64 protein-coding genes (1 of these 64 running past the window's edge) are annotated in these 54,717 nt (G+C 60.7%); 7 read left to right on the top strand and 57 right to left on the bottom strand.

What is annotated here, in order from left to right:
- The 18 genes from PMX21_RS00985 to PMX21_RS00900 form a co-directional block, all read right to left on the bottom strand.
- A protein-coding gene (locus PMX21_RS00985) for a Lar family restriction alleviation protein (RefSeq protein ID WP_271757282.1) crosses the window boundary here: on the bottom strand, positions 1 to 69 show its 5' end (the start). The gene continues 147 nt to the left of window position 1, outside the view; the window shows 69 of its 216 coding nt (coding positions 1–69); its start codon is at positions 67 to 69; its stop codon lies off the left edge, out of view.
- Positions 66 to 287, bottom strand: coding sequence for a hypothetical protein (locus tag PMX21_RS00980; protein WP_271757279.1), 222 nt, complete (start codon positions 285 to 287; stop codon positions 66 to 68). Before PMX21_RS00980 ends, PMX21_RS00985 begins: the two co-directional genes overlap by 4 nt.
- Positions 288 to 551, bottom strand: coding sequence for a hypothetical protein (locus PMX21_RS00975; protein ID WP_271757276.1), 264 nt, complete (start codon positions 549 to 551; stop codon positions 288 to 290).
- Entirely contained in the window at positions 548 to 730 is a 183-nt protein-coding gene (locus PMX21_RS00970) for a hypothetical protein (RefSeq protein WP_271757273.1), read from the bottom strand. Before PMX21_RS00970 ends, PMX21_RS00975 begins: the two co-directional genes overlap by 4 nt.
- Entirely contained in the window at positions 730 to 1,017 is a 288-nt protein-coding gene (locus PMX21_RS00965; RefSeq protein WP_271757269.1) for a hypothetical protein, read from the bottom strand. The genes PMX21_RS00970 and PMX21_RS00965 overlap by 1 nt, the downstream gene beginning before the upstream one ends.
- A 74-nt stretch (positions 1,018 to 1,091) precedes the next feature.
- A complete protein-coding gene (locus tag PMX21_RS00960) occupies positions 1,092 to 1,580 on the bottom strand; it encodes a hypothetical protein (protein WP_271757267.1) in 489 nt (162 codons plus the stop codon).
- Positions 1,580 to 1,921, bottom strand: a complete 342-nt coding sequence (locus PMX21_RS00955) for a hypothetical protein (protein WP_271757264.1) — start codon at positions 1,919 to 1,921, stop codon at positions 1,580 to 1,582. The genes PMX21_RS00960 and PMX21_RS00955 overlap by 1 nt, the downstream gene beginning before the upstream one ends.
- Positions 1,911 to 2,324 (bottom strand): hypothetical protein, encoded by a 414-nt coding sequence (locus PMX21_RS00950; protein WP_271757263.1) that lies wholly within the window; start codon positions 2,322 to 2,324, stop codon positions 1,911 to 1,913. The genes PMX21_RS00955 and PMX21_RS00950 overlap by 11 nt, the downstream gene beginning before the upstream one ends.
- Positions 2,321 to 2,899, bottom strand: coding sequence for a WDGH domain-containing protein (locus PMX21_RS00945; protein WP_271757260.1), 579 nt, complete (start codon positions 2,897 to 2,899; stop codon positions 2,321 to 2,323). The genes PMX21_RS00950 and PMX21_RS00945 overlap by 4 nt, the downstream gene beginning before the upstream one ends.
- Positions 2,884 to 3,090, bottom strand: a complete 207-nt coding sequence (locus PMX21_RS00940; RefSeq protein WP_271757257.1) for a hypothetical protein — start codon at positions 3,088 to 3,090, stop codon at positions 2,884 to 2,886. Before PMX21_RS00940 ends, PMX21_RS00945 begins: the two co-directional genes overlap by 16 nt.
- Positions 3,087 to 3,410, bottom strand: a complete 324-nt coding sequence (locus PMX21_RS00935) for a hypothetical protein (protein WP_271757254.1) — start codon at positions 3,408 to 3,410, stop codon at positions 3,087 to 3,089. Before PMX21_RS00935 ends, PMX21_RS00940 begins: the two co-directional genes overlap by 4 nt.
- A 29-nt stretch (positions 3,411 to 3,439) precedes the next feature.
- Positions 3,440 to 3,781: a hypothetical protein gene (locus PMX21_RS00930; RefSeq protein ID WP_271757252.1), complete on the bottom strand. Its 342-nt coding sequence runs from the start codon at positions 3,779 to 3,781 to the stop codon at positions 3,440 to 3,442.
- A complete protein-coding gene (locus tag PMX21_RS00925) occupies positions 3,778 to 4,449 on the bottom strand; it encodes a DUF6291 domain-containing protein (RefSeq protein ID WP_271757249.1) in 672 nt (223 codons plus the stop codon). The genes PMX21_RS00930 and PMX21_RS00925 overlap by 4 nt, the downstream gene beginning before the upstream one ends.
- Positions 4,442 to 5,635, bottom strand: a complete 1,194-nt coding sequence (locus PMX21_RS00920; RefSeq protein WP_271757246.1) for a tyrosine-type recombinase/integrase — start codon at positions 5,633 to 5,635, stop codon at positions 4,442 to 4,444. Before PMX21_RS00920 ends, PMX21_RS00925 begins: the two co-directional genes overlap by 8 nt.
- Positions 5,622 to 5,978: a hypothetical protein gene (locus PMX21_RS00915; RefSeq protein ID WP_271757244.1), complete on the bottom strand. Its 357-nt coding sequence runs from the start codon at positions 5,976 to 5,978 to the stop codon at positions 5,622 to 5,624. The genes PMX21_RS00920 and PMX21_RS00915 overlap by 14 nt, the downstream gene beginning before the upstream one ends.
- Entirely contained in the window at positions 5,971 to 7,227 is a 1,257-nt protein-coding gene (locus tag PMX21_RS00910; protein ID WP_271757241.1) for a ParB/RepB/Spo0J family partition protein, read from the bottom strand. Before PMX21_RS00910 ends, PMX21_RS00915 begins: the two co-directional genes overlap by 8 nt.
- A gap of 10 nt (positions 7,228 to 7,237) precedes the next feature.
- Positions 7,238 to 7,396 (bottom strand): hypothetical protein, encoded by a 159-nt coding sequence (locus tag PMX21_RS00905; protein ID WP_271757237.1) that lies wholly within the window; start codon positions 7,394 to 7,396, stop codon positions 7,238 to 7,240.
- The gene (locus PMX21_RS00900; RefSeq protein WP_271757234.1) at positions 7,371 to 7,631 is read right to left on the bottom strand and encodes a helix-turn-helix domain-containing protein; all 261 of its coding nucleotides are present in this window, start codon (positions 7,629 to 7,631) and stop codon (positions 7,371 to 7,373) included. The genes PMX21_RS00905 and PMX21_RS00900 overlap by 26 nt, the downstream gene beginning before the upstream one ends.
- Positions 7,632 to 7,894: 263 nt before the next feature.
- Between PMX21_RS00900 and PMX21_RS00895 the strand changes: the two genes are divergently transcribed.
- The gene (locus PMX21_RS00895) at positions 7,895 to 8,359 is read left to right on the top strand and encodes a hypothetical protein (RefSeq protein ID WP_271757231.1); all 465 of its coding nucleotides are present in this window, start codon (positions 7,895 to 7,897) and stop codon (positions 8,357 to 8,359) included.
- On the opposite strand, the gene PMX21_RS00890 is transcribed toward PMX21_RS00895, so the two are convergent.
- The 3 genes from PMX21_RS00890 to PMX21_RS00880 are packed head-to-tail and all read right to left on the bottom strand — an operon-like array spanning position 8,356 to position 8,959.
- Entirely contained in the window at positions 8,356 to 8,508 is a 153-nt protein-coding gene (locus PMX21_RS00890; RefSeq protein WP_271757228.1) for a hypothetical protein, read from the bottom strand. The genes PMX21_RS00895 and PMX21_RS00890 overlap by 4 nt on opposite strands.
- Positions 8,505 to 8,717, bottom strand: a complete 213-nt coding sequence (locus PMX21_RS00885; protein ID WP_271757225.1) for a hypothetical protein — start codon at positions 8,715 to 8,717, stop codon at positions 8,505 to 8,507. The genes PMX21_RS00890 and PMX21_RS00885 overlap by 4 nt, the downstream gene beginning before the upstream one ends.
- 14 nt (positions 8,718 to 8,731) lie before the next feature.
- On the bottom strand, positions 8,732 to 8,959 hold the full coding sequence (locus PMX21_RS00880; protein WP_006235491.1) for a helix-turn-helix domain-containing protein: 228 nt from the start codon (positions 8,957 to 8,959) through the stop codon (positions 8,732 to 8,734).
- A gap of 156 nt (positions 8,960 to 9,115) precedes the next feature.
- On the opposite strand from PMX21_RS00880, the gene PMX21_RS00875 reads away from it, so the two are divergent.
- The 3 genes from PMX21_RS00875 to PMX21_RS00865 all read left to right on the top strand — a co-directional run bounded on the left by PMX21_RS00875 (position 9,116) and on the right by PMX21_RS00865 (position 11,959).
- Complete coding sequence (locus tag PMX21_RS00875; protein ID WP_271757222.1) at positions 9,116 to 9,499, top strand: helix-turn-helix transcriptional regulator; 384 nt, start codon at positions 9,116 to 9,118, stop codon at positions 9,497 to 9,499.
- A gap of 173 nt (positions 9,500 to 9,672) precedes the next feature.
- Positions 9,673 to 10,614 carry an Abi family protein gene (locus PMX21_RS00870; RefSeq protein WP_271757220.1) on the top strand — a complete coding sequence of 314 codons (942 nt, stop codon included), beginning with the start codon at positions 9,673 to 9,675 and terminating at the stop codon, positions 10,612 to 10,614.
- A 184-nt stretch (positions 10,615 to 10,798) separates the two neighbouring features.
- Positions 10,799 to 11,959, top strand: coding sequence for a site-specific integrase (locus PMX21_RS00865; RefSeq protein WP_271757217.1), 1,161 nt, complete (start codon positions 10,799 to 10,801; stop codon positions 11,957 to 11,959).
- A gap of 90 nt (positions 11,960 to 12,049) precedes the next feature.
- On the opposite strand, the gene PMX21_RS00860 is transcribed toward PMX21_RS00865, so the two are convergent.
- The 4 genes from PMX21_RS00860 to PMX21_RS00845 form a co-directional block, all read right to left on the bottom strand.
- Positions 12,050 to 12,709: a GDSL-type esterase/lipase family protein gene (locus PMX21_RS00860; protein WP_271757215.1), complete on the bottom strand. Its 660-nt coding sequence runs from the start codon at positions 12,707 to 12,709 to the stop codon at positions 12,050 to 12,052.
- A gap of 80 nt (positions 12,710 to 12,789) precedes the next feature.
- Positions 12,790 to 13,941: a TIGR02452 family protein gene (locus PMX21_RS00855; protein ID WP_271757212.1), complete on the bottom strand. Its 1,152-nt coding sequence runs from the start codon at positions 13,939 to 13,941 to the stop codon at positions 12,790 to 12,792.
- A gap of 137 nt (positions 13,942 to 14,078) precedes the next feature.
- Positions 14,079 to 14,774, bottom strand: a complete 696-nt coding sequence (locus tag PMX21_RS00850) for a Bax inhibitor-1 family protein (RefSeq protein ID WP_055286094.1) — start codon at positions 14,772 to 14,774, stop codon at positions 14,079 to 14,081.
- A gap of 84 nt (positions 14,775 to 14,858) precedes the next feature.
- Positions 14,859 to 15,197, bottom strand: coding sequence for a hypothetical protein (locus PMX21_RS00845; protein WP_006234236.1), 339 nt, complete (start codon positions 15,195 to 15,197; stop codon positions 14,859 to 14,861).
- Positions 15,198 to 15,447: 250 nt separating this feature from the next.
- On the opposite strand from PMX21_RS00845, the gene PMX21_RS00840 reads away from it, so the two are divergent.
- The 3 genes from PMX21_RS00840 to PMX21_RS00830 all read left to right on the top strand — a co-directional run bounded on the left by PMX21_RS00840 (position 15,448) and on the right by PMX21_RS00830 (position 18,004).
- Positions 15,448 to 16,497: an inorganic phosphate transporter gene (locus PMX21_RS00840; protein ID WP_006234237.1), complete on the top strand. Its 1,050-nt coding sequence runs from the start codon at positions 15,448 to 15,450 to the stop codon at positions 16,495 to 16,497.
- Positions 16,498 to 16,563: 66 nt separating this feature from the next.
- Positions 16,564 to 17,187 (top strand): DUF47 domain-containing protein, encoded by a 624-nt coding sequence (locus PMX21_RS00835; protein ID WP_055309822.1) that lies wholly within the window; start codon positions 16,564 to 16,566, stop codon positions 17,185 to 17,187.
- A gap of 286 nt (positions 17,188 to 17,473) precedes the next feature.
- A complete protein-coding gene (locus tag PMX21_RS00830; protein WP_271757208.1) occupies positions 17,474 to 18,004 on the top strand; it encodes a nitroreductase family protein in 531 nt (176 codons plus the stop codon).
- A gap of 167 nt (positions 18,005 to 18,171) precedes the next feature.
- Here PMX21_RS00830 and PMX21_RS00825 read toward each other — a convergent pair whose 3' ends face one another.
- From PMX21_RS00825 to arcA (PMX21_RS00670), 32 genes are all read right to left on the bottom strand, one after another.
- Positions 18,172 to 18,846 carry a DivIVA domain-containing protein gene (locus tag PMX21_RS00825; protein ID WP_006234242.1) on the bottom strand — a complete coding sequence of 225 codons (675 nt, stop codon included), beginning with the start codon at positions 18,844 to 18,846 and terminating at the stop codon, positions 18,172 to 18,174.
- A gap of 61 nt (positions 18,847 to 18,907) precedes the next feature.
- Positions 18,908 to 19,153, bottom strand: a complete 246-nt coding sequence (locus PMX21_RS00820; RefSeq protein ID WP_227790178.1) for a YggT family protein — start codon at positions 19,151 to 19,153, stop codon at positions 18,908 to 18,910.
- Positions 19,154 to 19,210: 57 nt separating this feature from the next.
- Positions 19,211 to 19,933 carry a cell division protein SepF gene (locus tag PMX21_RS00815; protein ID WP_271757204.1) on the bottom strand — a complete coding sequence of 241 codons (723 nt, stop codon included), beginning with the start codon at positions 19,931 to 19,933 and terminating at the stop codon, positions 19,211 to 19,213.
- A gap of 60 nt (positions 19,934 to 19,993) precedes the next feature.
- Complete coding sequence (locus PMX21_RS00810) at positions 19,994 to 20,731, bottom strand: YggS family pyridoxal phosphate-dependent enzyme (protein ID WP_271757202.1); 738 nt, start codon at positions 20,729 to 20,731, stop codon at positions 19,994 to 19,996.
- Between the two features lie 119 nt (positions 20,732 to 20,850).
- Positions 20,851 to 21,708 carry a phosphate signaling complex PhoU family protein gene (locus PMX21_RS00805; RefSeq protein WP_148332195.1) on the bottom strand — a complete coding sequence of 286 codons (858 nt, stop codon included), beginning with the start codon at positions 21,706 to 21,708 and terminating at the stop codon, positions 20,851 to 20,853.
- Positions 21,709 to 21,800: 92 nt separating this feature from the next.
- Positions 21,801 to 22,604 carry a phosphate ABC transporter ATP-binding protein PstB gene (pstB, locus tag PMX21_RS00800; RefSeq protein WP_271757197.1) on the bottom strand — a complete coding sequence of 268 codons (804 nt, stop codon included), beginning with the start codon at positions 22,602 to 22,604 and terminating at the stop codon, positions 21,801 to 21,803.
- Between the two features lie 12 nt (positions 22,605 to 22,616).
- On the bottom strand, positions 22,617 to 23,522 hold the full coding sequence (pstA, locus tag PMX21_RS00795) for a phosphate ABC transporter permease PstA (protein WP_055309816.1): 906 nt from the start codon (positions 23,520 to 23,522) through the stop codon (positions 22,617 to 22,619).
- 3 nt (positions 23,523 to 23,525) lie between these two features.
- Positions 23,526 to 24,452, bottom strand: coding sequence for a phosphate ABC transporter permease subunit PstC (pstC, locus tag PMX21_RS00790; protein WP_271757193.1), 927 nt, complete (start codon positions 24,450 to 24,452; stop codon positions 23,526 to 23,528).
- Between the two features lies 1 nt (position 24,453).
- Positions 24,454 to 25,290 carry a phosphate ABC transporter substrate-binding protein gene (locus PMX21_RS00785; RefSeq protein ID WP_055251678.1) on the bottom strand — a complete coding sequence of 279 codons (837 nt, stop codon included), beginning with the start codon at positions 25,288 to 25,290 and terminating at the stop codon, positions 24,454 to 24,456.
- Entirely contained in the window at positions 25,287 to 26,087 is an 801-nt protein-coding gene (locus tag PMX21_RS00780; RefSeq protein ID WP_271757190.1) for a purine nucleoside phosphorylase YfiH/LACC1 family protein, read from the bottom strand. The genes PMX21_RS00785 and PMX21_RS00780 overlap by 4 nt, the downstream gene beginning before the upstream one ends.
- A gap of 209 nt (positions 26,088 to 26,296) precedes the next feature.
- Positions 26,297 to 27,451 carry a cell division protein FtsZ gene (gene ftsZ, locus PMX21_RS00775; RefSeq protein WP_022094491.1) on the bottom strand — a complete coding sequence of 385 codons (1,155 nt, stop codon included), beginning with the start codon at positions 27,449 to 27,451 and terminating at the stop codon, positions 26,297 to 26,299.
- Between the two features lie 199 nt (positions 27,452 to 27,650).
- Complete coding sequence (locus PMX21_RS00770; protein WP_271757187.1) at positions 27,651 to 28,439, bottom strand: cell division protein FtsQ/DivIB; 789 nt, start codon at positions 28,437 to 28,439, stop codon at positions 27,651 to 27,653.
- Between the two features lie 424 nt (positions 28,440 to 28,863).
- Positions 28,864 to 29,775, bottom strand: a complete 912-nt coding sequence (murB, locus tag PMX21_RS00765; protein ID WP_006234257.1) for a UDP-N-acetylmuramate dehydrogenase — start codon at positions 29,773 to 29,775, stop codon at positions 28,864 to 28,866.
- 5 nt (positions 29,776 to 29,780) lie between these two features.
- Entirely contained in the window at positions 29,781 to 31,199 is a 1,419-nt protein-coding gene (murC, locus tag PMX21_RS00760; protein ID WP_271757184.1) for a UDP-N-acetylmuramate--L-alanine ligase, read from the bottom strand.
- A 97-nt stretch (positions 31,200 to 31,296) separates the two neighbouring features.
- A complete protein-coding gene (gene murG / locus PMX21_RS00755) occupies positions 31,297 to 32,412 on the bottom strand; it encodes an undecaprenyldiphospho-muramoylpentapeptide beta-N-acetylglucosaminyltransferase (RefSeq protein ID WP_055286073.1) in 1,116 nt (371 codons plus the stop codon).
- Positions 32,402 to 33,895 (bottom strand): putative lipid II flippase FtsW, encoded by a 1,494-nt coding sequence (gene ftsW / locus PMX21_RS00750; RefSeq protein WP_195544188.1) that lies wholly within the window; start codon positions 33,893 to 33,895, stop codon positions 32,402 to 32,404. The genes murG and ftsW overlap by 11 nt, the downstream gene beginning before the upstream one ends.
- Before the next feature lie 35 nt (positions 33,896 to 33,930).
- The gene (murD, locus tag PMX21_RS00745; RefSeq protein WP_271757179.1) at positions 33,931 to 35,337 is read right to left on the bottom strand and encodes a UDP-N-acetylmuramoyl-L-alanine--D-glutamate ligase; all 1,407 of its coding nucleotides are present in this window, start codon (positions 35,335 to 35,337) and stop codon (positions 33,931 to 33,933) included.
- Positions 35,338 to 35,346: 9 nt separating this feature from the next.
- On the bottom strand, positions 35,347 to 36,366 hold the full coding sequence (mraY, locus tag PMX21_RS00740) for a phospho-N-acetylmuramoyl-pentapeptide-transferase (protein ID WP_006234262.1): 1,020 nt from the start codon (positions 36,364 to 36,366) through the stop codon (positions 35,347 to 35,349).
- A gap of 3 nt (positions 36,367 to 36,369) precedes the next feature.
- Positions 36,370 to 37,794 carry a UDP-N-acetylmuramoyl-tripeptide--D-alanyl-D-alanine ligase gene (locus PMX21_RS00735; protein WP_271757176.1) on the bottom strand — a complete coding sequence of 475 codons (1,425 nt, stop codon included), beginning with the start codon at positions 37,792 to 37,794 and terminating at the stop codon, positions 36,370 to 36,372.
- A gap of 126 nt (positions 37,795 to 37,920) precedes the next feature.
- Positions 37,921 to 39,621, bottom strand: a complete 1,701-nt coding sequence (locus tag PMX21_RS00730; RefSeq protein ID WP_334204069.1) for a peptidoglycan D,D-transpeptidase FtsI family protein — start codon at positions 39,619 to 39,621, stop codon at positions 37,921 to 37,923.
- Between the two features lie 182 nt (positions 39,622 to 39,803).
- A complete protein-coding gene (locus tag PMX21_RS00725) occupies positions 39,804 to 40,274 on the bottom strand; it encodes a hypothetical protein (protein WP_055309808.1) in 471 nt (156 codons plus the stop codon).
- Positions 40,275 to 40,364: 90 nt separating this feature from the next.
- Positions 40,365 to 41,330: a 16S rRNA (cytosine(1402)-N(4))-methyltransferase RsmH gene (rsmH, locus tag PMX21_RS00720; RefSeq protein WP_006234266.1), complete on the bottom strand. Its 966-nt coding sequence runs from the start codon at positions 41,328 to 41,330 to the stop codon at positions 40,365 to 40,367.
- 20 nt (positions 41,331 to 41,350) lie between these two features.
- On the bottom strand, positions 41,351 to 41,785 hold the full coding sequence (locus PMX21_RS00715) for a division/cell wall cluster transcriptional repressor MraZ (protein ID WP_006234269.1): 435 nt from the start codon (positions 41,783 to 41,785) through the stop codon (positions 41,351 to 41,353).
- A 463-nt stretch (positions 41,786 to 42,248) separates the two neighbouring features.
- Positions 42,249 to 43,190, bottom strand: a complete 942-nt coding sequence (gene xerD / locus PMX21_RS00710) for a site-specific tyrosine recombinase XerD (protein ID WP_271757173.1) — start codon at positions 43,188 to 43,190, stop codon at positions 42,249 to 42,251.
- Positions 43,191 to 43,192: 2 nt separating this feature from the next.
- Positions 43,193 to 44,854 carry a CTP synthase gene (locus PMX21_RS00705; RefSeq protein ID WP_195361182.1) on the bottom strand — a complete coding sequence of 554 codons (1,662 nt, stop codon included), beginning with the start codon at positions 44,852 to 44,854 and terminating at the stop codon, positions 43,193 to 43,195.
- A 178-nt stretch (positions 44,855 to 45,032) separates the two neighbouring features.
- A complete protein-coding gene (locus PMX21_RS00700; RefSeq protein WP_271757168.1) occupies positions 45,033 to 45,371 on the bottom strand; it encodes a helix-turn-helix domain-containing protein in 339 nt (112 codons plus the stop codon).
- Between the two features lie 249 nt (positions 45,372 to 45,620).
- Positions 45,621 to 47,102, bottom strand: a complete 1,482-nt coding sequence (locus tag PMX21_RS00695; RefSeq protein ID WP_271757165.1) for a DUF1846 domain-containing protein — start codon at positions 47,100 to 47,102, stop codon at positions 45,621 to 45,623.
- Positions 47,103 to 47,634: 532 nt separating this feature from the next.
- Entirely contained in the window at positions 47,635 to 49,122 is a 1,488-nt protein-coding gene (locus PMX21_RS00690) for a YfcC family protein (RefSeq protein ID WP_416378162.1), read from the bottom strand.
- 138 nt (positions 49,123 to 49,260) lie between these two features.
- A complete protein-coding gene (argF, locus tag PMX21_RS00685) occupies positions 49,261 to 50,256 on the bottom strand; it encodes an ornithine carbamoyltransferase (RefSeq protein ID WP_099431521.1) in 996 nt (331 codons plus the stop codon).
- Positions 50,257 to 50,361: 105 nt separating this feature from the next.
- Complete coding sequence (gene arcA, locus PMX21_RS00680; RefSeq protein WP_099431519.1) at positions 50,362 to 51,603, bottom strand: arginine deiminase; 1,242 nt, start codon at positions 51,601 to 51,603, stop codon at positions 50,362 to 50,364.
- A 574-nt stretch (positions 51,604 to 52,177) separates the two neighbouring features.
- A complete protein-coding gene (locus tag PMX21_RS00675) occupies positions 52,178 to 53,302 on the bottom strand; it encodes an aminotransferase (RefSeq protein WP_271757158.1) in 1,125 nt (374 codons plus the stop codon).
- A gap of 149 nt (positions 53,303 to 53,451) precedes the next feature.
- On the bottom strand, positions 53,452 to 54,693 hold the full coding sequence (arcA, locus tag PMX21_RS00670; RefSeq protein WP_271757154.1) for an arginine deiminase: 1,242 nt from the start codon (positions 54,691 to 54,693) through the stop codon (positions 53,452 to 53,454).
- Between the last annotated feature and the right edge of the window lie 24 nt (positions 54,694 to 54,717).

The following is a 54,717-nucleotide window of genomic DNA, read 5'->3' as shown; positions in this document are numbered from 1 at the left end:
CACGTCCCCCACCTTGGGCTCGGCCCCGCACCTGGGACACGCCTTGAACTCGACATCGTTAAAAATCATGCCCTCTCACCCTCCAGAAACCAAGGCACCAGCCTACCGACCATGGCGACGGTCTCCAGCGTAGTCATCGCGAATGCGAGGTCATGGCAGAAGCAGAGGACCTCCTCGTCATCGACCTTGTCCGCCTCCTTGCCCTCAATGGCGTTCAGAACGCCGCGCGCGTCCTCGGTGATCTCATTGAGCAGATACGCTTTCAAATCCTTATAGCTCTCGTTCACTTAAAGCTCCTTTCCGCAGAACGGGCAGTACTTGATGTCCTCGATGTAGGCGGTCGCCGTCACGTCGGCGCCGACGGTCTCTCCGCACGAGCCGTTGACTGAGACGTCGAGCTCCACGCTGGTATCCAGCTCGACCCTGACGATTGGCTCGCCGTCGTATCGGCGCGTCAGGGCCATGGAACCCACAGACCAGCTTCGGACGTCTCGGCCAGGCGCAGAGTGGATGGAGGCGATACGTGAGCCACCGCAGAAATAGCAACTCATTCGCCCTCACCTACCAGCCTGCTTAAAAGACGCTCCATGCTCTCATCGCATATTTCGAGCGTGGCCACCTCACCAGCCCAGACCTTTCTGCCTGCGACGTTGACGAATGAGATCTTGTCCATGTCGACGATGTACCTGTAGCCATCGTCGTCGTATAGCTCAATGAAATCTCGGCTCATTAAAGCTCGCCCCCATTCCAGCCGTCGGGCATGTCCTCGATACGGCGTTTCGTCCTATACGTGCGCACGGTGGCAATCTCGAGCTCGAACGTGCGCTTGCACTCAGGGCACTCAACCTCTTCATCGTCCTCGTCGTAATACCACGGGTCATCGATGGAACTCTCGCAGTAGGGACAGATCAGGCGTTCCTCAGCGCACTGTTCGTTCTCCCATTCCCTCTCGATACGGGCCTTCCTTAGGCACTCGTCACATACCGAGTATCCCGACTCGCCGAGAATGCCAGCCATCGGATGCGAGTACTCCCTATAGTTCGGAGTCGGCTTCCCGCACCAAGAGCAGGTGTACATCTTTGGCGCTTCACTCACTTCTCGCTCCTATCCTTCGCACCATCACCCTTACATAGACGTTCAACACGGTTCCAGATGTCGCTAGTCATCGTGAGGGTGCAGGTGTCGGCAAATCCAACGAGCTTGCACTTCCCGTCCTTGTCCTCATGTCCATGACACAGGCCCCTGGCAACGTTGTAAGCACAGTATGGACGCCCGCTGCGCGCGCCTTGCTGAACGGCCTCATAGAGGTCCTTCAGCACCCTCTCGTAGCTGTCGGGACGAAGGAGGTAGTAGCTGTCGACGTACACTTCCATGCCCTGGTCGGCGATATAAACGTCCGCAGTCCACCGCTTAGACCAGGTCGAGAACCTGTACGACTCCACTTTTATGACGTACCCGTCCTCGTCGTATAGAACCTCGGTGTCAAGCGGGACGCGGTTCCCCTCCTTATCGACGGGGCCCAACGGCACCAATTCCCAGTCTGGCGTCATGGAGTTATCGACTATGAAATGTTCCCCCATCACTCGTCACCACCCTTCTCGGCCTTGACCTCCGCCAGCCCGAGCTGCTCGCACACGACGCTCTCCTCGTCCCACATCCACGAGTACATCTCGAAGACCTCTTCCGAGTCGTCGATTACGACCTTCCACGGGTCGACCTCCTGCAGCCGCCCGTCTCTGCGCATGACGACCGCCACCGGCCTGCGGGTCGGCCCCGCGACCTCGTCGCTCGCGGAGATGCGGCGGTCGAGGCACGTGAACGTCCTGTCGAACAGCCCGACCAGCAGGGCCTTCTCGTAGCCCGTCCTCGAGCGCAGGCCGAAGTCCTGTACGAAGCACGGCGTCAGGTCCCTAGTCAGCATCGCCCTCACCCCTCAGCTTGCGGATGCGGGATGCAATGTCCTTGAAAGCGGGTTGATCGCAGCTGGAGTAACGGTCCGCCTCGCATGAGGAGCAATCGCACATGTCCTTCCGGAAGTAGAAGCAGGGCGAGTACTCGGAATGGTTCGCCCCTTCATTCAAATCCTCCAGCAGCTTCCCCCAGCTGTCGGGCGGCGTGAGATACAGCTCGTTTACGGGGAGCATCCCCTCCTCGCCTCTTGCATCCGGACTGAGCACTTTCCAATTCGACCAATGGCCATAGACGCGGCGCCTAAAGGTGAAGCTCGTGATATTCACCTCTTTGCCGTTCGCGTCATACAGCACCTCGGTGTCCAGAGGAATCTCGCGACCCTCATGGTCCTTGGGAAGAGGGACTTCCATCATTTCTCGCTCCCTTCCTCCTTGACCTCCGCCTGCAGGAGGTCCCGCAGGGTGCCGATGCGTTCGATGGCGTCGCCGGGCGTGTGGCCGTCCCACTCGGGCGCGCGGTCGAGCACCTCGCACGGGAACATGTCCCAGTAAGGCTCGACGTCGTAGTGGTAGGTGGCGGGGCCGGCGGGCGTGTCGATGCCCACGATGAACATGCCGTCGTACATCGTCCCGTCATGGTGGTGGAGCGACTTCCACGAGCTCCCGCGGAACATGGCCACGATCACCGAAAACAGGACCGCCCGGTGGTGGTAGAGCTCGTCGAACGTGTGGTACCCGTCCGACGTCGCGCCTGTGACGGGCACGGGCCTGATGAACTCGACAAGCTCACTCACCTCATCCAGGTTGATAACCAACCAGTCGGAGGCACTGATGTGCGGATGCAACCCGAGGCAGCACAGGACATCCTCGGCCTCAACGGCGACGGCGGCATGCGGCGGTGCATAGGGCCTTTCCACGATCTTGAGTTTGCTGTAGGCCCTCTCGACCTCTTCGAACCACTCGTTCCTATCCTTCACTTCGTACTCCATTCCTTCACGATCTCCTTCTCCTCCGCGACCATGATCAGCGCCTTGTTGAGGCATCGCCTCGCTTGGCGCAGCTCCTCGCAGATGTCGCACCCCTGTCGCAGCCTGTCGCACTCCCTGAGCGACCTCTTCGCGTCCTCGAGCCTGCCGACGGCAAGGTCTATCCAGTCGGCGGGGCCGCACCTGTAGCTCATCGGGACTCACCCCTCACGCCGAAGATGTCGGCCAGGATGTCGCCCGGCGTGGCCATGAACGGCTCGGTGCTCACGGGGTCGTACTGCACCTCGAGGTAGTTCGGGTAGCCGATGGTCACGCCCGTGGGCTCGCGCCCCGGCAGGCACTGGTAGCCCCAGGCCACGCTCACCCTGTGCTCGTCGAGGACGGTCTCGGTGCGCTCCACGCGCAGCCTGTAGCCGCCCACCCTCTGCGTGTCGTACGTGTCGTCGGCCCAGGGAATCCGGTGCCGGTCGAGGGCGTCCCGGTAGGCCCTCATCACCGCTGAGATCTCGGTCAAAACCTTCTCACTCTCCTATCTCAAAAGAATTAGGTGTTCTTTGCGCCGGGGACTTCCCCGACGGCGTCGTTTCCGCCCTCTAGCGGCGGGAACCCCATCGCCTGCTGGCCCAGCTGCCCGGCCGCCGTTGGCACACCTTTGGCATACCTCCAGCTCGGTTCCTTGCCGCGCGCGAGCTTGGCGATGTCCTCGTACAGGTCGGCCTTCTGCTTTCGGCTAGCACGCGCCGCGGCGAGCTTCTGTTTCTTGGCCAGCAGAACGGCCTCCCTGCTCGACATGACGTTCGCCATGTAGATGCGCGTTATGTCGAGCGGGCGGCCGTGGGCGGGATCGGCCTTCTCGTTCCTGAGCATCTCCATGAGGGTGATCATGACGCCTCCGCTATCTGGCGCTCGAGCTCGGCTATGAGCTCGTCATCGGTCTTCACGGGCTGCCACACGGCGGCACGCTCCACCTCCTGCGAGGTCTGTCCGCCCCGTGCCTTGCGATCGGCATCGAAGCCGACCTGCTTGCGGCTCCAGTTGCGGGCGAGCGCCCACACGTCGGTCACGGGCAGTCCGCTCGGCAGCGTCCACCCCTGCGCGGCGTAGTGGTCGAAGAACTGGCGGGCGTCGCCCCGGAGGCAGTTAGCGGCGAAGTACGCCTCCACGTCCTCGGCCGACGGGGGCTCGAAGTCATCGGGTGCTTGGCGGGCCGCGCTATAGCCCGCTAGGGCTATCTCCTTCTCCTTCTCTTTCTGTTGGCTACCCCCTCGCCCACTGGGTCGGCTACCCCCTTGGACACCCCCTTGGCTACCCCCTTGGGTAGCAGCAATGCCGCCTGCCTTGGCAGCCCTCGCCTTCCCCCCGAGGCTGCCGTTGACCATGGCGTCGATGCGGCCCCTTGCGAAGGTGAACGCCGCCATGGTCGTCGGCTTCAGCTTGGGCTCGACGCCCTCGTAGCCGTAGCGCAGCATCGCCCACGCGAGCGCCATGCCCTCCCTGTCGCCCAGGGTGCGACAGCCCTCGTAGAAGTCCCTGTTGAAGTTGAAGTTATTCATCCGTATCACCTCCGCAGATCGAATCGGTAAAGGCCGCGGCGGCGGCCTGGTCTCGGCCCGGCATGACCGAGCCGTAGGTGCCGAGCGTCGTCTTGACGTCGGCATGCCCCAGGCGCTCCTGCACCGTGCGCATGTCGAAGCCGTGCATGAGCAGCCAGGTGGCATGGGTGTGCCTCAGGGAGTGGAAGACCGTCTCCTCGGGCAGCCCCAGGTCCCTCGCGAGCGACTTGAAGCGGCTCGTCACGGTGGACGGGCGCGCAAGAGCACCTGCCGGCCCGAAGGTCACCATCAGCGCCGCCGGGCCCTTGTGCGCGAGCCACGTGTCCTGCCACTCCAGGTGGCGCTGCAGCTGGGCCTCCACCGCCGGGGCGAGCGACACGTTGCGCACGTGCCTGCCCTTGGTGTAGGCCTGCCGATGCAGCTCGGGCTTCTCCACCGCCTGCCCCACCACGTGGAGGTCGTGCAGCGCCCGGCGCCAGTCTCGGCGCTGCAGCCCGCAAACCTCCCCGCAGCGCAGCCCCGTGTTGAGGGCGAGGTAGGCCGCCATGGCCTCGGTGCGCCGCGAGATGTTGGCACCCGAGGCGGAGCGCGAGGACATGGCAGACACCAGTGCGCGGGACAGCTCGTCGGTATCGCACTCGGAAAGCGCGAAGGGCTCGACGGGGTCGGGCGAGGGCGCGGGGACGTCGAGCATGATGTCTCGGCCCAGCGCTGGGCGCCACGAGCGGTAGGCGCCCTTCAGCAGCGCGTGCATCTTGAGCAGCGTCTTGGGCGATAGTCCCTTCCCCGTCCTTGGGGCGAGCAGCAGGCGGTAAGCCGCCGACACGTCCCAAGGCTCCAGCTGGTCGTAGGGCAGCCGCCCGATGGTCGGCTCCACCATCGTCCTGACCACACTGCGGTACGTGGCCACGGAGTTGTCGGATAGGCCGTTGACGGGGTCGGAGATGTACGTCTCGAGCATCGAGGACAGGCGCTTGGAGCTGTCCCGGGCCGACGACGGGTCGAACGTAGCCGCCCACCTGTCGCACTCGGCCTGGGCCTGCTCGCGCGTCAGCTCCGCGTCCCACGACCTGTACGGCCTGATCCGCCTGCCGGTCACGCGGTCGGCGCCCATGTAGGGGCGGGCGAACCAGCGCCCGTCCGCCCCGCGCTGCACGACCGCCCGGCGCTCGCTAGAAGTCGGCATCGACGCCCAGCTTCGCCGCCATGTCGCGGATCTCCCTGCGCGCGTCCAGGTCGAGGGTCTGGACGCTGTCGGCGTGCACGTGGGGGTCGGCACCGAGCACGGCGAGGAGCATGAACTTGCGAGCGATATCGTCCGGCGCGCCCGTCTGGCGGAAGGCCTCGTAGAGCGTGTCGGCGCACGCGGAGGTGAGCATAAGTAGGTCGACAAGTCCGCCCGAGCCCACGAAGCACGCGTTGCCGGTGCCGTCGCCGTTGCCGATCGAGACCGTCGCACAGCGGCATTCGAACGAGCGGACCTCGCCGCACGCCTCGACCGTCACCCTGACCTTCTTCTCGCTACTCATCCTTCTCCTCCTCCTTGGCGCTCGCTTGAACCCTCTCCATGAGCCACACGTCCTCCTCGCCGGGCTCGAAGCCCGCGGAGCAGAAGATGTCATAGTGGTCGAGCCACGCCTCCGCGTCGTCGCCGCCCCAGCGGTTGTTGAGCTGGGCCATGTCCTTGGCCGCCGCCATGAGCCAGCAGCCGGCCTCGTACTCGTTGGGCTTGCACGCCTTGAGGTTGCGGGCGAACTCGTCGCGTACGGCACCGAAGCGTCCTTCGTTCTCAACGTTGCTGTCGCCGCCCATCGCCACTAGCAGCGCGGGCGGGTCCTCGCGGCCCACGCGCACCTCCATCATGAGGTCCTTGGACATGGCAAAGGCGCCGGACGCCACGAAGCCGATCAGGCTCCTGTACAGTTCCTCGAGCGCCGCCTTCTCGCGCGCGGCCTCCTGCTCGGCCCGGATCTCCTCCTCGGTCTTCTCGGGCTCGGCGCCCGAGCCGGCATTCGGCCCGTAGAGGTCCCAGTAGCTGCCCTTCCACACGGCAACGGTGCCGGCGGGGAACTCCTGCCCCTCGAGTTTCTGGGCGGCGAGGCCGACATGGACCCAGTCCGTGTAGATGAACCCTTCAGGCTGTTCCTTCACGACCGGGATGCCCGCATCGCCGAAGGCGTCGTAGTCCTCGGCCTTGGCCTCCTCGCGCTCGACGCGGCGGCGGATGCTGTCGGCCTTGCCCGCCCAACCGTCACCGGCGGCCAGCACGGCCTCGACGTCCTTCTCGTCGTCGAAGGCGCTCGCGGCCTCGAGCTGCTCCAGCGTCACCTGCACGCCGGCATCGATGCGACCGCGCAGTTTGCGCGCAGCCCGGATCTGCCCGGCGGTGGCTCGGCTCGCGCGCTCGATGCGCTGCTCGTCGATGCCCAGCACGAGCATCTGCTGCACGCCGCGTGCGCGCTCGGCCTCGGTCAGCTGGCGCTTGTCGTCGGTGGCGAGCATGGCCACGAGCTCGTTGGCCTCGTCCATGCTCTCCGCCACCAGCGCGGAGACCTCGCGGTCCTCCCCGTAGATGGACGACAGCGCTCGGTAGCGGCGCTCGCCGTCGACGATACGGAACACGTTTCCGTCCTCCACGACCACGGGCGGGTTCAGCGGCTCGCCGCCGGTCGCCTCGATGCTGCGGGCCAGGGCGCCGATGTCGCCGAAGTCCTCGCGCGGGTTCTGCCCACTCGGGCGGATGTCGCCCAGGCGCACGGCCCTCTTCTCAAACTGCATGTCATTCCTCCTAGTAGTACATCCCGCTCGGGGCGGTCCTCTCGATGGCGCCGCCGACGGCGATGAGCGCGATGAGCGCCACGGCGCACACAACGCTCTGCGTCCGCTCGGACAACGTTCCCCACCAGGCCGACACCCGGTCGCTAAGCAGCAAAAGAATCTCGCTCATGGGTTCCCTCCTCGATCCACTCGTCGACCCACTCGGGGCGCACCAGGTAGCCGCGGCAGCGGCCGTCGGGCAGGCAGTAGGTGAGCCTGCGCGCGTTGCATTCGTCTCGAAGGGTGTTGTAGGGCACCCCCAGCACGCGCGACACCTCGTCGAGCGTGTACAGCAGCTTGCGCGGCAACTTGAGCTCGGCCGCAAGTGCTCGGAACGTCTGGGGGTTCTTACTGGTATCATCCATGGATGACCTCCTTTCAGGTCGGCCTCCCGCGTACGGTCCTAACGCTGCGGGAGGCTCTTTTTTTGGGTCGGGCCTACGCGGACCCTCCCCCGACACGGCACCGGCTGGAACGCCCGGCGGATGGTTATCGGAGCCCGCCGGGACCGGTGCCGCCTCGGGGAAAGATCTCAGCGGCGCATGAGGCCGAGTCCGACCCCGAACAGGAACGCGAAGAAGAGTGCGAGAATGAAACCCATGGGAACCTCCTTGGAAGGGAATCGAAGATGAACAAGACGCTCAAAGCCGCGAAGGAGAACATCGACCTGCTTGTCACCATCGCCGGAGCGGTCGGGTTCGGCTCGGTCGCCGCGATGGCCGAGGACGTGCGCGTGATGGTCTCCGAGCACCCGGCCTCGTGCCTCCTCCTGACCGGTGCCGCCGCCATGCTCGGGTACGCGACCGCGCGCATCGTCTCCGCGAGGAGCGCCTGGGCAAGGCGCAGGAGGATGGACGACCGCCTCTCCGCCGTATTCCTCGGCATGTCGAGGAGGCGGAAGGAGCTGGTGTCCCGTGCGCTCGACGAGGGCTCCGTCAGCCTCTCCCCGCTCGATGCCGACGCCCTCGCGCTGTGCGAGCTCGGCATCTTCGGCACGCCGCCGGTCGGCTCGATGCTCACCGCGACCGACTTCTCCATCAGGCCCGCGGTGGTCAGGGCGATCGCCGGGCACCGATCCGAGTGGCTCGCCTAGCGCTCGCAGAGCGACCAAAGCGCCCATGCCGCGATGAACGGCACGGCGGCCGAGAAGCAGCCACGCGCCAGGCCGTAGGCGCCCTGTGTGGCGCACATCCAGCCGGCGGCGTCCATCACGACGGCCGAGGCGAGCAGTGCCCGGGTCATTCGCGGTCCCCAGACGAGCTGTCCCCGCTGCGGGACGTCGTATCGGACGCGATAAGGTCGGCCCCGATCTCCACGACGTCCCCGAGCGAATCCAGGATCTCGCGGGCGGCGTCGATGTGGTCGGCGGCCTTGTCGAGCCTCTCCTGCAGCTCGTCCACGCCCTTCAGCTTCACGCCGAGCGTAAGCTCGCCCATCTTCTTGCCTTCCATCTCTTCCCCCATCCCTATGCGGCCTCGTCCGTGTTCCAGCCCATCAGGTCGTTGGGCGTGCAGCCCAGCGCCTGGGCGATGGCATACGCCTTGTCGACGCCCGGAACCATCGAGCCGTTCTCGTATCCGATGATTGAAGATGCCGAGAGCCCCGCCTTGTTGGCCAGCTGCTCCTGAGACATATCGGCGCGAGCACGGGCAGCGCGCAGGTTCGCGCCAAACTCGTCCTTCGAAAACTTCATCTCTTCCTCCTTCTGAAATAGGGAACTTCTTTCCTGTGCAAATCAGAGTATAGGTAATATTTTCCCTATTGCAATAGCAAACTAGGGCTTTTCTTGCCTTTTCTTTTGTGTATCTATAGAATCCTCGGTAAATGCTTCCCTATATTGGAGGTGACGATGAACCTAAAACTTAAGCAGGCTAGGAAAGAAAACGGATATTCACAGGCCGATCTAGCAGACGCGTTGAACGTTGACATCAAAACGGTAGGCAACTGGGAACGAGGGAAGACCCTTCCCGATATTGAGCAGCTCTGGAAGTGTGCAAAGGTTCTGCACACCGACCCCAACGACCTGCTCGGCTGGTACGAGGAACATCCCGAGGACAAGCCGACGGCGCCGACGGGCGCGGAGGGCGAGCTGATCGCCTGCTACCGAAAGAGCACCAAGAAGAGGCGCTCGAAGATCCTGGAGACGGCACGCGACCAGGCCGAGCTGTCCCAAAATCAACCTGCAGCGCCTGAAATCGAAGGGCTGGAAGCGGATCAAGTAAGGTCCGCGTAGGGACCATCCGTGACCCCGGACCGGACGGAATTATCTAGCAACGATTGACCCGGGGCCGACAAATCGTTAAAGTACAGGACAGCGGTATTGACGCGGGGATCCTACGGGACCCGCGTCCTGCGGAAAGGCGGCTGTCCATCAGGACGGCCGCCTTTCTTCATTTAGGAGCACAAATGGGAGCAAAACCATTTCTGACCATTCAGGAGCAGGTAGACCTGCTCCACGCGCGAGGGATGAAAGTCGACGAGAAGACCCCCGAGGTCCTTATGCGCGAGGGCTACTACTCCATCGTCAATGGATACAAGGACCCCTTCATCGACGCCGAGCGAACCGCCCAAGCGGGAGAGGACCGCTATGTCGAGGGTTCCAAGTTTTCAGACCTCTGCGCTCTCTATACGTTCGACCGCGAGCTGAGATCGCTGACGTTCAGATATCTCATTCTCGCCGAGGCGAAGGTTAAGACTGCCGTCGCCTATACGTTTTCCGAAGCGCACAGGTCCCCGAACGACTACCTCCTTCAGTCAAGTTTCTGCAGCGAACAAGAATTTGTGCCGACATCGGACGGAACGGAATATGCGAAGGAGGTCTCGGGGCTCACGGGGATACTCGGGAGACGGGCGGAGAAGAGCGATTCGGGCTTCGTGAGCCACTATCGGGATACCTATGGGTCCGTCCCGCTCTGGGTGCTCGTTAACGACTTGACATTCGGCAACATCGAGCACTTCTTCAACCTCATGAAACCGGCGGAGCAGAGGGGCGTGTGCAAGATGATTGTCGCCTCGACCGGCAGAACCGGATCGAAGCGCCTGGGATACTTCGACGAGAAGAAGGCGATAGTGTCGATCGAGACGCTCGTTAAGTTCCGAAACGTCTGCGCCCACGATGAGCGGCTCTATTGCGCCCGGGTCGGCGGCAGGAAAAGCGTCAACTACATAAAGATGGTGTGGATGCTCGAGCGCTACCTCACGCCCGCAGAGTTCTCGTCGTTCATTCGCGATCTCACAACGCTGCTCACGAGATACGTGAAGGCATACGCGATTAAGCACGTCTTGAAGGAGATAGGCTTTGTCGAGTTGCTCAAGCGAGTTGAAGACGGGACGCTCTTTGAGGCCTAGGCACGACAGGGTTTTTTAGGATTTTCCGGAAAAACCAAAGCGGGCACCCAGCTGTCAAAGAATCTTTGACAGCTCCAGACAAAAAGAAACCCCACCGCGCACGGCTGGAACCTTGGCGCGGCGGGGTGACAACAAGGATGCCGGAGTAATACGGAGATAGCTCCGGGCAACCTAGGGACATTATATGACACGCAAGCAGAGGCGCCGCGCGTGGGGCTCAATCACCGAGGTCAAGCGTGGCAAGAAATACATCCTCCGATGGCAGGAGAACACGCCGTGCGGACGCAAACGTAAAACCAAGACGGTATACGGCACCTACCGCGAGGCGTGCACCGAACTCGACCGCATCCACGTCGAGCGCGCCGATGACAAGCCGGTGCCGACCATCGCCCAGGCATACGGCACATGGCTCGAGCCGACCATGGCGGCACAGGTCGCGGCGGGCACGCTCGCGCCGAACACCCGCAGCCTCGTCATAAGGTCATGGGCGAACTACGTCGGCCCCACATGGGGCACGATGCCGGTCGACCAGTTGCGCCCCGTGCATCTGCAGGAATGGCTACTGACCCTGCCTGCAGCAACGGCGGACACTGCCCTACTCACCCTGCGCAAGATATACGGAACCGTGTCGGGCTTCGTCGTGTTGCCCATCGATCCATTTGCCGCCACCGTGAAATACACCATGCCCACGCGCAAAACGCGCGAGCGCTCCAAGCGCCTGTACACGCTCGCCGAGGCAAAGGACATCCTGGGGCGCCTGCACGGGACTTCGCTCGAGGCGCCGTTCATCATGGCGTGCTTCGGATCGTGCCGCTCGGGCGAATCGCTAGGCATCCGCACCGACGAGGTTCTGCCGTTCGCGACAGGATCAACAACGCTCGCGACGGTCGACCTCGTGCGCCAGATGGAGCAAGCGGGCATCGAGCCAACGGCGGACGGTGTGCTCAAGACACGGAAGTCCATACGCACGGTCGTGGTGCTGCCGGATGCCGCCGGGCGCCTGCTCGAAATTGCAGGCGAGCGCCGCGTGGCAGGCTCCGAGTGGCTAGCAGATCGCGGGGACGGACTGCCCATGAACCGAGGGATGTGCAATCATAGATGGAAGAAGTGGTGCGCAGCCGAGGGCATCGAGCACATCCCATGGTCGAACCTCCGCAACTCGTGGCGAACCATCTGCGAGATGGAGCTGCACATGCCCTGGGACCTCATGGAAATGCTCATGGGGCACTCCCTGCCTGGCGTGTCGGGGCGGCATTATATTCGCCCCTCCCGTGAGCAGGTGGCGCGTTCCGTTTGCGACGCACTTGGGATAAATTGGGATATTTCCAAACAAACCCGCAGGTAAAACGGGCGCGGTTAATAGTGGCAGTATTAAGATTCGCAGCCCAAGCCGCCGCAAAGGCGCCCGCCCCCTTTGCGGTGGCTTGGGGTCGCGCTACTCTCCGAGCATCTCTTTGAGCTTGGCTGCCACGGCGTGACCCAGGCTCTCATGGCTTTCGGGCATCATATGCAGATAGTCGTTATCGCCCGGCTCGGCAAACTCCGCTGCATTCAAGAAGTCGCAGCCAAACTGCTCGGCTACGTGCGCATAGTACTCGCCAAAATGCTCCGAGGCTTCTACGGAATGCTCGTCAAAATCGGTCATATATACGTCGGCGATCTGCGGCTTAATCTTGATAGGCGCCATCAGCAGAATGCGCGGACAAGGCGCAGCGTCGGTCCACGGAAACGCGCGGACGGCGCGAATCAGCGCCATGGCGCCACGGGCGATATCGGCAGCCGTCACGTTAAAGACCGTCTTGCAGTCGTTGGTGCCCAGCATGATCACAATGGCGTCCAGCGGCTTATGGGCCTCGAGTAGCATCGGCAGCGCGCGGATGCCGTTAAGATTGGTGTCCAGATGGCACATGTCGTCGCGTACCGTCGTGCGGCCGTTGAGGCCTTCTTCAATTACATGCCAGCCCTCGCCTAAGTCACGTTGGGCCACGCCGCACCAGCGCACATCCCGCGCATAGCGCACCGCGGTGCCGTCGCGCATGCCCGCCGGATCGTAACCATAGGTGTTGCTGTCGCCAAAGCATAGAACGTTTTTCATCGCAAGCCCCTCGCTCAGTAAAAAGCCGACGGGAGCAGCCCCCCCCCCGCCGGCTCGACCCATCTGTCAGCACGTACCGATTACAGGTACTTGCGCCAATCGTCCTCGTCCTCATCATCCTCGGTAGCAGCCTGGGCCTGCTCGGCGGCGCGAGCTGCCGCAGCGCGAGCGGCAACCTGGGCATAGGACTCCTCGTTGCGCTCGGGGAAGTTTGCCAGCACGTGCTCGAACTTGGCAAAATCCTCATCCCAGCGCGTAGAAGGCACGGCAAAGAAGACTTGCTTGACCTTAAAGTCGCCCGACGCGAGCTCCTTGCGGAAGAGCTCGGCCACGGTCTCTGCGTCAAAGCCGTTGTTGTCGCAGCCCCAAGCGCCCAGTACGAGCTTCTCGCGACCCAGCTCGTCGCAGATGGCAAGCACGAAGCGAATGCGGTCGCGCAGGGCACCCAGCAGAGCATCGTCGCTCACGCGATACTCCTGGCGGGCGCGCTTAACGTTGGGCGCGGCGGCCACGATCACGTCGGCGTATGCATGCACGTGGTTGCGGTCGAAGCGCACCGCAGGCACCACCAGCGCACGGTTTCGGTAAAGCTCGCAGTTGATGTTGCGGCGACGGTTCTCGCCGTACCATTTGCGCTGCTTATCGAGAACGTTGTACAGATACGAATCGGCGCACAGTGTGGCCTCCTGGCCCAGATAACCCTGAATATAGCCACCGCCCGGGTTGGTGAACGAGGCAAAGGCGAGCACGGCCATGTCGCAGAACTGCGCATAGCCACGACCGTTGTCCAAGATGGCCTGCGTGGCGGAGGCATCGAGCACGGTGACCTCAGGCAGGGACGCAGCAGGCTCCTCAGCAGGCGCGGACTCAGCTTCGCCGATTTCCTCGGCAGGCTCCTCGACGGGCTCAGGCGCTGCCTCGGTCTCGGGCGCTGCCTCGGTCTCGAGCGCTGCCTCGGTCTCGGCTGTCTCCGCGCCCTCGACGTCCTCGGCAACCTGTTCTTCGGCGGCCACAGCACTCTGAACCTTGGCCTTCATCGCCGCGACAAAGCCGGCAGGCATACCGTCAAACTCGCGAACACCGGCAAGCGAACGCTCGATATCCTTGGCGCACGCTTCGGACACAGTTGACACGTGACGCTCGGCGGCCTTGGCACGGGCCTCGCGCTTGGGATTGGGCTGACCCGCTCGGTTGGACCTGCGGTTACGGTTCCTGTTGTCGACGTCTGCCATACGTGGCCACCTTTCCTGTCGCTGCCGCTATCGGCTTTTCCCATCCATGATACCCCGCCACGTACAAAAAAGACGGCCCCGAAGGACCGCCTTTCGCATCGATTTGCCCGCACGGCAAGCACCGCCGCAATTCGCCACTAGTCGCGACGGCCAAGGATGTTCAGGATGCGCAGGAACACGTTGATAATGTCCACGAACAGATTGGACGCCATGAGCACGGCGTTGGGCAGTGTAGGCGGCACCGTCGTGGCAACATAGGTGTCGTAGCCAATAAAGCCGGCGAACACCACGATCACGATCAGATCGGTGATGGTCTGCGAGACGCCCATGAACATCAGCACGATCTCAACCAGAATAGTGGCGAGCAGAATGCCAAAACCGATGCCATATACGCGCTGGAAAAACTTGGGGAACGTCACGCCCAAGGCGCCAAAGACAAAGGTGATGGCGGCCGTGGCGATAAAGGCAGTGTTGATGGTGGGCAGGTCGTAGTTGGCAAGGCCAAACGACGCGGTCAGGCCAAAGGTACTCGCAAAGATTACGTAGCCCACAAGGGACAGGCCCACGGACTGCTTGCTGGCGGCGGCCGACATCATGACCATGCCGACGATGGTCAAAATAAACGAGCCAAAGACCAGCGGCAAGGCGGCGCCGCTCATCATCATGCGCGCAAACGACATGGTGCTCGTAAAGTAGGCGCCGGCGCCCATGGCGCAAAAGCCCAAGAAGATCAGGGCAGACATGGCGAGATTGTACGCGCGCGGCGACATCTCCTTGGCGCGGCTTGCGCCGCTCTCGACGGGGCCGTTCTGATAGCCCTGGATATCGTTCATAGGTTCGTCCTTTCAAAAAGTGCCGTGAAAGACGGCGCAGCAGGTGACAAGATTCCTGTCATTGTACCCGAATGCCGTACGTCCTTACCCACGGCGCTCGCCCTCGAGCGTACGGTCGAATGCCCACACCCACCAACGCATCAGATGGGCCTGCGAACCATCTGGTCGTTCGCGCGTCTGGTCCTCCAGATACAACTCGGTCGCGTGCCCGCCAAAACGCACCTTATAGGTTGCCGTACGGATGCCGTGAACCGTCAGGCCAAACCCAGTGGTCGAGACAATCTCGTCAATCGTAAAGCAACGACCGTCGACCCAGCAGACGGTGACCGGCACGACCTGTCCGCCCGCGAGGATGCGAGCCACGACGTCCACATACTGCTTGTGCACGCGCCGAGTTTTGCCATCTGTCTGTCGATATTCCATGCCTCCTATTATCGAACGCATGTTTGCATGTTGTAAAGCGAACAGACTGTGGTTTTGGAGTGTCGTAGTAATCGCACGTGTCCGCATGGCGTGTTAGCAAAAAGAACACCCGCGGTCAACAGGGCTAATATTCAATTTTAGTGCCAAAAAGTTCACTTCTCCCATCAGAACTCGGTAAAGAAACCCACAGGAGGTGATACGATTTATCATGTTTTTGTAACGTGTCTGCAAACTTCGAGAAAGCCCATATATGGACGTAACGTTCTCAACCTTCCTCGGCCAAATTGTGTCGAACCCAGTCCTTGCCGTCACCGTGATCCTCGCGTTGGGCGCCATCTTCGTCAATGGATGGACCGACGCGCCCAACGCCATCGCGACCTGCGTCACTACGCGTTGCATGCCCGCCCGCGCCGCCATTCTCATGAGCGCCGCATTCAACTTCCTCGGTGTGCTCATCATGACGCACTTTAACGCGAGCGTCGCCAATACCATCTCGCATATCGTCGACTTTGGCGGAAACAGCACCATGGCGCTCGCGTGCCTCTGCGCGGCGCTGTTCTCCATCGTCGTCTACGGCGCCACAGCGTCGCGTTTTGGTATCCCCACCTCGCAAAGCCACAGCCTTATCGCCGGCCTGACCGGTGCCGCTATCGCCCTCGGCGGCGCGAGCAGCGTCAACGTCCACGAGTGGATGAAGGTCATCTACGGCCTGGCGCTCTCCATCGGCCTGGGCTTTGTCATGGGCTGGGTCCTGTGCAAGCTCGTCTCGATTCTTTTCGCCGCCGCCAACAGGCGACGTGCCAATGTCTTCTTTAAATACGCTCAGATCGCGAGCGCTGCGGCCATGAGCTTTATGCACGGCGCGCAGGATGGACAGAAGTTCATCGGCGTGCTCTTTTTAGGCGTGGCCTTTGCCAGCGGCCAGACGAGCGTCGGCGATGCAGGCATCCCCATCTGGATTATGCTGCTGTGCTCGGCCACTATGGGTATCGGCACCAGCGTGGGCGGCGAGCGTATCATCAAGTCCGTCGGCCAGAGCATGGTCAAGCTCGAAAAGTACCAGGGCTTCTCCGCCGACCTGGCGGGCGCCGCAAACCTGCTGCTTGCCACCCTTACCGGCATCCCCGTGTCCTCCACCCACATCAAGACCTGCGCCATCATGGGCGTCGGTGCCGTCAAGCGCCTTTCGGCCATCAACTTCGGTGTCGTCAAGGACATGATGTTCACCTGGTTCTTCACCTTCCCCGCCTGCGGACTCATCAGCTTTGTCATGGCCAAGCTGTTCATGATGTTCCTCTAGTCAAACCGAACGTCCATCCGGACTGCATTACCTCGCCCGCCCATCTTCACCTCGAAAGGACCACCCATGGCAAAGAAACCCGATTCGTTCTACTTTGACAACTACGTCGCCTGCGCCGACCTAGCCGTCCAGGCCGCAGAGCTGCTCACCAAGATTTTTGAGAACTTTGACCCTGCGCAGATCCACGACATGCTCGATAAGATGCATGCGATTGAGCATGCGGCAGACAAGAAGCACCACGAGCTCGAAGACGCCCTGCTCACCGCCTTTATCACCCCGCTTGAGCGCGAGGATCTAGACCTGATGAGCTGCTCGCTCGACACCGTGCTCGATCGTATCGAGGGCGTCGTGCAGCGCGTCTACTTCACCAACATCCAGAGCATCCACCCCGATGCCATCGTCATCGCCCACAAGGTGACCGACGCCTGCCGCGCCATGAAGGACCTGATGGTCGAGCTGCCCAACTACCGCAAGTCCAAGACCCTGCGCGAGCTCGTCATCCAGATCAACACCATCGAGTCCGAGGCCGACGAGCTCTACATCAACGCCATGCGCAACCTGCACGTTAACGGCAAGGACCCGCTCGAGGTCATCGCTTGGCGTGACGTGTACGCCTTCCTGGAGTACTGCGCCGACTGCTGCGAGAATGTGGCCGATGTCGTGGATTCGATTGTCATGAAGAACAGTTAATTGGGGGTACATCTCCCACCGGTCGCGGGCCCGGCCACTAATAACCTTTTTCACTCCGGCTGCAAGCAGAGTCGTTCAAAAGGTTATTAGTGGTCGGGCCCGCTCCCTTATGTACCCCCATTGGGAACTTTGGCTGATAGTTATAGTGCAATGGGGGCTTGGCTGAAGGGACCTTTGGTATCCGTTCGGACACTTTGGCCCTCGATGAGCGTTTGACTGATTGCTGCTTTGGGTACTGTTTGGGTTACTTTGGGTTTGTTTGATTTTTAATTGTTGGAGGGCTTGTATGTCTTATTTGGATCTGGCTCGGGGTCGGTATTCTTGTCGTGAGTTTGAAGATCGGGCTGTGGAGCAGGCTGTGGTGGATGCCATTGTTGAGGCTGGGCGTATTGCTCCTTCTGCTTGTAATAACCATCCAACCCGTGTGATGGTGTTGGATACGCCTGAGCTTCTGGAGAAGGCAGCTGCTTGTCAGCCTCGGTTTGCTCGTGATGGGTCTATCTTTGGGGCTCCGCTTGTCTTCCTTATTTGCAGCGTTACCGATGATGCTTGGGTGCGCCCGTATGATCAGATGAACTCGAGTGCCATCGATACTTCGATCGTCTGCGATCAGATGATGATGGAGGCCACCGAGCAGGGCCTGGGAACGTGCTGGGTATGCCATTTTAAGCCTGAGGTGGCACAGGAGCAGTTCAATCTGCCCAAGGGCGTTTATCCCTATCACATGCTTGTCTGTGGCTATCCTGCCGACCACATCGCCGACCCCGAGCATCGCGAGGCCCGTACCATTCCCCTCCCCAACTTCCTCCTCAAGTAGTTTTTTGGCACATGCCCTAAAACCTACCTTTTACCGCTCACCCATTCGCCGAGTTCTGCGCCACAATGTGCAGGGCTCGGTTTTTTATGTTGCGCGCCCCTGCACAGTCATAAAAAAGGACCCGCAAGCTGCGGGTCCTTTCTAGGCACTAAATTGTAGGCCGAATGTTAGTCCAGGTCGTCGGCAGCAAAGTTGTCGATCGGGGCGAAGGGGTCGGCCACGGGGACAACCGGGTCAGCGACGGGCAGCGGCTCGGCGGGAACAGTCACCGCAGGAGAAGCGGCAGAACCGACCGGCGTGGAGGCCATCAGATCGGCCGGGAAGGAATTCTGGGCATCGTCCATGAAGTGCTGGATGAGCTTGAGGTACTCGGCCTTGAACTCCTCACGGGAAGCCTTGAGACGATCGATCTCCTCGAGCTCGGCCTGCTTCTCGGTCAGAGCCTGGCGGATAACCTCGCGGGCCTTGGCGTCAGCCTCGTTGCGGATACGCTCAGCGTTCTCGTTGGCATCGTTGACGATGGTCTCAGCGGTCTGCTGGGCAGCGATCAGGGCAGCGGAAATCTGGCGCTCCTGAGCGGAGAAGTCAGGGGCGGGAGCAGCCACGGGGGCGGCAGGAACGGCCTGGGCGGTGGCATCCTGAGCCTGGGCAAGCTGAGCCTGCGCATCGGCAAGCTGCTGCTCGGTAGCAGTCAGACGACCCTTAAGGTCGACGATCTTAGCGAGCATAGCGTCAACCTCGGAGGACAGCGTCTCCAAGAAGACGTCGACCTCAGCAGGATCGTAACCACGCTTGGCCTCAGAGAAAGTCTGAGCCTGGATGTCTGCAGGGGTAATAGCCATAACAAGTCTCCTTTTTCATCGCCTCGGCGCTACACGCCCGACGTAAGTTACCAAGTCAGTTCTACACGAGTATACCTATAAGAAGCTGCAGAACCAGCCTCTGCACCAACTGCAACGCAATAATCGCAACGACCGGCGAAAAATCGATACCGCCCATCGGCGGAATGAAACGACGGAACAGGTTAAGCCACGGACCGCACACGCTATCAAGCACCGCGGCAATATCCTGAAGCAAACCACCCTGCTTCATGGGAATCCACGTCATAAAGCAGTAGACGACAATGAGCGTGGAATAGAAATTGAACAGCGTGTTGACCAGCTGGACGATAGTGTAGATGTTGATGGGAATCTCCTCGTCTTGTCTTTACTTAAGGTAGCCGTCGGCACGAAGCTTCTTGAGATCGGAATCTTTGACCTCGCAGCCGGCGGGCAGCACCATGAACACGCGGTCGCCCACCTCCTTGACCGTGGCACCCAGACCGCAGGCAAAGCCGTAAGAGAAGTCCAAGACGCGCTTGGCCACTTCGGTGCGTACGCCCACAAAAATCAGTGCGACAGGCTGCTTGGTGCGAACGCGGCGCACCACGGTCTCCACGTCGTCATAGCTCTCGGGGCGCAGAACATAGGCCGGCAGCTGCGGCGTGGAGTTGATGATATTGCTCGCATAGGCCGAGGCATCGCTCGGTGCAGGCGCGGGTGCAGCGGCGGCACGGGCGCGGGTGTTCTCGGCGTAGCTCGACGGCGTGTCATAGGCACCAGGACGATAACCGCTCGCAACACTGTCCTGCGAGCGCGAAGGCGGGTTATACGTCGTGGCATGGCGGGAGTCATCGCCGACCAGCTGACCGGAGCGCGTATACACGGCAACCGACTCAGCTTCACCGCGGCGCGTCTGACCAAGCAGGCCGTTGCTCGGCTCGTCTTGGGTGTAGAAGCCCTCGCCCGAAGCACCGCTGTAGCCGTTGCCCTGATAACTATCGTCATAGCCGTCATCGTAGCCGTAGTCGTCGTCCTGGCCATAACCCTGGTCGTAACCCTGTTGGCCGCCCAGGTGCATCTTATTTTTAATCTCGTCAAGGAAGCCCATGGTTGTGTCCTCTCGCGGTTTAGTGCAGGCGCCCCGATAATCAGTGCGCACTTCAGAGCCTTATTTTACTGCAAACTCCGGGCTAAATACTACCCTGCCCAGGCGAACGAGCGTAGAGCCCTCCTCAAGGGCAGGCTCAAAGTCTTCGCTCATACCGCAGGAAAGCTCGGGCAGGTTCAAATCGGGATGCGCCGCCTCCAGCTCATCCCTCAGCTCACGAAGCCCCGCAAAGGTGCGGCGTGCCACATCCTTATTCCCCCGGGGCGCCATAGTCATAAGCCCCTGTACGCAAATTCCCTCAAGTTCCGCAAGCTCATCCGCGGCGGCGCGAATCTCATCGGGCGAAAAGCCTCCCTTCGACTCCTCACCACTCACATTGACCTCAATGAGCACACGCTGGGGGCCGGCGAGCTCGCCTGCCTCAATCTTGCGGACAGCACGGCTCGAGATCGCCTGCGCCAGATGCAGCGAACCCACCGAGTGAATCAGCTCGGCTGAGCCCAGCACCGCATTGATCTTATTGGTCTGCAGGTTGCCGATCATATCGAAGCGAACCTCGGGCAGCTCCGGATGCTCCGCCAGACCCGTGAGCTTGCGAACCAGCTCCTGCGGGCGATTCTCGGCAAAATGGCGATACCCCGCCTGGATGGCGGCAACGGTCTCATCGACACCAACGGTCTTGGACACGGCAATGAGGCGCGCGGCGTCGTGGGGACGGCCTGCGCGATCGAGCGCCGCATAAAAACGTTCCAGAATCTGCTCGCGGCGAGCGCGCATCAAGTCCAAATAGTTATCCATTGCTAATCGCCTCCGCTGACAGCCAAACAAGTAGTCCCATGCTAACGCAAGAGCGCGGCCCCGCATGTGCAAGGCCGCGCTCACTTAGGTATTTACAATCTTTCGACGAACGGGGTTACTTACTCCTCGTCGTCCTCGCCATCGTCCTCATCCTCAAGATGATCGAGCAGGTAGCGAAGACCCTCGCTGACCTCGTTAGCGGGCACCTTGGCAACGTAGCGAGCGTCGACGGCGGGCCTCATGATAACACCCTCGCCCGAAGGCACGCGCATGCTCTCGAGCTCATCCTCATCAGTGCGGGCGATATCGCCGGCATTCATGCGCTGACCAGTCAACAGGAAGGTCAGACGGCAGGCGGCATCGATGGAAATCGAGGCGATGCGATCGAGGTAGCGCGAAACCATGATGGCGCGGCGCAGGTCGTCATAGTTGCTGTCGTCGTCCATAAAATCGCCCGTGTCCATGCGGTTAAAGGTGCGGAAGAACTTCTCGTACGCCGCATGCACCGGCTCGTCCTCGACGGCCAGGCTGCAGATGATGGACATGTCGTTAGTGACGAGCGCAGAAAGCGAAGAGCCCAGCACCTGGTAGACGGCCTCAGCCTCGGCCTCGACCGTACCGACGAGCTCCTGGGGCAGCGAGATGTCGGCCTTGATCATATGACGCGTGGCGCGGCAGATCTGGCGAACCTTATCGGTCATGCGCTGCAGGTTAAAGTCGACGTAGATAATCGTCTGCAGCAAGCGGAAGTCGGAGGCGACCGGTGACTGCGTGGCGATCAGGTTGTAGCACACGGCCTCCAGGTTAGCGCAGCGCGCGTCAATCGAAAGCGTGCGCTTCTTGGTCTTGGTGGCGAGCTTGCGGTCGTCGGTCACATAGGCCTTAACGGCATCGTGGAGGGCCAGATCGACGGCCTCATAGATGCTCAGCATCTCGTGACGGGCCTCGACGAGCTGACGGGAAAACAGTTTGCGCATGGTTCACTCCAATCAGTTGGGTGCGGTCATGCCGCCCGCACAGTGAATATACACCGGACCAGGTCCGATCAGCTTGGGACTAGTCGCACCGATCAGCCAAAGCGGCCGGTGATATAGTCTTCCGTCCGCGAGTCCACCGGACTGGTGAAGATCGCGTCGGTTTGACCATACTCGATGAGCGTGGCGGGCTCGCCGGCAACTTCCTGCAAGAAGAATGCGGTGTAGTCGCTAATACGAGCTGCCTGCTGCATTGAATGCGTGACGATGATGATCGTCATCTCGGGCGCCAGCTCGGCCATCAGATCCTCGACCTTAGAGACGGACGTGGGGTCGATGGCGGAGCAGGGCTCGTCCATCAGGAGGACATCGGGTTGCACCGCGAGCACGCGCGCGATGCACAGACGCTGCTGCTGACCGCCCGAGAGCGCCAAACCATCCTTGTTGAGCTGATTGGATACCTCTTTCCAGAGGTTGGCGCGCTTGAGCGATTCTTCCACGATGTCATCGAGGTCACTTTTGCTAGTCACGCCCTGCAGACGAGGGCCAAAGGCGACATTCTCGTAGATGGATTTAGGAAACGGGTTGGGCTGCTGAAAGATCATACCCACGCGACGACGGAGATCGACCGGGTCGACACCCTCGGCATAGATATCGTTGCCGTCGAGCGTCATGGTGCCCTCGACGCGCGTGCCCTCGATCAGGTCATTCATGCGGTTGATGCAGCGCAAAAACGTCGACTTGCCGCAGCCCGAAGGGCCAATGAAGGAGGTGATGGCGTTTTTGGCGATGTTGAGGTCAAGCCCTGTCAGCGCATGAAAGCCACCGTACCAAAAGTTGAAATCCTTGGCCGTGATGGCCGCTTGCTCCAGCGTGGGAGCGGACTGATAAACGGACATGGGACTCCTTAACTAGCGGCGCTTGCGCGACAGGAAGCGCGCAAACAGGTTGAAGGCCAAAATGATCACCATCAGCAAGAGCGCGGTGCCGTAGGCTGCGTTCATGTTGATACCGTCGTTGGCAAGCAGGTACAGGTGAACGGTCATGGGACGACCGGAATCGAGCGGCGAAATAGGTAGATTGATGGCCTGGCCCATGGTGTAGAGCACCACGGCGGTCTCGCCGATGGCACGGCCGATGGCAAGGACGATGCCCGTGGCAATGCGGCCAAAGGCCGAAGGAAGCACGATCTTGGAGACGACCTGCCACTTGGTGGCGCCCAGGCCGTACGCGCCCCAACGGATATAGCGCGGAACGGCGCGAATGGCTTCTTCGGTGGTGCGCATGACGATGGGAAGCATCAAGAGCGCGAGCGCCAGAGCGGCCGAGACCATCGAAAGGCCCAGGCCCATGGCCTCGACAAACAAGGCGTAGCCAAACAGGCCCATAACGATGGAGGGCACCGAGGCCAAAGCGTCAGCAGCGTAGCGAATGAGATCGACGACCTTGCCCTGCTTGGCGTACTCGGCCAGATAGACGGCTGCCAGCACAGCGATCGGCGTGCAGATAAGCATGGCGAGCGCCGTCACGTAGACGGTCGAGACGATCGTGGGCCAAATGCCGCCCTCGGCGTTGACGCCCTGGGGCCAACCGAAGATAAAGTCGAGCGAGATGTGTGGCAGGCCGTTGATGACCACGTAGGCGATGATAGCGACCAGCACCAGCGTGGTGATGTAGGCAGCGGCACGAAACACGCCAAGCATGATCTTGTTGGACAGGTCCTTGTTGATGCGGCCCTTCTTGCCGTGGGAAAGGGCACGCTTGATGCGCTCGCGCGACGAGGTCGTATCGACCGTCGTGTCAACGGAATCGGACATAGCCTACCCCCTCTTCTTCTTGGAAATCAGACGGACGATGCCCACCAGCGTGGCGGAGATGATAAACAGGACCACACCCATGCCGAACAGCGCCGAGCGGTGCAGACCCGAGGAATAGCTCATGTCGAGCGCAATCTGGCTCGTGAGCGTCGAGATGGGGCTCGCAATGCTGTCGGGAATAACCGGGGCGTTACCTACGACCATGAGCACGGCCATGGTCTCGCCGATGGCACGGCCCATACCCAGCACGATGGCATCAACGATACCCAGCTTCGCGGCAGGTAGCACGACCTTATAGATGGTCTGCCACTTGGTGGCGCCCATGGCATACGATGCCTCGCGAATGCCCATGGGAATGGAATTGAGAGCATCGATGGTGAGCGTGGTGATGGTAGGGACGATCATGATGGCGAGCACAAACCACGCCGTCAGCGCACCAAAACCAAGGCCGCCGGTCAGTTGTGCGATAAACGGGCGGATGATGATCATGCCGAAAAAGCCGTAGATGACAGAAGGGATGCCGGCCAGCAGGTCGACGGCAGGGCTGATGAGCTTGCGCACGCGCTTGCTGGCAATCTCGACCAGGTAAACGGCCGTACCCACGCCCAGCGGCACGCCCATGGCGAGCGCACCGACGGTCACCAGACCCGAGCCGGCAAGCAGCGACAAGATGCCGTAGTGGCCCTCGGAAGGCGCCCACGTAAAGCTAAAGAAGTCCGCCAGACCGATGTCGGTAAAGACGGGCAGCGCCGAGTACGTGGTAAAGACAAAAATCAGGATGACGGTAACGACCGCCAAGAACGCGCAGGCAAAGAAGATCCACTGCAGCGCCTTCTCCTTGATATAGGTACTGCGCGATACGAGCGCCAGCTCGCGCTTCTTGGGCGTCTGAACATTCTGCTCAGTCTGGGAGTTTTCCTGTGCTTCCATGCTACTCACTCCCCTTCTCGTCGTTGGTGACGGGAATAAAGCCCGCCTCGCGAATCTGCTTGTCCATCTTTTCGGACGTCACATAGTCGATGTAATCCTGCGCCTGCTGCGAAGGCGCACCCTTCACAAAGAAGTAAAGGTCGCGCGAGATGGGATAGCCGCCACTCGCGACCGTCTTCTCGGACGCCTCAACATGATTGACCGAGACGGCCTTGACCGAGGTCTTGGCGTTGAGGCTATCGACGAAGCCCAGCGAAATGTAGCCGATGGCCCCACGCGAACGAGATACCACGTCGCGCACCTGGCCCGTACCCGAAAGAACAGCCGAGCGGCGATCGAACGGCGTGCCATCCATCACGATGGTACGGAAGGCCTCGCGCGTACCGGACGCCTCGTCTCGGTTGATGACCTGAATCCTCAGGTCCTCGCCACCGACCTCTTTCCAATTGGTAATCTTGCCGGCGTAGATATCGCGGAGCTGCTCGGTCGAGAGGTTATCGACCGGGTTATCGTCGTTCACGATGACCGCGATACCGTCGTGGGCAATTACGATGGGGGTCAGGCCCAGATCCTGTTCGTCGGCATTGAGCCCACGGGAGGAGCTGGCGATATCGGCCGTTCCGGCGCTGACGGCCTCGATCCCAGCGGAAGAACCCAAACCGGAAACGAGCACGTCGATGCCGGTCTCCTCCTTAAAGCCCTCGGCCGCAATCTCGGCGATAGGAAGGCAGGTCGTGGAGCCGGCCACGGTAATGGAAGAGGTAGAAGATCCCGAAGAACAGGCGCACAGCGTAAGCGTAAGCACAGCGGCGCTCAGGACCGATACGATCTTTCTCATAGCATCACGCCGATCGCAGCATGGCGCCCACAGGTGCCGCCCTCGTTACGGTAGGAATAAAAGCGGTCGTTCTGACGCACGGTCGAAAGCTGGGTATCCACGATATTATCCGCGTCGACACCGACATCTACCAGCGCCTCGCGAATGGCAGCGGAAAGATCGAGCATGCGAGAGGTATTCGCATCGATGCAAGAGAACTCGGCGGCAAAGCGATCCATGAGTTCCTGGGATACCTCATATTCGTCACCCAAGATATGGGGGCCGATATAGGCGGAAACGTCGCTCGCATCGCAACCGGCAGCATCGCAAAGCGCCTGGCACGCCTTGGCGGAAATACGTGCAATCGTGCCCTTCCAACCGGAGTGCACCACGGCAAATCCGCCGGGGGCCACCAGCACCACGGGAACGCAGTCGGCAAAGCAGAGCAGCACGGGCACGTTATGCGCCGTGCAGACGATGGCATCACAGCCCTCGGCAATCTGCTCGCGAACGTCCTCAAGGTCATCGGCGCCGTTCGAGGTCACCGCAACGATATGATCACCATGGACCTGATTGGGAACGAGCAGGTTGTGCTCGCACTCGGCGGCACCCATAGCCTCGAGCGCACGACGACGATTTTCTTGAACAGCAAAGGGGTCATCGCCAACATGCGAGCCCAAGTTGAGTGAGGAGTACGCATCTTCGGAAACGCCACCGGCACGCTCGGTGAAGGCAAAGCGAACATCGGATGTCGCGCCCTCCACCAACGTAACTCCATCATGGTCGACACGCGAAACTTTGTCCGCACGTGCTGCCATACTAAAGCCTCCTAATAACACAAGTACCGCGGCATCGCCGCTACAGCCCGCGTTTATACGGCTGTCATACTTCTCTAAAAGGATACCTGCTGCGCTGGAGGCAATCGTAAAGGGAACGTAAAGAGATTGGAGGTTCTAGTTTACAAAGTCGAAATAAAAGGGCGCGTCCATACGGACACGCCCCTGTGCACAACAATGCAAAGAACGACTTAGAAGCTACCGCGCTTCAGGAAGTCGGGAAGCTCGAACTGATCGTTGCCGAAGTTAGGAAGCTCGGTGCCACCGACGTTGCGGGTCGGAGCGGCCTGAGCCGGGCTGGTGGCCGGAGCGGTGCGCTGCGGCTCAGCGGAGGCAGCGGCCTTGCTCTGAGACTGCTGAGCAGCAAAGAGCTCGTCCTGACGGTTGACGTTGGAGTCGGAGAAGCCCGTAGCGATGACGGTGATACGCACCTGATCGCCCAGGGACTCGTCGACAACGGTACCGAAGATGATGTTGGCCTCGGGGTCGACGGCGTTGGCAACAACGTCGGCGGCGTCGCTGATCTCCTGGATGCCCAGGTCCTTGGAACCGGCGATGGAGAGCAGCACGCGCGTGGCGCCATCGATGGAGCTCTCGAGCAGCGGGCTGGAGATGGCCTGCTGGGCAGCGTCGACGGCACGGGTATCCCCAGAAGAGGTACCGATACCCATCATGGCGGTACCGGCCTGCTTCATGATGGTCTTAACATCGGCGAAGTCCAGGTTGATGATACCGGGGACGGTGATGAGGTCGGTGATGCCCTGGGTGCCCTGGGAAAGGACGCCATCGGCAATCGCGAAGGCCTCGAGCATGGTGGTCTTCTTCTCGGCGATGTCGAGCAGCTTATCGTTAGGGATGACAATCATGGTGTCAACGCAATCGGAGAGGGTCTTAATGCCCTCCTCGGCGCTCTTCTTGCGCTTGCGGCCCTCGAAGGTGAAGGGCTTGGTCACGACGGCGACGGTCAGCGCACCGACCTCGTTCATCGCGATATCGGCAACGATGGGAGCAGCGCCGGTACCGGTGCCACCGCCCTCGCCGCAGGTGATGAACACCATGTCGGCGCCAGCGAGCGCCTCGGCAATGTCGTCGCGGGACTCATCGGCAGCCTTGCGGCCAACCTCGGGGTTGGCGCCGGCGCCCAGGCCGCGGGTAAGGTCGGTGCCGATGTGCACCTTGATATCGGCATCAGAGATCGCGAGTGCCTGAGCATCGGTGTTGATGGCAACAAACTCGACGCCGCGGATGCCCTCTTCGATCATTCGATTGACCGCGTTGGTACCACCGCCGCCGACGCCGACCACCTTAATGACGGCAAGGTAGTTGTTGATCTCTGTCTCGTGCATGTCGGTCCTCCGAACAAAGGTTATAGCCATAGCATGGGTCGACCCCTGCGCACATTAACCTTCAGGTTGAAAGTAAATGCAAAGGTAAACCGTATTATGTTTGCACATTATGAACGTATCAGTCAAATAATTGACCGTGAAAACCAAACAAACCAGATAAACGGCGTGGTATGGCCCCTCAACAAAGCATCAACCAGCGCTACGAGGTCGGAGCGTTCCTAAATGTATAGTTACCCGGAGAGCGCACATTGATATACGTTACGCCCTCTACCTGCGAAAGCAGCTTGGTGACTACGCGCTCCTTCTTGACGATATCGTTCGAATCGCCCAGCGACACCTCAATGCCGTTATTGAGGTTTGCCGAGATGGCTTCGACCGAAGGCGTGGAAATATCCTTGACTTGTCCCAAGAAATCGCTCGAAAAACCACGCACATAATCCAAGCCAGCCTTAACGGCCTTGGAGCTCACCGCTTGGCCGGAAACCGGAGCGACATCCGCCGAGACATCAGTCAACAACACCGCGCCATAGTGCTTAGCGAGCGCCAGCGCGGCATCAATGCCGGTCAGGGTATTTGAGCCCTGCCCCGTCGTGATGACGTTGCCCTGGTCATCCACTTCGACCGACGTCGACAGCGGGGCGATCCAGGTGTCATCATCCCCGATGGCCCAGGCAAGGTCATCGGAGCTGATATAGGCAATTGCAATGACCTTGCGCTCCATCGGCGTAATGATGAGCGTATGTGGGAACTGACGCTGGACATCCACGCCCGAGACCCACGGGTTCTGCTTGAGGTCCTCGGTAATCTGGTCGGGATCGACGTTAAAAAGCGACGTTCCCTCGGGCAAATCGATCAGCTGGATAGCATCGTGCTTCGTCACATGCTCGCTTCCTTGAATCTGAATATCAGTGGCGGTAAACAATCCAGAGTTAATCACCACGATAGCAACGACGACGAGCACGGCCAAGACGGCCAAAACGCCGCCCACGATTTTGCCTTTGCCTGTAACGACAGAAGCGGCGTCTGATGTTTTATTTGCCATCGCCCTAAGTGAAGACAACGGGTTGACGCCTTTTTTACCCGAAGGCTTCTTGGCGGTAGCCGGCACCGATGTCAGCGAGCGCGGTTTCGATGCGCCCAGCGTGCGACTCGGACGCGCCGCCTTAGTTCCTGTCGAGGGCTTAGGAGTTGCCATAGGACGGGCAGGCTTGGCGCCCATAACAGGCTTTGACGTCACCGAGGGACGCGAGGACTTTTTTGCGGCCGGACGATTACCAAGCTGCGAGCCGACAACCGGACGACTGGTCTGTCGAGCATGCCCGACAGACTTAGAGTGCGCGACGGTATTGCGTTGAGGTTTGGCAGGCGCGCCGGAACGCCCTCCGGCGCGGCGGAAGGTGGGTTTCGATGCTCTAGAAGCCGAGGAATTTAACTTCCGGTCTGAGCTCGATGCCATACGCCTCCCTCACCTTTCCGTGCACATGTCTGATAACCGCGGCAACGTCATCGGCCGAGGCAGTTCCGTTATTAACGATAAAATTAGCGTGAACGGGCGAAACTTCCGCGCCGCCAATCGAAAAACCCTTTAATCCACAATCCTCGATAAGCTTGCCCACACTCGCATCGGGCGGGTTGCGAAAGACCGACCCGCAGGATGCGCGACCCATGGGCTGCGTACGCTTGCGCCTCGTCAGGTACCGTTCCATGCGCTCGCGAATGTCGGCCTTGGGCGCCGGTTTAAGCTTGAGCACGCACTCGAGGATGATCTCATTGCGGGGAAGGCTACATTCGCGGTAGCCCCAAGTGATCTCGGACCCCGCATAATGCTTGATACCGGATGCCGGGTCAAACGTTACGACATCCTCAACCAGCGAGCCAATCCACTCGGTCCGTGTGCCGGCATTCATAGATATCGCACCGCCGACCGAACCAGGGATGCCGACGGCAAACTCAAGGCCCGAGAGGCTACGCGACAGGGCATCGTTGACCAGGCGCGCAAACATCACGCCCGCACCGACCGTCAGCGTACAACCGTCATCGGCAACAACCGTGCGCTGAAACTCACGTCCGAGCGAAATGACGGCACCGCGATAACCGCCATCAGCAACCAGCAGATTGGAGCCCTTACCGATGATGACCCACGGCACCTGCTCGCGATCGAGCACCGCCACGGCGCGGCGGAGGGCATGATAGCTATGGCACGTCACAAAGAGGTCGGCCTTGCCGCCGATACGATAGCTCGTATGACGCGCAAGGCGCTCGTCCTCGATCACATCCGTGTCGATCATGCCCGAGAGCGCCATGACGGCGTTAAACAGACCCATTAGACTTAAGCGTCTTTCTTGGCAGTCAGATACTCAATGAACTCGGGGCCGACGGTCGTAACGTCACCGGCACCCATAGTGAGCAGCAGATCGCCCTCGCCCACCATCTGCTCGAGCTCCTGATTGAGCTCAAGACGGCTGGAGCAGTACACGACCTCCTTGCCAGGATGCTTGGCGCGCACGGTATCGGCGAGCATCTTAGAGGTGACACCCGGAATGGGCATCTCGCCAGCCGAGAACACATCAATCAGCAGCAGTTTATCGGCATTGGCAAATGCATCGGCAAAGTCGTCGCACAGGGCCTGCAGGCGCGAATAGCGGTGCGGCTGGAACACGACGTCGACGTGCTTGTAGCCCAGCGACGAAGCAGCAGCAAGCGTCGCCTTGATCTCGGTGGGGTGATGGCCGTAATCATCGACCACAGTGATGCCATCGATATCGCCCACGTGGGTAAAGCGACGGCGGACGCCCTCAAAGCTCGAGAGCGCCTTGGCGGCGGCGTCGATGTCAAGGCCCAGGACATGGGCGACGGTGAGCACCGCCGTGGCGTTGAGCATGTTGTGGCGACCGGGATTGCTCTTGATCTCCACAGCGTGCTCAGTGCCGTCCTCAAAGCGAACGATAAAGTCGCTCTGGATGCCCTTGACATCCGGGTGCATGCAGACGATGTCGTTGCTCTCGGCAAAGCCGTAGGAAAGCACGTGACGGCCCGTCGACTTGGCGAGCTCGACCAGATGCGGGTCCTCACCGCAGACGATGACGGTGCCGTCCTCACCCACCAAGCTCATGAATTTGGCGAAAGTTGCCTCGATCTCCTCGATACCCGAGTAGTGATCGAGGTGGTCGGCCTCGACGTTGGTCACAATGACCACGTTGGGGTTCAGGAACAGGAAGGAGCTGTCGGACTCGTCGGCCTCGGCGACAAAGTAGTCGCCCGAGCCGTTCTTGCCGTTCGTGTCATAGCCCTCGACGATGCCGCCGATCAAGAAGCTCGGATCCAGGCCCATGCGGTCGAGCATGGTGGCGCACATCGAAGACGTGGTGGTCTTGCCATGCGTGCCGGCAACAGCGACGGTGGTGTAGCCGTGGCCCAAAGCAGAGAGCATCTTGGCACGGGGCCACACGGGAATACCAAGCTCGCGAGCGCGCACGAGTTCAGGGTTGGACTCCGGAATAGCGGTGGAGACAACAACCACGTCGGGCTTGACCTCGTCGATCGTGGCGGCCTCATGGCCCACATGCACCTTCACACCAGCGCGGGTAAGCTGGCGGATATAACGTGACGTCTTAAGGTCGGAGCCGGTAACGGCATAACCACGCTCGTGCAGAACGAGGGCGATGCCGCTCATGCCGGCGCCGCCGATACCGATAAAGTGGGCGCTCTTAAACCCGGGCGCGGAGGTTGCAGTCTGGGAATCAGCCATGTGCTCGTGTACTCCTTGCGTAAACACTGCCTGTAACCTGTTAACTGTACCGCACCTACCGCATCAGCGCGAGGGCGACCGACGATATCCCGTCTAACTAACGCAAACCCTCTACCGCATCCGCCAGAAGAGCGGCGGCCCTATCCTGAGCCAGACCACGCGCCGCCTGACGCATGGCGTCGCGTGCCGCCGCGTCATCGACCAGGTGCAGCAGCTCATCGGCAAAGGCAGAACCGTCGATATCGGCATCGGCGCAGAGCACGCCGGCCCCGGCGTCGACCAGATAACGGGCATTGGTGGTTTGGTGGTCGGCTGTCGCATGCGGGTACGGCACGAGCACCGAAGGCACGGCGAGCGCAGCGATCTCGGCCACGCTCGATGCGCCCGAACGCGAGAGCACCAAATCGGCAGCAGCCAGCATATCGCCCATGTTGTCGATGTATGTCTGGACGCGGTAACGCTTCGCCTCCTCGGGCGTCAGCGCCAAAGCGCGCTCGGTCTCCTCAAAGCCGTCGGCACCCGTCGAATGCAACACATAGAGATTCTTGCGCGAAAGCAGCTCGTTTTTGAGCGAAACCACGCGCTCGTTGAGGTGCTGGGCGCCAAGTGAACCGCCAAAGACGAGCAGCAGCGTAGCGTCCTCGGGAACACCAAGTGCCTTGCGGCCGCGAGCGCGATTGCCCTCGATCACCGAGCGACGTACGGGGTTACCGGTCATGAGCACGTGGTCAGGGTCACCTTCGCGCTCAAAGACCGAACGCGCTGCCGGCACCGAGATGCACACGCGGGCGGCGTGGGAGTTCATCATCTTGTTGGCCAGGCCCGGAACAGAGTTCTGCTCATGCAGCAGATACGGAACGCCCGCGCCCTTGCACCACCCCAGCAGCGGAACCTCGACATAGGCACCAAAACCGATGGCGGCATCGGGCTTGCCGACCTTTGAGAAATGATTGGCGAGCGCACGTTTGGCCTTGTTGACACGCCACAGCGAGGTCAGCGCCGTCCAAGGACGGGAGCGGTCGAAGCCCGTGACCGTAATGGGCACAAAATCAAACCCAGCCTCGGGGACCAGACGACCCTCGAGCTTGCGCGACTGGCCCACGAACACAACGTGGTGGCCACGGTCACGCAGTTCTTCGGCCAAGGCGAGCGCGGGGTTGATGTGTCCTGCCGTGCCGCCGGCTGCAATAGCAACGGTCATTTTATCGGTCATGGTAGTCCCTTCGTACACGCGGTCCCTGGTCGTCGGTACGCAGACGCGCCGACGGGTCCGAGTTCAAATCGATTCGATTATATCCGCCGCCCGCGTTGCGAGGGCTGGGGCGCTGCGGACGACCTTGCGGAGCCGTTCGCGAGCGTGGACGAGCTGCCGGCTCGGTCGCAGAGCCATCCAGGACGGTAAAACCGTTACGCGAAGATCGCTCGCCGCGCACGTGGGGCACGCCGGCGGTACTCTCATCCATAACGGCAAAGCTCTCACGGCGGCGGTCATACTCATCGCGGCGGGCGCTCTCGTACGAAACGCGCAAGATCAACCCGGCAAGCATGAGCGACACAATAATCGACGAACCGCCGTAGCTAATAAACGGCAGCGGTTTGCCCGTCATGGGAAACACGTTGAGGATGCCCAGCGCATTAATCAAAAACTGCACCGCGAGAATGACCGCGGAGCCAGACGCCATAAGCGCGCCCCGACGATCGGTCGCCTGCTCGGCAATGCGAAACGCCGAGTAGATCAGCATCGCAAACACCAAGAAGAACAGCACGGTTCCGACAAAACCGACTTCCTCGCCAATGATGGCCAAGATGTAGTCGTTGTGCGCTTCGGGCAGATACGAGTACTTCATGGTTGAGTTGCCAATGCCGCGGCCGAACAGACCGCCCGAGGCAAAGGCCATGATTGCAAGCGTGGCCTGATAGCCGTCACCATACTCGTCGGCCCAAGGGTTCAAGGCAACCTGAATACGCACCATACGGTACGGCTCTGCGACAAGCGCAATCACGATCACGAGAATGCCGAAGATTAGCACGCCGATGATAAATCTGGGGTCGAGACCCGCAAACAACGCCATGCACATGAGGGTCAACAGGATGATCAGGACAGTACCGAAATCGGGCTGGATAAAGATCAGAAAGAGCGAAATGCCCAGGTAGATGCCCATCTTGCGAAGGAATTCGTTGATGTTGCCACCGGGCGAAAAGAAGCGATCAAGCATGATGGCCGAATACGCAATGGCAAATGGCTTTAAAAACTCGGAAGGCTGGAACTGAATACCGGCGATGTTGAGCCAGCGCGTGGCGCCACGGCTGCCGCTGCCCACCAAGAACACCAGAAGCAGTAGCCCTATCATGCCGATAAGGAAGATCCTGAGCACATCCTCCCCAAACCAGCTGTCCGGCAAAACGCGCACGATGGCAATCAGCGCCAGAACACCGACCACGGCAAACGCGGCCTGTCGACCCAGAAAAAACGTCGCCGAGCCATTCTCGTGCAGCGCCTCGACCGAAGACGCCGAGTACACCATCAGCAGGCCAAAGCATACCAAGGTAAACAAGCAGGCCATGAATATCAAACGGGGGCGCATGATACGGGCGGGAACGCCGGCAATATAGCGTTCGCTAAACGACTGCCCACCGTGGCTGGAACGCGGTGTGGTGCGACGTGAGGAAGCACGGTCCGAGTCGGGCCTCCTCATACCTTGTCGGGGGCTCTCCTCTCTCACCGCAACCCCTATTCCATTTGTGATTTCGCTGTAGCGGCAAGCTGAGCCACGTAGTCCTTAAACACGCGGCCGCGCTCCTCATAGCCCGAGAACTCATCGAACGAAGAGCAGGCAGGAGAAAGTAAGATCACATCGCCACGGCTCGAAAGCGAACGGGCAACGTCCACGGCGTCGCGCAGGTCATCCGCCTGGGCGATATCCACATCGCCATCGACATCAGCCTCGTCCATAGCGGCGGTGAAGCGCTCGCGCGCATCGCCAAAGCAGACGACCGAGCGCACGTTGTCCATAACGACGCGCGCGAAGTCCGTGAGCGGCGTGCCCTTATCGTGGCCGCCGAGCAGCAAGATCACGTCGTCATCGGGAAATGCCGTCAGTGCCTTCTCGACCGCATCGGTGTTGGTCGCCTTGGAATCGTTGACGTAGCGCACGCCGTCAATCTCGCCACACGGCTCCACGCGGTGCTCGAGCGGCTGGAACGAGGCCAGACCGCGGCAGACACCATCGACATCGGCACCGACTGCCAAGGCAGCCGTGGCAGCACACAGGGCATTGATAACATTGTGATGGCCCGAGATCTTGAGCTCGGATGTAGCGATGAGCGGGGTCTCGACGCCCTTCAGACGCACGATCATCTTGCCATCGCGCACAAAGGCGGCATCCTCGCCCTCAGGCTCGTCAAAGGCAACCTTGCAGATGCGACGACCCGGCGTGTAGATGTACTCATCGAACTCGTGAATGCCGGCGTCTTCGACGTCGACAACCGCCAGATCGTCATCAACCATATTGTCAAACAGTTTGATCTTGGCAAGCGCATAGTTGTTATGGCTCTTATGCCAGCCCAAGTGGTCGGGAGTGATGTTGAGCAGCACCGCCACGCGAGGATGGAGCTCGGTAGTCGTAGCAATCTGATAGCTCGAGAGCTCAGCCACAAACCACTCGTTGTGGGCTCGGCCGTCAATCTCGTTGACCGGCGGCTCGCCGATGTTGCCGACAGCAACGCTGGCCTCGCCGGCAGCCTTGAGCAGATAATCAGTCAGCGACGTGGTAGTCGTCTTGCCATTGGTACCCGTGATGGCAATCCAGTTATCGGGCGACAGGCGATAGGCAAACTCGGGCTCGCCCATAATCTGGGCGGCATGATCGCGCCCGGCCTTAAAGAAGCCCGAGAACTCCGAGATGCCCGGGCACGTCACGCATACGTCATAGGCGCCCTCGACCTGTTCGGTCCCATAGACAAACGACGCACCAGCAGCCTCGAGCGCACGCGTGGCGTCATTGGGCTCAGAGGTGCCGCCGCCATACACGGTAACGGCGCTTACGCGCTCGGGATGTGCCAGCGCCCAGCGGGCGACATCGAGACCGGATTTGCCCTGACCCAAAACGAGCAGGCTAAAGACATCAGCAAGAGGCATGAAAGACCACTATCCCAACTGGAAGAACAGAGCAAGGCCAACGGCACCAAAGGCCGCAGCGATAATCCAAAAACGGATGACGACCTTGGTCTCGGCCCAGCCCTTCTTTTCGAAATGATGATGGATGGGCGCCATAAGGAAGACGCGCTTGTGCGTAAAGTGGAAGTAGACAACCTGAATCATGACCGACAGGGTCTCAACGATAAACAGGCCGCCGATGATGAGGGAGACGACCTCGGTGTTGGTCATGATGGACGTGCAGGCAAACGCGGCGCCCAGGGCAAGCGAGCCGGTATCGCCCATAAAGATGCTCGCCGGATAGCAGTTGAACCACAGAAAGCCCAAGCAGGCACCGGCACACGCGGTGCAGAAGATGGACAGGTTCACGTCTCCGTGCAAAAACGCCATGGCGGCCATGGCGAGCATGGCAATCATGGAGGTGCCGCCAGCAAGACCGTCAAGGCCATCGGTCAGGTTCACGGCATTAGAAAGACCGGCGATCATCAGCCAGCAAAAGACAATGTAGAGCCACGGGAACGAAAGGCCACAGATGGTGGTCGAAAGAACACCGAGGTCAATCGTCAGGCCGCCGGGAAAACGAATCTCGGGGGCGACGCCGCACCAGTTGACGGCAAGTACCGTAAAGGTGACACAGATAATGGTTAGGCCGATCATCTTGGCATGGGGCGTCAGACCGAGCGAGCGCCCATGCGTAACGGAGGTCAGGTCGTCGATCAGGCCCAGCACGCCGGTCGCCAGCGTGGCGAGCAGCACGAGCACGAGCTCGGTGGTGAGCTTGCCCATCAGCAGGCAGGTCAGCGAGATCGCGACGAGGATGACAACGCCACCCATGGTGGGCGTTCCCTGCTTAACCAAATGACGCTTGGGGCCGTCGGCACGAACCTGCTGGCCGATACCCTCGACCTTGAGTAGCTTGATCCACCACGGCATGAGCAGCAGCGCAATGGCGGCGGCGATGCCAAGCCCCAAAAAAGCCTGATACGTTGGATACGAGGGATTGCCGAACATGGGCTAGCACACGCCTTCCACAAAGCGGTCGAGCTCAACAAAGCGGGAACCCTTGACCAGTACAACATCATGTTTTTCAAGCGCGCCGCCCATGCGGTCGAGCACCTGCTGATAATCGGAGAACACTTGGACGCGGTCCTCGTCCATGCCCATCATTCGCGCGGCATCGGCCATAAGCTGGGCCAGCTCACCACCCACGCACGCCAGCATGTCGAGCTTCTTGGCGGCGGCATAGGCGCCCACGAGCTCATGCATGCGAGGAGCCTCGTCGCCCATCTCGCCCATCTCGCCCAGGATCGCCATACGAGACCCCGTGCACGAAAGCGAGCACAGCAGATCGAGGCCAGCAGCCATGGATTCGGCACTGGCGTTATAGGAATCGTCGATGATGCGTGCACCGCTCTTGGCGCGCTTGATCTCCTGGCGGTGACCGGTGATCGTGAGGCCTCTAAAGGCAGCATCGATCTGCTCGGGCGTCACGCCCAGGCGATAGGCAACTGCGGCGGCCTTAACGGCATTTGGGACGGACTGCACGCCGGGGATGGCAAGCATGGTATCGGTCGTCTCACCCTGGCCAAAATCGAGCGTAAAGACCGGACGGCCTTCGTCATCAACACGAATGTCGCGGGCGCGGACCTCATCATCGTCCGAGACGCCGGCCAGCATCACATCGATACCAGCAGGCTGGGCGAACGTATCGCGAATGAACGGCGTAAAGTCGTCCTCACCGCCCAAAACCAGCAGCGGCAAGAAGTCGCCGGCGGCGCACATACCCTGGACAATCTCGGCCTTAGCGCGGGCGATGTTCTCGCGGCTGCCCAAAATGCCGATGTGAGAGGTACCAATCTTGCTCACGATGGCAAGGTTGGGATTGGCGGACTGGGACAGGCGCTCAATCTCGTGGAAATGGTTCATGCCCATCTCGAGCACCAGGACCTCGGTATCGGCCGGAGCGGAAAGCACCGTGAGCGGCATGCCGATCAGGTTATTGAAATTGCCCTTGGTGGCCCAGACACGATAGCGCTTGGCGAGCACGGCGGCGAGCACGTCCTTGGTCGTCGTCTTGCCGATGGAACCGGTAATACCAACGACCAGGCAGCCAAGCTCCAGGCGATACGTGTGCGCCAAACGCAGCAGAAACTCCTCGGGATCATCGGTCAGCAGGATGGCGCACCCCTTGTCCTGCGCCAGCGAGACCAGCTCGGCCTCGGGCTCACGCGTCATCACGACGGCGCCGGCACCCGACTGGACGGCACGGGAAGCAAAATCATTGCCGTCGACGTTTTCACCGGGAAAGGCGACGAAAATCGTCCCTTCCTCGACCTGGCGCGAGTCGATAACGCACCCGCGGCATACCCGATCGGCTTCTCCCGTCACGGTTCGGGCCCCTGTTGCGGCCGCGAGGTTGTTGACGGCGATCTCTATCATTGCAGCTCCCCTGTAAACCTAATAATGCTATCGGCGTATTGTATCCCAGCGCCGCACATGCGTGGTGCAGGGCATGTGAACACCCTCATATGGGACAACAAACCACGCCCCAAAGATTGTAACCCCCTACTTCGTGTGCGGGATACCCAGCACGTCGAGCGCGTTGGCCATAATGGACTGGAACGGCACCGCAGCGGCATCTGAGCCGCTCGGCGTTCCGTCGAGCGTGATATAGCACAGCACCTTGGGCGATTGTGCCGGTGCAAAGCCCATAAAGGACGACATGTAGTTCTCCTTGAGGTAGCCGCCGTTCTCGTCGGCACGTTCGGCCGTACCGGTCTTACCCGCTACGTCATAGCCGTCAACCGCGCCGCCAACGCCCGTTCCCTCGGACACGACCGTCTGCATGCACGATGTCACCTGGGATGCGGCGTCCTCCGAAATCGCGCGCTCGCCTTCGCCCCAGTCCTTCTCGTCGCCTTTGCTGGACTTATAGAAGTGCGGTGTCATCATCACACCGCCGTTGGCGATGCCGCCCACGGCACGTGCGATCTCAATCGGCGAGACGGACAGTGCCTGTCCAAAGCTCATCGAGCCCAGCGTGGCGCCGTCATACTGGTCACGCTCCTTGACGATACCCAGGCTCTCGCCCGGAAAATCTACACCGGAGCTATGACCGATGCCCCACTTGTCCACATAGGCGGCAAAGTCGTCGGCACCGATCTTGCGCCCCACCAGGACAAAGCCCACGTTGGACGAACGGCGCATCATCTCGCGCACATCCATGGTCATGGCGTAGTCGCGCTTGTCAGCATCGGTGACGGTATCGTCGCCCACCTTGATGCTCGCCGGCACCTCAAACGACGTACTCGATCGCACGACGCCCAAGTCGAAGCCGGCGCCTGCCACGAGCGTCTTAAAGACCGAGCCGGGCTCGTAGGCGTCGGTGACCAGGCGCAAGTTCATATCCTCGGTCTTGGCGTTTTCCAGATTGGTCTGGTCGTAAGTCGGATACGAGCAGGCTGCCAAGATCTCGCCTGTCGTAGGATCGGTGACCAGCGCCGAGCCGTTCTTGGCCTTAGTCTTCTCAACTGCCTCTGCCAGGGCATCCTCGGCCGCACGCTGGATATTGACGTCGAGCGTCGTCACGATATCAACGCCGTCGACCGCAGCCACCTTTTTATAGGCGCCGCCCGCGATATAGCTGCCGTCCCTCGCGCGCTCGCGTACGAGAGAACCGTTCGTGCCTGTCAGAAGCTTGTTGTATTGCTTTTCGAGACCCGTCAAGCCGTCGTTGTCTACATTCACTACACCCAGCACCTGCGATGCCAGATTGCCGTATGGATATACGCGCTTCATGGCCTGCTCAAAAAGCACGCCGGGCAGGTTCTTCTTCTCCAGCGCCGCAACATCGTCTTCGTCCACCTGGCGCTTGATATACACCCAGGTTCCATCGGACTCAACGAGCTTGCGGCAGGTCTTTTTATCGATTCCAGTTGCCTTGACCAGCGCCGACACCGTCTTGTCAACATCCTCGACAAGCTGCGGGTTCACGGCGATGTTGCGACATTCGACCGACGACGCCAACACGTTGCCGTTGCGGTCGTAGATGGTGCCGCGTTTGGCATAGAGGGTCTGCGCAAGCAGGCGGCGCGCATCGGCACGCTCGCGCAGTTTATCGGCTTCGACAATTTGATAGTCGGCAAGGCGAAAGACGCCCAAGCCCAAGCCAAGCCCGATGAAGCCCATAACGGCTTTGCGGCGAGACAGAGGTGCGCCTGTGAGCCATTCGGTCGACGAACTCTTGCGCGACCTGGTGTTATGCACTTGAGGGCCGCCCGAGCCGCGAAGTCGCGACGCCGGGTCGTTGCCACGGGACTGCCCGGCGTTGTAAGATTGCCGACCCGTTCCTTGATAACCAGAACGTCCCCGCGACGAGGGACGTCCAGAACCGCGGCCCCCATCGGAACCGCGGCGATAGTCATTTGTCATACTCAGCTACCGTCTTGCTACTGAGCGGTCGCGGTCGCGTTGGCGCCCGCGGCTGCATCCTGCGAAAAGTCAAGTGTAACGCTCTCGCTGGGCTCCACCATGCCATAAGCGCCCGCAAGGTCGCGAATGCGCGTGTCGGCGCCATAGACCGAATGCATGACCTCCAGGTCGGAGCTCTCATCGGTCGCCTTTTCGAGCGTGCTGGTAAGCTCGGCGTTGCTGTTGAGCACCTGGGCCGTAACGCCGGCGAGCGCCACGCGGGCGACGCCGATCGTCATGAAGATAGCCGCAATGATGCAAAACGTTTTAAGAACGCTCATGAAAACCGGGCTTACCGCCTGGTTTGCCTGACGGCCCGCGCCCGTGTAGACATCAAAGCGCGGCGCGCGCTGCTCACGGGGAGCAACGGGGGCCTGCGGCGTCTCACGATAGGCGGGCATGGCGTTCATATCATAGGCGAGTGCTGCGCTTGAAGTGTTGTAGCCCATGATATGCCGCCTCCCATCCCGAGTACGTTGGTAGTGTGTTTAAGCTTCGTTTATGGTGCGAGCGGGAGGTCCAATATCGCGCGGTCGCGCCTACAGACGCTGCGCCACGCGGATTTTGGCTGATCTCGCCCGAGGGTTGCGCTCAACCTCATCAGGCTGGGCAACCAAGGGTTTGCGGGTGATGACCTTGAGTATCGGCACGTTGCCGCACACGCACACCGGAATCTCCGGCGGACACGTGCACCCCTGGCTCATCTCCTTAAAGTGGTTCTTTACGATACGGTCCTCGAGCGAGTGATACGAGATGACGCAGATACGTCCGCCCGGGTTGAGCCACCTGGTGGCGGCATCAAGCCCTCGTTCGAGCACATCGAGCTCGTGATTGACCTCGATGCGAATGGCCTGGAAACTTTTCTTGGCCGGGTGTCCGCCATGCCGACGAGCGGCAGCCGGGATACCCGCCTTGATGATCTCGACAAATTGGCCGGTGGTTTCGATCGGTTCTTGCTCGCGGCGGCGCACGATCTCGCGCGCGATCTGCGAGGCGAACTTCTCTTCGCCGTAGACGCGTAGAATCCGGGCGAGGTCGTGTTCGTTATAGGTGTTGATGACCTCAGCTGCGTTTAAGGTGTTATTGCCCGGATCCATCCGCATGTCCAATGGGGCGTCCTCGTTATACGAAAAGCCCCTGCCAGGGATATCGAGTTGCGGTGACGAAACGCCCAAATCGAACAGGAAGCCATCGACCCCGGGCACCTCGGCCGAGCAAAGCAGCTCGTCCAAGTCGCCGAAGTTGCCCTTCAGCAGCTGGTGCGGAACGCCGGGAACCTCGCGGTCCAGACGGGCGCCAGCGGCCTCGAGGGCCATGTCGTCCTGATCGACGCCGAGCAGAAGGCCCGTCTCCCCCACCTGCGCGGCCATCTTTACCGAATGGCCGGCACCGCCAAGGGTGCAATCGCAGACAACGGAGCCGCTCTTTAGCCGCAGCGACTCAAGCACTTCGCCGAGCATGACAGGTTCATGCCGATATTCTTGTGTCAAGATCCCACGCTCCATCCGTTACCCGTGCCTTGCCCTTACGAGAAGAAGAGGTCCAGCAAGGCCTCATCGTCATCGTCCTCATCGGCCGCGGCGCGATCCCAAACCTCAAGGTGGTCGTAGTTGCCCACAACCGTGACCTCGCGGTCGAGGTTCGCCTGCTTGCGGAGAGACTCGGAAAGACCGATACGACCGGCGCTGTCCACGTCCATCGACGTGGTGCGCTTGTTGATCGCCCTCATGAGCTTCTGGTCGTTAATGTCACGCGGGTTAAAACCCTCGTGGCCCTCACGACCCGCGAAGAGTCCTTCGACCCACTTATCGAAGGCCTCGGCAGAGAACACGTACAGAGCATCGACATCCAGGGCTTTGAACACGCGAACGTGCTCTCCAAGCTCCTCGCGAAGGGGTGCAGGCAGGGACAGACGACCTTTTGCATCGAGATTGCGCTCGTATGCACCAGTCATTCCCATGTGCGCCCTCCCCTCGGTTACTCAGATGGCACGTACGCGGGGAACCACCCCGCCTGTCGACGTCATTAATAATATGGGGAACCGCCCCATTTTTCAACACCTTTCCCCACCCCTTCCCCCACTCCGCCTCACCACTCCACCCACCATATATTGCAAAACACCTCCAAGCATATGTTCGAAAACACAATATGTTGTGTTTACATCAACGGCGGGATGCCACCTGTGGCACCCCGCCGTTCAACCTCAACCTTCAAGTTGACCTTGAGGCGATTTTTGCGTCCCTTTACATGCCGTTCACATCGCCCCCAAACTCCCCCACCCAAGGCACGTGCGGCCCACCACCGCGACGCCAAGTGGCGAAAAATAGGACGGGGCTCCAGATTGCCCATGCGCGCGCAAAAGCACGCCGCGGCAATCTGGGGCCCGTCCCCAAATACCTATAAATATGCAGGTCAGCGATGTGTTAACGATGTGCCAGCGGGTGCGCCGCCAGATAGACCTCGGTCAGTTGCGTACGATCGACATGCGTATAGACCTGCGTGGTCGAAATATCGGCATGGCCCAAAATCTCCTGCAGCACACGCAGGTCGGCACCGCCCGCGAGCATGTGGGTGGCAAAGGAGTGGCGCAAGGTATGGGGATGGAGCCCCACCAGCCCCACCTGGCGCCCATACCGCTCGCATATCGCATGCACGGCCTGACGCGACAGGCGACGTCCGTTCTTATTTAAAAAGACCGCCGAGGTCTCTGTTCCGCGGGCATGGGCCGCCAAGCGAGAACGCCCCTCAGTTACATAGAGCGCCAGAGCTCGCGCCGCGCTTCCCACCAGCGGGGACAGGCGTTCCTTTGAGCCCTTACCGCGAACGAGCACAAAGCCATCGTCGATATGGATATCGCCCACATCGAGCCCAACCAGTTCACTCACGCGCAAGCCGCAACCGTAAAGCACTTCCAAGATGGCATGGTCGCGCAAGCCCATCTCGCCCTCGGGAAAGTCTTGATCCAGCAGTGCCGAGACGTCCTCCACCGAAAGGTATTCCGGCAGGCGATCTGCCTTTTTGGGCAGGCGCAACGCCGCCGTCGGGTTTTGGGCCACGGCCCCATCGCGCACCAAAAAGGCATGCAGGCCCTTCACGGCAGCAAGCGCGCGCTCCACCGAGGCGTCGGAATAGCCTCCGTCGCGACGGTCGGCGACAAAGCCCTCCACGACCTGACGAGTCACCTCTTCAAAAGACACAATACCCGCCCGCTCCAGATAGGCGCAGTACGTCGTCAGGTCACGACGGTAGGCCGCAATCGTGTTGCGCGCCAAACCCCGCTCGACCGCGAGGTAATCGAGATACTCCCCCGCCACCACAGCGAGCGACGAGGGAGTAGCTTCAGTATGTTCCTTATTCTCCGGCACCCTTAGTCCGTAGCGAGGTTCTTGGGCGTCACCTGCAGACGGTCGACACCCTCGTGCTGGCCGATCGAAGCGCGCACGAACTCGCGGAACAGCGGCTGCGGGTTGGTCGGGCGGCTCTTGAACTCGGGATGAGCCTGAGTTGCCACATACCACGGATGTACGTCGCGCGGCAGCTCGACCATCTCGACCAGACGCTCGTCGGGCGAAAGACCCGAGATAACCAAACCGGCGTCCTCGAGCTGATCGCGGAAGGCGTTGTTGAACTCAAAACGGTGACGGTGACGCTCGTAGACGAGCTCCTCGCCGTATGCCTCGCGCGCGAGGGTATCGGCGGCGAGCTTGCACGGATAGGCGCCCAGGCGCATGGTGCCGCCCTTCTCGGTCACGTCCTCCTGCGAGCTCATCAGGTCGATGACACTATACGGGCCATCCGGATCGAACTCGGAAGAGCTGGCGCCGGCAAGGCCGACCACGTTGCGGGCGAACTCGCACACGGCTACCTGCATACCCAGGCAAATGCCCAGATACGGAATCTTGTGCTCGCGGGCGAACTCGGCCGCGAGGATCTTGCCCTCCAGGGCGCGCTTGCCAAAGCCGCCAGGGACCAAGATGCCCGAGGCGTCACCCAGGACCTCGGAGACATTCTGCTCGTCGAGGCTCTCGCCATCGACCAGCTGCACGTCAACGTGGCGATCGTAGAACACACCAGCGTGGTGCAGGGCCTCGATAACCGACAGGTAGGCATCGGGCAGCTGCGTATACTTGCCCACGACGGCGATCTTCACCTTGTCGGCGTGCTGGTTGGCATGGTTCTGCTTGCGCAGGAACTCGTTCCACTGACTCAGGTCGCGCTCACGCGGGTCCAGACCCAGGCGCTCGCAAATGCGCAGGTCAAAGTCCTGCTCGGCAAGCAGCTGCGGAACATCGTAGATGCTCGCGCAGTCCTCGTTGGTAAAGACACAGTCGGTGTCGACGTCGCAGAAGCTTGCGATCTTGCCGCGGATGGCATCGTCGATATGGTGGTCGGAGCGCAGAACGATAATATCGGGCTGGATACCAAAGCTGCGGAGCTCCTTAACGGAGTGCTGCGTCGGCTTGGTCTTGACCTCGTGGGCGGCGGCGATATAGGGAACGAGCGACACGTGGATGTAGCAGACGTTCTCGGGGCCGGCCTCCTTGCGATACTGGCGAATGGCCTCGACAAACGGCTGCGACTCAATGTCGCCGATAGTGCCGCCCAGCTCAGTGATGACCACGTCGGAGCCGGTCTGCTCCTCAATACGACGGAACTTTTCCTTAATGGCGTTCGTGACGTGCGGAATCACCTGTACGGTGCCGCCCAAAAAGTCACCGCGACGTTCACGGGCGATCAGGCTCTTATAGATGGCACCAGTCGTAAAGTTGGAATCGCGGGTTAGGTTCTCGTCAATAAAGCGCTCGTAGTGGCCCAGGTCCAGATCGGACTCGTAGCCGTCCTCGGTCACAAAGACCTCGCCATGCTGGAACGGGCTCATGGTGCCGGGGTCGACGTTCAGATACGGGTCGGCCTTTTGCATCGTTACCTTGTACCCGCGCGACTTGAGCAGACGGCCCAGCGAGGCCGCGGTAATACCCTTGCCCAGAGACGAAACCACGCCGCCGGTCACGAACACATGCTTGGTCATATTGAGTTACCTGCGCTTCCCGTAGAAGTTGTCCATACACATCTTACGGGTCTTCATTGTAATACTCGCGACGCGCGCCGCACGCATTTTTTCTTACGCGCAATCGCATTTCTCCATCTCGAAACAAAACGCCGTCCGGTTGCCCAGGCGGCGTCGTTTCCACTATGAATGCACGCTGTTATCGATCGGCGGCTTCATCCTCGATCAAGTCCTTCACGAGCATACCGGCACGGATGCCCTCTAGATACCATTCGCCACGCTCCGTGAGACAAATACCATTTGCGAGCTGGCCGCCGTCGTCGCTGTAGCGCGAGACGACCTCGATGATGTCTTCGGATTCCAAGCGCTCAATTGCCGCGCGGGCGCGATACGGAGACACCCCCACACGCTCGGCAAGCGTCTTGCGCGAAAAGCCATAAAATCCGCCGTTGTCTTCGGACAGCTGTGCGATCTCCATCAGCACCTGCACCTCGACACGCTTCATATCGTTGACACTCGCACGACCCTTGCCAGCCATGGCAGCCTCCTCAAACCGAGCACGGGCATCACCTGCACCGTGCGCGACCGGCACACCCCATGATGGCCGGCAACATCCATCATGCGGCATCCCCGCAAAAGGATGAAACAGTTAGGGTTATTGTATACCGCCCAAATCGCTTATAGGCAGGTAAACGGGCTATTTTTAGGTTAAACGGTAGCTTTGTTGATAAAAGGGGCACACCGAATGCATACCCGATGCGCCCCTTTCAGACCAATTAATCCAGGCTTAGCGGTGGAAGAAACCACGGCGCTCGAACTTGGGCTCGCAGCACACGTTGATGCCCAGCTTGCGCAACACCGTCTCGTCCGTCGGCGAGATGATCACGCTAAAGAAGGCATCGCAGCCGCGCAGCTGCTCCAGACCCGAAAGGACGCGGGCCGCCGTCTCGCTCGTTGCCGAGGTGATCGAGAGCGCCATAAGCGTCTCGTCGGTGTGCAGGCGCGGGTTCTTGCTACCCAGGAAATGCGTCTTGAGCTTGCTGATAGGCTCAATCGCCTCATCGCTGATGACCTCGAGCTCAAGGTCAACGCCCGAGACATTCTTAAGTGCGTTCATGATGAGCGAGCTCGCGGCGCCCAGGCGCGTGGAAGTCTTGCCGGTCACCACGGAGCCGTCGGGCATGACCATGGCGCCTACGGGGCCACCCGTCAGCTGCTCCCTGGTAAGGGCGGCCGAGCGCGCCGGCGAGTAGTTCTTGTCGATACCGGCCTTCTTCATAATAATCTTGAGACGGTCGACTTGCTCATCGCCCACGCCGGTACGGCGCACATTTTCGACCGCGGTAAAGTAGCGGCGGACGATCTCCATCTTGGAAGCGTCGCGGCAGGCATCGTCATCGGTGATGGCAAAGCCGACCATGTTGACGCCCATGTCCGTGGGGCTCTGGTAGGGGCTCTTGCCCAGGATCTTTTCCATCAGAGCACGGACCACCGGGAAAGCCTCGACGTCACGGTTGTAGTTGACCGTGGTCTTGTTGTAGGCCTCCAAGTGGAAGGAGTCGATGATATTGGCGTCGTCGAGATCTGCCGTGGCCGCCTCGTAGGCGATGTTGACCGGATGCGTGAGGGGAAGGTTCCAGACCGGGAAGGTCTCGAACTTGGCATAGCCGGCGGCGGTGCCGTGCTTGTGCTCGTGATAGAGCTGAGACAGGCAGGTGGCGAGCTTGCCCGAGCCAGGACCCGGCGCGGTGACCACGACGAGCGGACGGGTGGTCTCGACAAACTCGTTCTTGCCATAGCCGTCGTCGGACACGATCAGGTCGACGTCGTGCGGATAGCCCTCGATGGGATAGTGCAACTTGGCGGGAATGCCGAGCGCGTTCAGGCGATTGCGGAACACATCGGCGGCGGGCTGGCCGGCGTACTGGGTGATAACCACGGCCGCGACAGCAAAACCGTTGCCGCGGAACAGGTCGACCAGGCGCAAAACGTCCTCGTCATAGGTAATGCCCAGGTCACCGCGAGCCTTGTTCTTCTCGATGTGGTTCGCGTTAATGGCGATGATGACCTCAACGTCGTCGGCTATGCTCTTGAGCATGCGAAACTTGCTGTCCGGCTCAAAACCCGGCAGCACGCGGCTCGCGTGATAGTCGTCAAACAGCTTGCCGCCAAACTCCAAATAGAGTTTGCCGCCAAACTGCGAGATGCGCTCCTTAATATGAGCGGCCTGCAGCTCGATATACTTCGCGTTGTCGAAACCCTGGCGCATGTATGGCTCCCGTCCCGTTTCCATTTAATGTTCTAGGCGATTATAACGGAGCAGACCCTTCCCAACACCCAAGCAGCCAACGGGCATCAACCAAACACGTCATCGATAAGTTGCGGTGAAATAGTTCCTGTTTAACCCCTCATGACGGCCAAACAGGAACTATTCCACCGCAACTTCCCCTTTTGGCGCAAACTAACCTGACACCTTTGCACCAACAACAGAAACGTCGCAGGTTGAGCATAAGTCAGCGAGCGACGTCCAGGACGTACAAGTTGGCATGAAAAAGGCAAGGCATAGACCTTCTGGTCATGCCTTGCCTTTTGAATGACAAATTGTCGTCCTGGGCGGCGCACAGCGTCGACTGGTTGCGCGGTTCGTAGAACCGCGCAACATGAGAGCGCCCCCTCCCGCGCACGGAACGGGAGGGGGCTAAAGGTAGGAGTCTACCGGTGGGTTGACCCCACCGGACAGACGATGACCAGATGATCCTTTACAGGATCGTCAAGGTTTCCGTGGGGTACCCGTTGGGTACTTAGAGCAACACGCAGGCGACGGTCAGGATGATGGCGCAGACGACGGAGAGCGCGACGATGAGCTTAAGGGCAAACTTGAGCCAGGTCGTCCACTCGATCTTGGCCAGGGCGAGACCGCCCATGATGGCGCCGGAGGTCGGGGTGAACAGGTTCACGACACCGATGGCGGCGGAGAAGATCATGACCATGACCTCGGGCGAGAAGCCGAGCTTAACAGCCAGCGGTCCCATGATGGGCATGGAGACGGTGGCCATACCGGAGGTCGAGGGGATCAGGAAGGACAGGCCGAAGTAGACCAGGAAGCTCATGGGAGCGAAGATCACGCCGGACAGGCCAGCCAGGGCATTGGCGGCAGCGTCGAGGACGTAAACGTCGAGGCCGGTGCTAGCCATGAGGACGGAGATGCCACGGGCGAGGGCGATGACGAGAACAACGGACATCATGTCGGCAGCGCCGGTGATGAAGGTGTTAACGATCTGCTTCTCGGACAGGCCACCGATGATACCGATCAGGATAGCCATGAGGAAGAACCAGGTGGAAGCCTCGTCGAAGTACCACTGGCCAATGGGCAGGCCGGTGATCAGGGCAGACCAGCCCTGGACGACGGCATTACCGTCGGCGTCGTAGACAGCGCCAGCGTCAAAGAAGTTGGCGACGCCCTCGTTGAGGTCGGCCAGCGGGATGAAGCCGACGATCATGACGACGAAGGTGAAGGCGAAGGCGATCAGAACACCCTTCTGACGACCGGTGAGCTTGACCTCCTTGTGGACCTCGGAAGCAGCCTTGCCATGTGCCTCTTCGGCGTCCTTGAGTTCCTGCATCGAGAGGATGGTGGAACCCTTGTCAGCCTTGACCTTCTTGGCATAGTTCATCACGAAGACGATGGACATGACGGTGGTAACAAGCCACAGGACGGCACCGAGGCCGATGATGATGGACTGGTTCACGGCAATGTCAACGCCGGTCAGGGCGTCGACGGCAGCGCCGACGGCGAACGGGTTAACCGTGGAGCCGAGGCAGCCGCAGCCAGCGCCGAGCAGGACGGTAGCGGCGCCGACCATCGGGTCGAAGCCGGCAGCCATCATGGTAGCGGCGAGCAGGGCGTAGAAGGGAACGGTCTCCTCGCACATACCATAGGTGGTACCACCGAGGGAGAAGATGAGCATCAGCACGGGAATGAGCATGATCTCGTTGCCCTTAAGCTTCTGCACCAGGACGGCGATGCCGTTGTCCAGAGCGCCGGTCTCGGTCATCATACCGAGGAAGCCGCCCAGGATCATAACGAAGAGGCAGACGGGCAGAGCGTCAGCGAAGCCCTTAATCGGGGCGGTGCAGAAATCGCTCAGACGGGCGGCAGTAACCGTGCCGCCGGACGTGCCGGAGACGATAACGGTAACAACTGCAACAATTGCCAGCAGAGCAAGAAGAATGGTGAACGATGAAGGCATACCGCGCTTTTTCTTAGCGGTCTCAGTCATAGTTCTCATCCCCCCTTCATAAATCATTTAACTTTCTCGCGCGAAGCGGATCTTCCGTGCCGTGCCCACCGCCCGACGCGAGATATTTACCAGACAAAGCCGCTCGGGGTGTGCAGCAAGACACCCCGAGCGAGATGCTAGATGCTCTTACTTGAGCGTGGCGTACATGACAGCCTTAATGGTGTGCATGCGGTTCTCGGCCTCGTCGAAGACCTTGGAAGCGGGGCTCTCGAAGACCTCGTCGGTGACCTCCTGCTCGGTGATGCCGAACTGCTCGCACTTCTCGGCGCCAATCGTGGTGTTGGTGTCGTGGAAGCTGGGCAGGCAGTGCAGGAAGATGGCACCCGGGTTGGCCATAGCCATGACCTCGGAGGTGACACGATACGGGGTGAGCTGAGCGATGCGCTCAGCCCAGACCTCGTCGGGCTCGCCCATGGAGACCCACACGTCGGTGTAGATAACGTCGGCACCGGTGACGCCGTCCTTGACGTCGGTGGTCAGCTTGATGGTGCAGCCGTTGGCCTCGGCGATGGGCTTGCAGGCCTCGATGACGTCGTCGGCGGGCATGCACTCCTCGGGGCCGCAGGCCACGAAGTTCATGCCGAGCTTGGAACAGACAACCATGAGGGAGCGAGCAACGTTGTTCTTGCAGTCGCCCATGAAGACGAGGGTCTTACCCTTGATGTCGTAGTTGAAGTTCTCCTGGACGGTCAGGATGTCGGCAAGCATCTGGGTGGGGTGCCACTCGGTGGTCAGGCCGTTCCACACGGGCACGCCGGACTTGGCAGCGAGCTCCTCGACGTCGTCCTGGGCAAAGCCACGGAACTCGATGCCGTCATACATGCGGCCGAGAACGCGGGCGGTGTCCTCGATGGACTCCTTCTTGCCCATCTGCGACGAACCGGGATCGAGGTAGGTGACGCCCATGCCCAGATCCATGCCGCCGACCTCGAAGGCGCAGCGGGTACGAGTGGAGGTCTTCTGGAAGAGCAGAACGATGTTCTTGCCCTCGAGATAGCGGTGCGGAACGCCAGCGCGCTTCATGTCCTTGAAGTTCTTGGAAAGCTTGAGCAAGTACTCGATCTCCTCGGTGGAGAGGTCGAGGAGCTTGAGGAAGCTACGGCCGGAGAGGTTAACACCCATGGTTCGTTTCCTTTCGAAAAAATGAATTACGTAAGTATTAGTGTTGCCCGTTTGACGGGCGAAACCGGTGCGGTTGTAGGGGAACCGCACCGGAAACGGAAAGACTTAGAGGTCCTCGCGCCAGAAGGGCATGCTCATGCAGCGCGGGCCGCCGCGGCCGCGGGAGAGCTCGGCGGAGGGCACGACGAGAAGGTCCAGGCCCTCCTTGTACAGCACGTCGTTGGTGACGGTGTTGCGGGCGTAGACGCAGATCTTGCCGGGCTCGACGCACAGGGTGTTGGAGCCGTCGTTCCACTGCTCGCGGGAGGCCGCGATCGGGTCGCCGCCGCCGCAGGGAATCAGCTTGACCTGGTCGACGCCGGTGGCGTCCTCCAGGACGTGCTCGAGGGTGTCCTCGATCAGGCGGATGTTCACGTCGCCCGGGTTCTTGCCGGCGGTCAGCTCGTAGACGCGCAGGGTGCCCATGATGGCGGGGTGGATCGTGAACTTATCGACGTCGATCTGGGTGAAGACCGTGTCGAGGTGCATGAAGGCGCGCGAGACCGGGATGTCGAAGGCCAGGATGCGCTCGACCTTGGAGTCGGAGTTCCAGAAGATGTTCTGGGCCATGACGTCGATGGCCGCGGCCTGGGTGCGCTGGGAGATGCCGACGGCGAGGGTCTTCTCGTTGATGTTCAGCACGTCGCCGCCCTCGGTGTGGAACTGGCAGTCGCGGCGGAAGTACAGGGAGACGTCCTTGTAGTCGGGGTGGTACTTGAAGACGTACTTGCCGTACAGGGTCTCGCGGTTGCGGGTGACCGAGTACATGCGGTTGAGGTTGACGCCCTCGCCGACGACCGCGAACGGGTCGCGGGTGAAGTAGAGGTTGGGCATCGGGTCGATGATCAGGTCGGACTCGGACTCGGAGTTGACCAGGGAGTCGAGGGTCGTGGACGCCGTGAGGGGCATGTCGATCTCGGCCTTGGTCATGCCGGCCATGGTCTTCTTGACGAACTCGAGGTTGTCCTCGATGGAGTCCAGCTTCTCGCGGACGATCTGCGGCATGTGCTGGCCGCGGATGCCGGCCTCGGCGATGTACTGGTCGGTGAACTCGGCGCGGGCGCCGGGGACCTGGTCGAACACCTCGGCGACGAGGTTCTCGAGGTAGAGGACCTCCACGCCCTGGTCCCTCAGGATCTGGGCGAAGGTGTCGTGCTCCTGCTGCGCGACCTCCAGGAACGGGACGTCGTCGAACAGGAGTCGCTCGAGCTCGTCGGGCGGCAGGTTGAGGAGCTCGTCGCCGGGACGGTGCAGGCAGACCTTCCTGAGCTTGCCGATCTCGGAAGGCACGTGCAGACCTTTCGTCATGGCCTCCTACCTTTCTTTCGGGCCCTTGTCAGGGCCGATTCGTTAGCGCCCCTCCGTGTGAGGCGTTATTGCTGACGACATATTTATATCCAAAATCAGCCCATACTTCCACCTTGCCCCCGAACGGTTTTTTATAGGGGGTGAATGGCATACACATATACTTCACGCATGGCACACTTCATCTTAATAAAGCGTATTTACGTGCTTAAACGCGTTTTCAATCCTAAAATCAAATGGAACTTAACTTTGTTAAACCATCCTCAAATTGCATATTTCAACTAAAGCTATGAATAGAATTAGCGGTTCATACCGCGTCTCAACCATTTTCATTTTTATTCAGAAAAAAGTTTGTCCTATTCATTTCTGGTAAATAAATTACCGTTTACCAGACGCTTGATACCGTTCACCGGAAACTCAGTATAAGGCCCAGCGGATACCGGCTCGCTTTACGGCTCCATTTGTAACAACTTGACTTCTCGGTATAGAAAAATGGACCCGCTTCCCCTAGGGAAACGGGTCCATTTTCGATTATCTTCGGCCAATTTAGATAACGCCCTCGAAGATCATCGGAATCCTAGCGATCAAACTCCGCCAGCGCCTCGCCCAAAAGCCTCAGGCCCTCGCGCAGAACGTCCTCGCTCGCGCAGTAGCCCAGGCGTGCGCCACAGGGAAGCTCAAAGCGGCTGCCGGGTACCAGCAGCACTCCCCTCTCGGACAGCAGGCGCTTGCAGAACTCCTCGTCGTCCTCGGGAATATCCAGCTGGATTAACGAGGTAGACACGCCCTGTGGGGCCGTCCAGGAAACGCGATGCTGCGTATCGATCCAAGCCTGCGCGATATCGCGGTTGCCAAACACGATCTTGCGATTGCGCTCGAGGATCTTGTCCTTGTGCTCAAGCACATAGGTCGCCAGGGCGTCGTTGAACACACCGCCGCAGATCATGGTGTAATCGCGATAAGTGCGGATACGGTTGGACACCTCTTCGTCGGCCACGACCCAGCCCACGCGGGCCGCAGGCGTCGAATAGGTCTTCGACAACGAGTTGGTGACAATGGCCCTCTCGTACACGTCGACCATCGACATAAAGGACTCAGTGTTTTCGAGCGGCAGATACACCTCGTCGCACAGCACGTAGGCGCCCACCGAACGGGCGATCTCGGCAATCTGGCCGAGCGTATCGGCATCGAGCACCGTTCCGATGGGGTTCGATGCGTTGTTAATGCAGATGAGCTTGGTGGTGGGTCGAACCAGACGCTTAAGCTCCTCGATATCGGGCTTCCAGCCGAGCTCCTCGCGAAGCTCCCAGTACTCGACCTCGGCGCCCAGCGTGCGCGGAATCTCGTAGAGCGGCGCATAGGTGGGCCACTCGGCAATCACATGGTCGCCGGGCTCGACCACAGCCATGATGGCGTTGAGGTTAGCGCCCGTGCAGCCATTGGTCTGCAGAATGTGATCGGGATTGACCTCGCGACGATACAGCTTGTCAACCTCGGCCTTAAACTCCGGCGAGCCCTCGATCCAGCCGTAGTTCATCTTCTCGCGGTCCAGGCGCTCGTAGAACGTGGCGCCGTCCTGCTCATCGAGCGCGCGCAGCTCGCCCATGGTGAGCGACGAGATCGTCGACTGGGCGATGTCCCACGTGGCACTCTTCTCCCAAACGTTGAGCCATCCCTCAACGCCAATCGTCTTGATGTCCATGGCCAAGCTCCTTACAAAAGCAGTCATCCAATCGTGTTGACGTTCCTCATACAAGATTGGGGCGGTGCGAAAACCCGCACCGCCCCAATGGGAGACATCTAATGGCAGCTAGATGTATGTATTATGACCTGTACGGGTCCTTGAAGACCTTAGAGGTCCTCGCGCCAGAAGGGCATGCTCATGCAGCGCGGGCCGCCGCGGCCGCGGGAGAGCTCGGCGGAGGGCACGACGAGAAGGTCCAGGCCCTCCTTGTACAGCACGTCGTTGGTGACGGTGTTGCGGGCGTAGACGCAGATCTTGCCGGGCTCGACGCACAGGGTGTTGGAGCCGTCGTTCCACTGCTCGCGGGAGGCCGCGATCGGGTCGCCGCCGCCGCAGGGAATCAGCTTGACCTGGTCGACGCCGGTGGCGTCCTCCAGGACGTGCTCGAGGGTGTCCTCGACCAGGCGGATGTTCACGTCGCCCGGGTTCTTGCCGGCGGTCAGCTCGTAGACGCGCAGGGTGCCCATGATGGCGGGGTGGATCGTGAACTTATCGACGTCGATCTGGGTGAAGACCGTGTCGAGGTGCATGAAGGCGCGCGAGACCGGGATGTCGAAGGCCAGGATGCGCTCGACCTTGGAGTCGGAGTTCCAGAAGATGTTCTGGGCCATGACGTCGATGGCCGCGGCCTGGGTGCGCTGGGAGATGCCGACGGCGAGGGTCTTCTCGTTGATGTTCAGCACGTCGCCGCCCTCGGTGTGGAACTGGCAGTCGCGGCGGAAGTACAGGGAGACGTCCTTGTAGTCGGGGTGGTACTTGAAGACGTACTTGCCGTACAGGGTCTCGCGGTTGCGGGTGACCGAGTACATGCGGTTGAGGTTGACGCCCTCGCCGACGACCGCGAACGGGTCGCGGGTGAAGTAGAGGTTGGGCATCGGGTCGATGATCAGGTCGGACTCGGACTCGGAGTTGACCAGGGAGTCGAGGGTCGTGGACGCCGTGAGGGGCATGTCGATCTCGGCCTTGGTCATGCCGGCCATGGTCTTCTTGACGAACTCGAGGTTGTCCTCGATGGAGTCCAGCTTCTCGCGGACGATCTGCGGCATGTGCTGGCCGCGGATGCCGGCCTCGGCGATGTACTGGTCGGTGAACTCGGCGCGGGCGCCGGGGACCTGGTCGAACACCTCGGCGACGAGGTTCTCGAGGTAGAGGACCTCCACGCCCTGGTCCCTCAGGATCTGGGCGAAGGTGTCGTGCTCCTGCTGCGCGACCTCCAGGAACGGGACGTCGTCGAACAGGAGTCGCTCGAGCTCGTCGGGCGGCAGGTTGAGGAGCTCGTCGCCGGGACGGTGCAGGCAGACCTTCCTGAGCTTGCCGATCTCGGAAGGCACGTGCAGACCTTTCGTCATGGCCTCCTACCTTTCTTTCGGGCC

The organism is Collinsella aerofaciens, assembly GCF_028209885.1.
Taxonomy (GTDB): domain Bacteria; phylum Actinomycetota; class Coriobacteriia; order Coriobacteriales; family Coriobacteriaceae; genus Collinsella; species Collinsella aerofaciens_BA.
Note: the sequence above shows the minus strand (reverse complement) of the source record. Positions and strands in the feature narration are given on the sequence as shown.

Bases quoted from the DNA above. Each gene is read 5' to 3' on its own strand.
- PMX21_RS00860 (WP_271757215.1), bottom strand. From the start codon at position 12,709: ATGAAAAACGTTCTATGCTTTGGCGACAGCAACACCTATGGTTACGAT.
- PMX21_RS00785 (WP_055251678.1), bottom strand. From the start codon at position 25,290: ATGAGAAAGATCGTATCGGTCCTGAGCGCCGCTGTGCTTACGCTTACG.
- ftsZ (WP_022094491.1), bottom strand. From the start codon at position 27,451: ATGCACGAGACAGAGATCAACAACTACCTTGCCGTCATTAAGGTGGTC.
- argF (WP_099431521.1), bottom strand. From the start codon at position 50,256: ATGGGTGTTAACCTCTCCGGCCGTAGCTTCCTCAAGCTCCTCGACCTC.
- PMX21_RS00875 (WP_271757222.1), top strand. From the start codon at position 9,116: ATGAACCTAAAACTTAAGCAGGCTAGGAAAGAAAACGGATATTCACAG.
- PMX21_RS00700 (WP_271757168.1), bottom strand. From the start codon at position 45,371: ATGGCTGGCAAGGGTCGTGCGAGTGTCAACGATATGAAGCGTGTCGAG.
- murG (WP_055286073.1), bottom strand. From the start codon at position 32,412: ATGACCGATAAAATGACCGTTGCTATTGCAGCCGGCGGCACGGCAGGA.
- PMX21_RS00930 (WP_271757252.1), bottom strand. From the start codon at position 3,781: ATGATCACCCTCATGGAGATGCTCAGGAACGAGAAGGCCGATCCCGCC.
- PMX21_RS00940 (WP_271757257.1), bottom strand. From the start codon at position 3,090: ATGAGCTACAGGTGCGGCCCCGCCGACTGGATAGACCTTGCCGTCGGC.
- PMX21_RS00725 (WP_055309808.1), bottom strand. From the start codon at position 40,274: ATGGGCTACAACACTTCAAGCGCAGCACTCGCCTATGATATGAACGCC.
- murD (WP_271757179.1), bottom strand. From the start codon at position 35,337: ATGCCTCTTGCTGATGTCTTTAGCCTGCTCGTTTTGGGTCAGGGCAAA.
- PMX21_RS00905 (WP_271757237.1), bottom strand. From the start codon at position 7,396: ATGAGCGAGATTCTTTTGCTGCTTAGCGACCGGGTGTCGGCCTGGTGG.
- PMX21_RS00950 (WP_271757263.1), bottom strand. From the start codon at position 2,324: ATGATGGAAGTCCCTCTTCCCAAGGACCATGAGGGTCGCGAGATTCCT.
- PMX21_RS00695 (WP_271757165.1), bottom strand. From the start codon at position 47,102: ATGCGCCAGGGTTTCGACAACGCGAAGTATATCGAGCTGCAGGCCGCT.
- pstC (WP_271757193.1), bottom strand. From the start codon at position 24,452: ATGGAAGCACAGGAAAACTCCCAGACTGAGCAGAATGTTCAGACGCCC.
- PMX21_RS00865 (WP_271757217.1), top strand. From the start codon at position 10,799: ATGACACGCAAGCAGAGGCGCCGCGCGTGGGGCTCAATCACCGAGGTC.
- PMX21_RS00870 (WP_271757220.1), top strand. From the start codon at position 9,673: ATGGGAGCAAAACCATTTCTGACCATTCAGGAGCAGGTAGACCTGCTC.
- PMX21_RS00705 (WP_195361182.1), bottom strand. From the start codon at position 44,854: ATGACCAAGCATGTGTTCGTGACCGGCGGCGTGGTTTCGTCTCTGGGC.
- murC (WP_271757184.1), bottom strand. From the start codon at position 31,199: ATGGCTGATTCCCAGACTGCAACCTCCGCGCCCGGGTTTAAGAGCGCC.
- mraY (WP_006234262.1), bottom strand. From the start codon at position 36,366: ATGTTCGGCAATCCCTCGTATCCAACGTATCAGGCTTTTTTGGGGCTT.
- PMX21_RS00925 (WP_271757249.1), bottom strand. From the start codon at position 4,449: ATGAATAACTTCAACTTCAACAGGGACTTCTACGAGGGCTGTCGCACC.
- PMX21_RS00910 (WP_271757241.1), bottom strand. From the start codon at position 7,227: ATGCAGTTTGAGAAGAGGGCCGTGCGCCTGGGCGACATCCGCCCGAGT.
- PMX21_RS00890 (WP_271757228.1), bottom strand. From the start codon at position 8,508: ATGACCCGGGCACTGCTCGCCTCGGCCGTCGTGATGGACGCCGCCGGC.
- PMX21_RS00675 (WP_271757158.1), bottom strand. From the start codon at position 53,302: ATGGACATCAAGACGATTGGCGTTGAGGGATGGCTCAACGTTTGGGAG.
- ftsW (WP_195544188.1), bottom strand. From the start codon at position 33,895: ATGAGGAGGCCCGACTCGGACCGTGCTTCCTCACGTCGCACCACACCG.
- murB (WP_006234257.1), bottom strand. From the start codon at position 29,775: ATGGGTCTGTTTAACGCCGTCATGGCGCTCTCGGGCATGATCGACACG.
- PMX21_RS00920 (WP_271757246.1), bottom strand. From the start codon at position 5,635: ATGCCGACTTCTAGCGAGCGCCGGGCGGTCGTGCAGCGCGGGGCGGAC.
- arcA (WP_099431519.1), bottom strand. From the start codon at position 51,603: ATGACGAAAGGTCTGCACGTGCCTTCCGAGATCGGCAAGCTCAGGAAG.
- PMX21_RS00885 (WP_271757225.1), bottom strand. From the start codon at position 8,717: ATGGAAGGCAAGAAGATGGGCGAGCTTACGCTCGGCGTGAAGCTGAAG.
- PMX21_RS00840 (WP_006234237.1), top strand. From the start codon at position 15,448: ATGGACGTAACGTTCTCAACCTTCCTCGGCCAAATTGTGTCGAACCCA.
- PMX21_RS00855 (WP_271757212.1), bottom strand. From the start codon at position 13,941: ATGGCAGACGTCGACAACAGGAACCGTAACCGCAGGTCCAACCGAGCG.
- PMX21_RS00815 (WP_271757204.1), bottom strand. From the start codon at position 19,933: ATGGGCTTCCTTGACGAGATTAAAAATAAGATGCACCTGGGCGGCCAA.
- PMX21_RS00715 (WP_006234269.1), bottom strand. From the start codon at position 41,785: ATGGGAATGACTGGTGCATACGAGCGCAATCTCGATGCAAAAGGTCGT.
- PMX21_RS00915 (WP_271757244.1), bottom strand. From the start codon at position 5,978: ATGAGTAGCGAGAAGAAGGTCAGGGTGACGGTCGAGGCGTGCGGCGAG.
- PMX21_RS00895 (WP_271757231.1), top strand. From the start codon at position 7,895: ATGAACAAGACGCTCAAAGCCGCGAAGGAGAACATCGACCTGCTTGTC.
- PMX21_RS00830 (WP_271757208.1), top strand. From the start codon at position 17,474: ATGTCTTATTTGGATCTGGCTCGGGGTCGGTATTCTTGTCGTGAGTTT.
- PMX21_RS00835 (WP_055309822.1), top strand. From the start codon at position 16,564: ATGGCAAAGAAACCCGATTCGTTCTACTTTGACAACTACGTCGCCTGC.
- PMX21_RS00805 (WP_148332195.1), bottom strand. From the start codon at position 21,708: ATGCGCAAACTGTTTTCCCGTCAGCTCGTCGAGGCCCGTCACGAGATG.
- PMX21_RS00780 (WP_271757190.1), bottom strand. From the start codon at position 26,087: ATGGCAGCACGTGCGGACAAAGTTTCGCGTGTCGACCATGATGGAGTT.
- PMX21_RS00965 (WP_271757269.1), bottom strand. From the start codon at position 1,017: ATGGCTGGCATTCTCGGCGAGTCGGGATACTCGGTATGTGACGAGTGC.
- PMX21_RS00850 (WP_055286094.1), bottom strand. From the start codon at position 14,774: ATGAACGATATCCAGGGCTATCAGAACGGCCCCGTCGAGAGCGGCGCA.
- PMX21_RS00900 (WP_271757234.1), bottom strand. From the start codon at position 7,631: ATGGATGATACCAGTAAGAACCCCCAGACGTTCCGAGCACTTGCGGCC.
- PMX21_RS00970 (WP_271757273.1), bottom strand. From the start codon at position 730: ATGAGCCGAGATTTCATTGAGCTATACGACGACGATGGCTACAGGTAC.
- PMX21_RS00975 (WP_271757276.1), bottom strand. From the start codon at position 551: ATGAGTTGCTATTTCTGCGGTGGCTCACGTATCGCCTCCATCCACTCT.
- PMX21_RS00735 (WP_271757176.1), bottom strand. From the start codon at position 37,794: ATGATAGAGATCGCCGTCAACAACCTCGCGGCCGCAACAGGGGCCCGA.
- rsmH (WP_006234266.1), bottom strand. From the start codon at position 41,330: ATGGAGCGTGGGATCTTGACACAAGAATATCGGCATGAACCTGTCATG.
- PMX21_RS00810 (WP_271757202.1), bottom strand. From the start codon at position 20,731: ATGGATAACTATTTGGACTTGATGCGCGCTCGCCGCGAGCAGATTCTG.
- PMX21_RS00960 (WP_271757267.1), bottom strand. From the start codon at position 1,580: ATGGGGGAACATTTCATAGTCGATAACTCCATGACGCCAGACTGGGAA.
- PMX21_RS00880 (WP_006235491.1), bottom strand. From the start codon at position 8,959: ATGAAGTTTTCGAAGGACGAGTTTGGCGCGAACCTGCGCGCTGCCCGT.
- pstA (WP_055309816.1), bottom strand. From the start codon at position 23,522: ATGTCCGATTCCGTTGACACGACGGTCGATACGACCTCGTCGCGCGAG.
- PMX21_RS00955 (WP_271757264.1), bottom strand. From the start codon at position 1,921: ATGCTGACTAGGGACCTGACGCCGTGCTTCGTACAGGACTTCGGCCTG.
- PMX21_RS00690 (WP_416378162.1), bottom strand. From the start codon at position 49,122: ATGAGAACTATGACTGAGACCGCTAAGAAAAAGCGCGGTATGCCTTCA.
- PMX21_RS00845 (WP_006234236.1), bottom strand. From the start codon at position 15,197: ATGGAATATCGACAGACAGATGGCAAAACTCGGCGCGTGCACAAGCAG.
- PMX21_RS00945 (WP_271757260.1), bottom strand. From the start codon at position 2,899: ATGGAGTACGAAGTGAAGGATAGGAACGAGTGGTTCGAAGAGGTCGAG.
- PMX21_RS00825 (WP_006234242.1), bottom strand. From the start codon at position 18,846: ATGGCTATTACCCCTGCAGACATCCAGGCTCAGACTTTCTCTGAGGCC.
- arcA (WP_271757154.1), bottom strand. From the start codon at position 54,693: ATGACGAAAGGTCTGCACGTGCCTTCCGAGATCGGCAAGCTCAGGAAG.
- pstB (WP_271757197.1), bottom strand. From the start codon at position 22,604: ATGTCCGTTTATCAGTCCGCTCCCACGCTGGAGCAAGCGGCCATCACG.